Below are 53500 nucleotides of genomic sequence, written 5' to 3' on the forward strand. Positions count from 1 at the left end.
CTTTCCAGGCTGGTCACATCCACCGTTTCGGCGTTGAAACTGATGCGCGAGGCGCGCAGCCCCGCAATGGTCTCGAATTGCTGGCTGCCGTTGATGTCGATCTTGATCAGCAGATCCTTGCCGCTTTGCACTGCCATGACAGTCTCCGATATTGCGATGATCGTCTAGCAAGCCCCGGCGGGGCCTGCCTGATTTCGGGTGATGCGCCGCTCAGTCCTCGACCCGGGCGCTGAAGCGCAGGTCGATGCGCCGCGCCGCGCCCGCATCCAGCCGGCGCGCATTGGCCTTGACGAAACGCAGCCAGACCAGGCGACCGCGGCTCAGCACCAGATCGGCCCCCACCAGTGCGTCCGAGATGCCGACCGCGATTTCCTTCGCCTGAAGAAACCCCGTCGCGTCCGAGATCACGCTGACCACCAGCCGGTGATCGGTGCCCGCGCCGCTCTGGTCGCCGGCATCCAGCGCCTCTTCGGGGCCCAGCACGACAAAGGTGCCGCTGCCCCCGCCCGGCGGCAGCGCGTCATGCACCGCCACGCCCGGCAATTCCGCCACCAGCCGCTGATAGATCGCCGCCTGCAAGGCGGCCGCGCTGCCATAGCTCATGCCGGGATCTCCTCGCGTGCGAAACAGGTCAGGAACTGGCCCGCGGCATCGGCTTCGGTCACGGCGACGATGGAAAAGACCCGCGCGCCATCCCGAAACCGCTGCCCCGGGCGCGGCCGCGACGGCGCCCCCTGCGCCGCCCCCCGCACCGTGATGCGATAGCCGACCGAGGCCAAAGTGACCTCTTCGCCCGCCACATCGCGGCCGGTGCCGGGGCGCAGCTCGGCCCAGATCTGGCCCAGCCCCGTCCACACCGTGTCAAAACCCCCAGCGCCATCGGCGATCTGGGTCTTTTCCTCCAGCAGCAGCTGCCGGGTCAGATGCGGCGCGCTCATGCCTCACCCCCGCCCAGCACGCGCACATTGCGCCATTTGCCGATCAGCGCCTGCACCATCGGCGGCACCCCGGCCACCGCCCCGGACGCATGGCGGTTTTCATAGAATTGCGCCGCCAGCAGCAACACCGCCTGTGCCAGATCGGCCGGGATATCCGCCCAGTCCGGGCCAAACCCGGCGGTGAACACGATCTCCACCCGGCCGTCAGTCGGCACCGTGGGCAGCATCATGCCAACGCCGACCAGCCGCGGGCGATGCCGGTCCAGCCGCAGCCGATAGCGTGCCGTCGCCACGACCTGCATAGCCCCCCCGGCCTCGACCAGCGTCACGCTGTCAATGGCCGAAACCGGCGCCAGCGGCAGCGCCTGCGCCGCCGGGTCGCGCCAATCCTCCAGCACCAGCTTGAACTGCCGGCTCAGCAGCGCCTTGCCGATCCGCGCCTCGATCGCCGCCAGTGCCGCCCGCAGATGGCTTTCCACCAGCCCGTCCTGCACCCCGTCATCGGCAAAGCCGGTGCCAAGGCGCAGATGGTCCCTGAATTTCTGGACCGGCAGCGCCGCCTGCGGCACCGTGGTCTGCTCGATCAACATCATGGTCCTGCTCCGATGATCCTGTGGCCCCTCTGCCCGGGGTCGGACGCGCGCCCCGGTGCCACTCGGACAGAGGGGGGGAAGCAGCTAGAAGGCGCCGGTCCGGCACGCGTCCTGAGATCCGGGCCTGCCGGCCCGGACCATCCGTCACCCGATCAGGCGGTGGCGATCTTCAGCAGCTTGATCGCCGCAAAGTCGGTGATGTCGCCGCCCACCCGCTTGGAGGCGTAGAACAGCACATGCGGCTTGGCCGAGAACGGGTCACGCAGCACGCGCAGGTCGGGGCGTTCGGCGATGGTATAGCCGGCCGCGAAATCGCCAAAGGCGATCGGATAGGCATTGGCGCCCACATCCGGCATGTCCTCGCAGATCAGCACCGGATAGCCCATCAGGCGCGGCGGCTCGCCCGCTTGCAGGCTGTCGCCCCACATGAAGCGGCCATCGGCATCCTTCATCTTGCGCACCGCGCCGGCGGTCTTGGAATTCATGATGAAGGCCGCATTGGCGCGGTAATCGGCGCCCAGGGCATAGACCAGGTTCACGATGCAGTCGCTGGCATTGGTGGTGGCGAAATCCGCCGCCGCACCCGTCGGCACATAGCCAAGGCTGCCCCAGGCCCAGGAGGCATTCGCCACCTTGGTCGGCAGCAGGATGCCCTTGGGCTTGTCCACGCCATCGCCATTGATGAAGGCCGCCGATTCCGCGCGAATGAACCGCGTGGCGATCTTGCCGGCCAGCCAGCCCTCCACGTCAAAGGCACTGTCATCCAGCAGACGCTGGCTCGCTTTCGGCATGGCCGACAGCTCGTGCAGCTTGATCGAGATGCGCTCGATCGCCGGCGACGAGGTTTCGGCCTGCGCGCCCGCCTCGGTAGCCCAGCCCGAGCCGACCTCGCTGCGGTCGATCAGAACGTCGAACGAAGGCCCGTCCACCTGCACCACATTGGCAATCGCCCGCAGGCTGGCGGTCGAAACCAGCATCGAGCGGATGCTGTCCGAGGTGCGCGGATCGACGAGATAGCCCCCATCGGCCGCCACGGCGGTGGACATGGCCTTGCCCTCCAGCACCAGGCCACGCAGCGCGTCGTCATCGCCGGTGCGCACATAGGCGTCAAAGGCCTTCACATGGGGCACCTCGATCTCCGCCTGGGTCGAAAGCACCGGGCGGCCATAGGTCGCGGATTTGGCGTTCAGCATGGTCAGTCGCTCTTCCTGTTGTTGCAACGCAGATTTCATTTCGCCCTGAAAGGTCTTGAACTCATTCAGGAAACCGGCCATCGCGGATTTCACCTCCGCTTCCGGTTCCAGGGCCGTATTCGGGGCCATGGGCATGCCGCCCCCGGCCCGAGCCTTCGTCTCGGTCATCGTCTTTTCCCCAAAAGGTTTCCGTGAAAGGCCGCCTCAGCGTTCGGCCAGGCTGCGCCGCGCATCGTCAAAGATCTGCGCCAGCGATCGCCAGGTCTCGGCCAGGCTGTCGCCCTTGGCCGCGACCCGCGCTTCGGGAAGCATGGGAAAGGTCACCAGCGACACCTCCCACAGCTCCAGCTCGGTCAGCAGGCGCTGCCCCTTCCCGTCGCGTTCCGATTTCACCGTGCGATAGCCGATCGACAGCCCGTCGATCGCCCCCGCCGCCAGAAGGGCCGCCGCCTCGCGCCCCTTCTCCACATCCGCGAGGATCCGCCCCTTGACCCAGAGGCCCCGGTCATCCTCGCGCACCTCGTCCCAGACGCCGATGGGCTGGGTCGGGTCGTGCTGCCACAACATCTTGACCCGCCGCCCCGCCGCACCCAGCCGCGCCAGCGACCCGGCATAGGCGCCGGCCTGCACCACATCGCCGCCCTGATCGCGCTTGCCGAACAGGCTCGCATAGCCCTCGATCAGCTGCCCCTCGGTGACGGTCAGCCCGCCGCCCGCCTCCGGGCCCAGCGCCACGAACTTCTGCTCGGGTGCGCCAAATCCGCCATTATATCCCATGTTCACCTCATCGCCGCTTTCAGAACCGCCTCCGCCCCCTGCGCCAGCAGAAAGGCCGCGACACCGTAAACCCCCAGCCAGATCCGCTTCTCCAGCCGCTCCAGCGTGCCCTCGATCTGGCCCAGCCGGTATTCCAGCGCGTTCCAGCGTTCCTCGGCGACCCGCTCATTGGCCTCGATCCGGGCATGGGCCGCGTCGAAACTGTCGTAAAGGAACCGCGATCCGCTGCCGCCGGGCTTGGTCATTCGCCCTCCGCCAGCCGGGGCAGGCCCAGCAGCGCCCGCTTTTCGGCCTGGGTCAGGAACTCCGCCGCGCCGACCCGCGCCCATTGCTGATCCCGCTCCACCGCCAGCGCCGGCACCTGATCCAGGTCGGGCTTCAGCTCCACCGCCTCGCCGCTGAACCCTTCCAGCCAATGCGACACCGCCGCCGTCACCCGCGCCACCAGCGGCAGCACCGTCAGGCGATAGAAGGCACGATTGGCCTCCTGGTAATTGGCATAGGTCGCATCACCCGGAATGCCGATCAGCATCGGCGGCACGCCAAAGGCGATGGCAATCTCCCGCGCTGCCGACAGCTTGGTCTCATGGAACTCCATATCCGAGGGCGAAAAGCCCATCGGCTTCCAGTCCAGCCCGCCTTCCAGCAGCATCGGCCGCCCGGCATTGCGCGCGCCCTGATGGTTGGCCTCCAGCTCGCCCACCAGCCGGTCATACTGATCGCCCGACAGCGTGCCCGCCCCGTCCGGCCCCTTGTAGACTATCGCCCCCGAGGGCCGCGCCGCATTGTCCAGCAGCGCCTTCGACCAGGCGCTCGCGCTGGAATGCACATCCACCGCCACCGCCGCCGCCTGCATGGGCGACAAGCCGTAATGGTCATCCTGCGGGTGGTAGAACCGGACATGACAGACCGGCGCCACCGGCCCGGTCATGTCAAAGCGATGCTTGCGCCCGCCCACGGCATAGTCATAGGCCACCGGCCAGCCATCGGCGCCGGGCACCAGGCTCATCCGGTCGCTGCGCAACACATGCAGCTCGCCCGGGATCTGCCCGGCCCCCGGCACCGCCTCCAGATAGCCGTTCCCGCTCAGCAAAAGCTGGGTGTAAAGCGCCTCGAACAGATCGGCCCGCCCCTGTGCCGGATTGGGCCGCCGCACCAGATCCAGCACCGGATGCTGATCATACCGCCGCTCCGCATCCTGAAGCACCAGCGGCAGCGCCGCCGCCGCCTCGGCAATCAGCTTCACCACCCGAAACCCGATGGGATTGCCCTGAAAACCGTTCTTCATCAGGCTGATCCCGTCACGCGGGCTCCAGACCACGCGCCCCGAATTACCAAAGGCCACGACGCGCCCCGTGGCCGAGGCCTTCTGTTCCGGCACCGCCTTGTCCGCGCGCCGCAGGAAATCGAACACCATCCCGTTCTCCTTGCTTCCGGGCCAGCGCCCGCCGTTCCGCGCCCCGGCGCGGTTCCGCCCGCGCTGCCGCGGGCCTTTGCTCTTTGTCGAAATACTGCCGCCGGAGGCGTCTGCCCCCGCCAGCAGCGCAGGCTGTCAGAGCAGCCGCACCTGCGGCCGCAACTGCGCCTGCGCCGGCTCAATCATCAGCGCGGTCAGCGCCCAGACCAGGGCATCCACCCGGTCGGGCGATCCCTTGCCCTCATAACCGCGCGCGGTCATGCGGCACATCTGGTCCTCCAGCCGCGCCAGATGACGCAGATGGCTGACCCGGCCTTGCTCATACAGCGCGGCCACCGGCTCGGCCCGGGCGGTCTTGCCCTTGCTCGCCCGCACCGCCTTGTAGCTCACCAGCGGATCGACCTGCCGGATCACCGCCTGCACCAGATCGCCGCCCTGGTTGACCTCCGCCACCAGCCGGTCGGCGCCGTGACGCTGCATCGCCGCCACCGCCGCCCGCGCCCAGCCATCAGGCGAGGCGCCCTGCACGCTGGCATCCTCCAGCACATAGGCGCGCCAGTCCTGCACCGGCCCTTCGGTCACGGCGCCCACGACCACGATCCCGCATTCATCCGATCCGCCATGGCCCGTCACCGGCGGATCGACCGCCACCACCACGCGGCTCATCTCGGGCAGACGCTCCACCCGGCCCCGCTCGATCATCGCACTGGTCCAGAGCGCGCCTTCCGCATCTTCCAGCAACGCGCCCTCCAGTTCCTGCAAGCCCAGCCGCGTGCCGCCATAGCGCGCCTTCACCTCCTCCAGGAACGAGGCCGCCAGATGCGCCCGGTTCGCGTCGGTCGGCGCATGCGTCACCACGCTGGACGGGTTGTTCAGAATGGCCTTCAGCACCGCCACATTGCGCGGCGTCGTCGTCACCACCTGCTGCGGGTTGCTGCCCAGACGCAGCGCGAATTGCAGCTGATCCCAGGTTTCCTCGGCCTTCTTCCACTTGGCCAGCTCATCGACCCAGGCCGCGTCGAATTGCGGGCCACGCAGGCTCTCCGGCTCATGCGCCGAATACACCTGCGCCACCGCGCCATTCGGCCAGACCAGCCTCCGCCGCCCCGCCTCCCAGGTCGGGCGCCGATCCGGTGGCGAACAGGCGAGGATCCCGCTGTCGCCGAACACCATGACCTCACGCACCTGATCGACCGTCTCGCCCACCAACGCCACCCGTGCCGCCCGGCCGGGGTCAGAGGGGCGCGCGCCTTCCACCATGGATCGCACCCATTCCGCCCCGGCCCGCGTCTTGCCGGCACCGCGCCCGCCCATGATGACCCAGGTCTTCCAGGCCCCTTCGGGCGGCAACTGATGCGGCAGCGCCCAGAACTCGAACATCCAGGGCAGCGCCAGCAGCGCCGCGTCGCTCAAGCCCCCCAGAAATTCATCCACCTGCTCCGGCGTCACGGAGGCGAGCCAGGCGGCGCCCGATCTCAGACCGGGCTGCGGCGAAATCCAGTTCTCCGGCGCCTCCGGCGACCCCGGCCACCTGTTTGCGGAGTTTGTCAACACGCGTCCTTTCATCCATCACCATCTGGAAGGCGGCGCGCAGATCCTTGACCGCCTGCATGGCGGTCTTGACCTCGCCCAGCTCGCCCTGCCGCAGCCGTTCCGTCGCTGCGGTCAGTTCAAGCGCCACCTCCCGGTAGAGTTCTTCCGTCGCCCGAAGCAATGCCTCGGGCGCCCGATCCCCTTCGGAGAATTCCATTCCCATCCTGCTGCCGCCCGCCTCTCATGCCTCTGCACGAGTGAAATGGAAAAGCGAGCGCCCGGGTGCCCCCCGATCCGTCGCTCGCCCATTTCTTCTAGCATGCGCCAAGTCTTACACCAGGCCGCACGCAAAGTCAAATAGTTTTGTATTTTCAATATCTTAACGGACAGTTCGCAACTGTGCGCCCGCGCGCAACACCGCCTCAGTCGCGCAGGCGGTGCCACAGGGCCACCCCTTCCGCCACCCGTGCCGCGATGGTTTCGGCGTCAGGTTGCGCCATGGCCCCTGTCGCCCGGCGGATCTGCCAGTCTCCGATGACCAGCCGCAGCAACAGTTCAGCCTGATCGCCCAGCAGCGCCTCCAGCCGGGGCAGCACCGTCTCGCGTCCTGACTTGGCCAGCGCTTCGCCCAGCGCTCCGCTGGCATCCGCGGCGGCGGCCCGGTTCAGCGCCACCGCCCGCGGGCCGGTCAGCATGGTCAGCAGCGCAATCAGCACCTGGTCCAGCGGCCCTTCCAGCCCACGCGCCACCTCGGCGGCGTTGCGCGCGACCAGCGCGCCGAACAGCCCCACCTTGTCGCCATACCAGCGATAGAGCGTCTCGTTCGAGGCCCGCGCCGCCTTGGCGACCGCCAGCATCGACGTCGCCTCAAAGCCCCGCTCGGTCAGCAGGGCAAAGGCCGCCTCCTCGATCGCCGACTGGCGCGACGCTTTTGCCGCATCATCCATTGCGCACCTCCGGCTTGACCGTAACGCCGTATACGGCAATATCAAGACGTACACACTGTTACGGATACAGCCATGACCAAAACCGTCGGCCTGCTGGCACTGATCCTCTCCGCGCTGATCTTCGGGTTCTTTTATGCCTGGGTCTGTTCGACCATGTGGGGCCTCGACCGGCTTGACCCCGCCACGGCCATCGCCGCGATGAATGCGATGAACGGGTCGGTGCGCAATGGCGTCTTTGCCCCGGCCTTTTTCGGCACCGCCCCGGCGCTTCTGGTCGCCGCGATCGTGGCATGGCAAAACCGCCCCGCGGCCCTGTTCTTCGGCCTCGCGGCCGTCACCTATGCCCTGCTGGGCGTCGGCATCACCGCCAGCGTCAACGCGCCGATGAATGCCGAACTCGCCCGCACCGCGATCCCCGATGACCCCGCCCAGGCCCAACAGATCTGGACCGCCTATTCAAGCCGCTGGCAGACATGGAACCAGATCCGGGCGCTCGGCTCCGGCCTGGCCTTCATCCTCGCGGCACTCGGCTTTGCCCGGCTGAAATGAAAAAGGGGGGCAACGCCCCCCTTTTCTTTCCCGGATCACGGGTTCTGCTGACCCTGCTCCTGCTCTTGCAGCATCTGCGCCTCGATCTCGCGCCATTTGGCGACATTGGCGTTATGCTCCTCCAGCGTGGTGGCAAAGGCATGGCCCCCCGTGCCATCGGCCACAAAGAACAGGTAATCGCTTTGTGCCGGGTTCATCGCGGCGGCAATACTGTCGCGCCCCGGATTGGCGATCGGCGTCGGCGGCAGCCCCTGGATCACATAGGTATTGTAGGGCGTGGCCTTGCGCAGCTCGCTCTGCCGCAGGCCGCGCCCCAGCACGCCCTCACCCTTGGTGATGCCATAGATCACCGCCGGGTCGGTCTGAAGCCGCATCCCCTGCCGCAGCCGGTTGACAAAGACGCTGGCGACCAGCGGCCGTTCATCCGCCACCCCGGTTTCCTTTTCCACCAGCGAGGCCATGACCAGCGCCTTTTCCGGCGTGTCATAGGGCAGATCGCCCGCCCGCCCGGCCCAGAGATCGGCCAGGATGCGGGTCTGCTTGTCCTGCATCTCGGTCAAGAGCGCCGCGCGGCTTTCGCCCTTTTCCACCTCATAGGCATCGGGGGCCAGACTGCCCTCGGGCGGAACCTCCGCCACCTCGCCTTCCAGGAAATCGGCGCGCTTCAGGCTCTCCACCACCTGCCAACTGGTGACCCCCTCGGCCAGGGTGATCTGCCAGCGCAGATCGCCCGCCACGGCGGCATCCACATAGGCCTGCGGTGCGGCCTCGGCGGCGGGGTCGAACTTCACCACCTCGACATAGCGATTGGTCGCCGGGTCCAGCTCGCGCAGCAGGATTTCCGCCTTGGCCACGCCGATGCGGAAATTCACCTCGCGCCCGCAGGTCGAGGCCCCGCCCGCCGTCAGCACATCGACGATCTGCGCCATCGAGGCCTTTTCGGGCACGAGGTACGAGCCGAATTTCAGCCCCTTCGCCTTGCCCGAATAATCCGCCCCGATGCGGAAGATGCGCGCGTCCGTGACCGCACCCTGCGCCTCCAACCCGCGGCTCACCTCGCTGAGCGAGGCGCCGCGTTCCACCTTGACACAGACCGGCTGGGCCAGCGGCCCCGGCCCCAGATATTGCTGCCGGCCCCAGGCCAGCACGCCCGCCACCGCGACCAGCGCCACGATGAACAGCGTCAGCGCGTTCGACGCGACCGAGCGCCACATCAGTCGCGCACCTTGCCCAGAACCAGGCTCGCATTGGTGCCGCCAAAGCCAAAGCTGTTCGACAGCGCCACGTCGATCTTGCGCTTCACCGCCTTGTTCGGCGCCAGATCCAGTTTCGGCTGGACCGCCGGATTGTCGAGGTTGATCGTCGGCGGCGCCACCTGATCGCGGATCGCCAGCACGCAGAAGATCGCCTCCACCGCGCCCGCCGCCCCCAGAAGGTGCCCGATGCTCGACTTGGTCGAAGACATCGTGGCCTTGGCCGCCGCATCGCCCATCAGCCGCTCCACCGCGCCCAGCTCGATCGTGTCGGCCATGGTCGAGGTGCCATGCGCGTTGATGTAATCCACCTGATCCGGCGTGATCCCGGCGCGGGCCAGGGCCGCGCTCATCGACCGGAAGCCGCCATCGCCATCTTCCGACGGCGCTGTGATGTGATAGGCATCGCCCGACAGGCCATAGCCCAGCACCTCGGCATAGATCTTGGCGCCGCGCGCCTTGGCGTGTTCGTATTCCTCCAGCACGACGACGCCGGCGCCCTCGCCCATGACAAACCCATCGCGGTCGGCATCATAGGGGCGGCTGGCCTTTTCCGGCTCGTCCGCGCGCTTGGTGGACAGCGCCTTGCAGGCGTTGAAGCCCGCGATCCCGATTTCGGAAATCGGGCTTTCCGCGCCGCCGGCCACCATCACATCGGCGTCGCCCCACATGATCAGTCGCGCCGCATCGCCAATGGCATGGGCGCCGGTGGAACAGGCGGTGACGACCGCATGGTTCGGCCCCTTGAAACCGAAACGGATCGACACCTGACCCGAGATCAGGTTGATCAGCGCCCCGGGGATGAAGAAGGGCGACACGCGCTTCGGCCCCTTTTCCTTGATCAGCACCGCGGTTTCCGCGATCGAGGACAGCCCGCCGATGCCCGACCCGAGCATGACGCCGGTGCGCAGGCGGCCTTCCTCGTCCTGCGGCTCCCATCCCGCATCCTTCACGGCCTGCACGGCGGCGGCCATGCCGTAAAGGATGAAGTCATCGACCTTGCGGCGCTCTTTCGGCTCCATCCAGTCATCGGCGTTGAACGTGCCGTCGCTGCCATCCCCCATCGGGATTTCGCAGGCATATTTCGTCACCACATTGGTCGTGTCGAACCGCGTGATCGGGCCAGCGCCCGATTGCCCGTCCAGCAGCCGCTTCCAGGTCTCCTCCACCCCGCAAGCCAGCGGCGTGACCATCCCAAGACCCGTGACAACAACGCGACGCATCCGATCTTCCCTCTGTCCAGAACGCCCCCGCGGGGCCAGAAATCCCCGCGTTGATACACGCAGGGGTCCGCTTAGGCAACAATCGCCACCCCCGGGATGGGCCTTGACGGCAAAGGGCCGCGCCCGATGGCACGGCCCCCGATCCTTCGCCCACCGATGCTATCACTTGCGCCGGGCGGTCAGCTCCACCTTGACCACGACCGGAAAGCCCACGCTGCTTTCGTCGCCATAGCTGGCCCCCATGCCAAAGGCGCGGCGATCCAGCGTGGTTTCGCCCTGCATCTGCGCGGTGTCGCCGGTGATGTTCAGCGTGAAGGGCAGACTGACCGGCTGGGCCGATCCGCGCAGCGTCAGGCTGCCCTGCGCCACATGGGCCGCGCCATCGGGCAGGATATCGGCCTCGAACAGCGCGGTCTTGTGGGTGGCGGTGTCAAAGAACTCGGCCCCCTTCGCCTGATCGGTGACCGAGCCCAGGACGAGCGTCGTCGTGTCGATCTCTACCCGCACATGGCCTTGCGGGCCGGCGGTCACGCTGTCGTCAAAGCGGATCTCCGCCCGCCAGTCGGGCAGGCTGCCCTGCACATCGGCCCCCATCTGGCGCACCACAAAGGTCAGACTGCCGCTTTCCACCTGCCAATTGCCACCGGCCGCAGCGGCGACGGGCGCCGCGGCCGGCGCCGCCTCGGGCGCGCGCCCCGCCAGACCCAGCACCGCCAGTCCGGCCAGCGCAAAGACCGCCAGCGCCGCGATGGCCGGCGCGCGCGGATGCGCCCCCGCACCGCTCCCCACCGCACGGCCCGTCACCATCCGCGCCAGCGTGCCGTCGCGGTCGATCAGCGCATGTTTCAGCGCCCCCACCACATGCAGGATCACCGCCAGTATCAGCAGCTTGGAAAACACCCCGTGCAGCGCGCCCGCCACCTGTCCCACCACCTCGGATTTCGGCACAAAGGGCAGCGACTGGCCCAGGGGCCACAGGATCGGCGCGAAACCATCCACCGCCGCATGATGCACCCAGCCCGACAGCGGCATCAGCACCATCGCGGCATAAAGCATCCAATGCACGCCTTCGGCCACCGCCGTTTCCAGCCGCCGCTCCGGGTGCAGCGGCGCCGGGCGCGGCTGGCTCAGCGCCCAGAGAATGCGCAACACCGCCACGAAAAACGCCGCCACCCCGATCGTCTTGTGCCAGGAATAGACCTGCGCCTTGATCGCCAGCGTCTCCGAGGTGTCAAACGGCAGATCCTCGCCATACAGCCCCAGAAAGATGGCGGAAAGGATCAGAAGCGCGGTCAGCCAGTGCAGGCTGCGCGCCACCCAGCCATAGCGGCTGGCGGTATTCGTTGCGGGCATCGTTATCTCCTGTAACCTGCCCGCAGGATAGCAAGACGCCGCCCCGGGCACGACCCCGGGACGGCGCACAGATCTTGTGCGGTGATGCGCGGGCCTCAGCCGAGCCAGAGGCTCCAGCCGTTCATGCCGTCGGCAAAGGTGACCAGCGCGATGGCGCGGGCGCTGCCATTGCCATCGACATCATAAGACAGCGTCTTTGTCGCGCTGTCATAGAGGAAGTGGTCGCTGGCATCCTGCGCCGCGCCGATCACGCAATCCTCCGCCGAAACCTGCCCGGTTTGGCCTTCATAGCCAAAGGCGGCAGCGCGCAGTTCGATCCGGTCCACCGCCGCATCGAAATCGGAAATGACGCTGCCCCGCTCCTTGGCCGAGATGAAGCGGAACGTGTCCGCGCCCAGCCCGCCCACCAGCAGATCGGCGCCGCGCCCGCCTTGCAGCACGTCATCGCCGTCGCCGCCCAGAATCGTGTCGGCCAGGCTGGAGCCGAACAGCAGGTCATTGCCGCCATCGCCCTGGATCAGGTTGCCATGCGCGGTGCCATAGATCGTGTCATTGCCCTCGCCGCCATAAACGGTGTCGGACCCGCCGCCGGCCCAGATCAGATCATCGCCCGCGCCGGCGTCGATCAGATCGGCGCCCCCCCGCGCATAGATCGTATCGGCCCCGGCCCCGCCCAGAATCGTGTCGGCCCCTTCGCTGCCGCGGATCATGTCCGCGCCATCGCCGCCATCCAGCGCGGCCCAGCTGGCCCGGCGCGCGTTCAGCACATCGTCGCCCAGCCCGCCCGACAACGAGTCATGCCCGGTGCCCGCATCCAGGTAGTCATTGCCATCGCCGCCGATCAGGCTGTCATTGCCCGCCCCGCCATAAAGCCGATCATCGTCATCGCCGCCGAACAGCGTGTCATTGCCACGTCCGCCCGCCAGCGTGTCGGCGCCGACACCGCCCGCGGCATGATCATGATTGACCACTTCCTGCGCCACATCCTTGTAGATATCGGCCCCCTCGCCCAGCGAGATCGTGCCGCTGACCGTGCCCCGGTTGATGAAGCGGTCATCGCCGGTGCGCAGGTCGATCGTCCCGGCGATCGTGCCCAGATTGCGGATCACATCGCTGCCGGCTGCGCCATAGATCGCCTCGGCCCCGCTCAGCGCGCCGCGATTGGTAAAGGCCAGGACACCGGTCCCGAAGGGCGCATAGATGCCGTAATTATTGCCCTCGATCACCCCGTTATTGGTGATGCGCGTCGTGCCATTGTCGCCGATCAGCGCCCAGATCCCCGCATTGTCGGCATCGACATGGCCGGCATTCCACATCACCGTATTCTGGCCATCCAGCACCACGCCGTTCGAATGGGTATAGAGCCCGCGCCCGCCCGAGGTGATCAGCGCCGTGGCGCCGATGACGATGCGCTGCGGCGCGCTGGAGCCGAGGATCTTGAGCCCGTCATCCTCGCCATGCAGCGTGCCGTAGATGTAATAGCGGTGCGAACCTTCCCACCCATTGATCGCGCTGGCGCCTGTGGAGGTAACGGTGATTCCCGCATCCACGCGAATCCGGTCCGTCCCGGAAAGGATGTAGCCATCCCCCTCACCATAGACGTTTTCAGCAACAATAAGTGCCATTTCCCGGCCTTTCCCTGGAATTGTTCACAATCTTTAACCAATTGAAATATATCGTGTTTTATAAAAAATGTCACGCAGGAATCTCCCATCTTGGTAAAATTGAGGCGAACTCGCGGCCCCCGCGCGGGTTTTGCGGCACCCGATGGCGCCGCCCCGCGCGCGGCCCCGCATGATGGCTGGACGATTGCGCAGAATGGCGCTTCGGGCTATCCCCGGGGGCAAACCGCACTGGAGGACAGATGAGCCGCGCATTCGTATTTCCGGGCCAGGGGGCGCAGACCATCGGCATGGGCCGCGCCCTGGCCGAGACCTATCCGGCCGCCCGCGCCGTCTTTGACGAGGTCGATGAGGCGCTTGGCGAAAAGCTGTCATCGCTGATCTGGGAAGGCGACATCGCCGAACTGACGCTGACGCAGAACGCCCAGCCCGCGCTGATGGCGACCTCCATCGCCGCACTCCGCGCGCTGGAAAGCGAAGGCATCGGCATCGACAGCGCCGCCTTCGTCGCCGGGCATTCGCTGGGCGAATATTCCGCGCTTTGCGCGGCGGGGTCGCTGAAACTCTCGGATACCGCGCGGCTGCTGCGCATTCGTGGCCAGGCCATGCAAGAGGCCGTGCCGGTGGGCATCGGCGCCATGGCCGCGCTGCTGGGGCTGGATTTCGAGGCCGCGACCGAGGTCGCCGCCGAAGCCGCGCAAGGCGAGGTCTGCCAGGCCGCCAATGACAACGACCCCGCACAGGTCGTCGTCTCGGGGCACAAGGCCGCCGTGGAGCGCGCGGTGGAGATCGCCAAGGCCCGCGGCGCCAAGCGCGCCCTGCTGCTGCCGGTCAGCGCCCCCTTCCATTGCGCGCTGATGCAACCCGCCGCGCATGTCATGGCCGAGGCGCTTGCCGCCGTGACGGTGGAAAATCCCGCGGTGCCCGTGGTCGTGAACGTGCGCGCCGAAGCCGTGATGGAGGCCGACCGCATCCGCGACCTGCTGATCGCGCAGGTCACCGGCTCGGTCCGCTGGCGCGAAAGCGTGCTGTGGATGGAACAGGCCGGCGTGACGGAATATTGGGAAATCGGGGCCGGCAAGGCGCTGTCGGGCATGATCAAGCGCATCGTCAAGGGCGCCGAGACGCGGGCCGTCGGCACGCCCGAGGACGTGCTGGCCGCGAAAGGTTGAGCCGGGCCGATTTTTCGACGAAAAATCGGGGAACGGGGACCGGATCGTGTGATGGGCTGAGAGGGCGCGGGGGGCTGTCTGCCCCCCAGGGCCCGCGGCCTTCTCCCCGAGGATATTTGGAAGAAGAACAAGGGGCGGATCGGCGCCTTTCGGAAAGGAAACGGGATGTTTGATCTGAGCGGCAAGACGGCGCTGGTGACCGGCGCTTCGGGCGGGATCGGCGGCGAGATCGCGCGGGCGCTGCACCAGGCGGGGGCGGTGGTGACCCTTTCGGGCACCCGGCGCGCACCGCTGGAGGCGCTGGCCTCGGATCTGGGCGAGCGGGTCTTTGTCGAGACCTGCGATCTGTCCGATGCGGCCAGTGTCGAGGCGCTGCCCAAGGCGGCGGCGGCGGCGATGGGGTCGGTGGACATTCTGGTGAACAATGCCGGCATCACCCGCGACAACCTGTTCATGCGGATGTCGGATGACGAATGGCAATCGGTGCTGGACGTGAACCTGACCTCGACCTTCCGCCTGTGTCGCGGCGTGCTGCGCGGCATGATGAAGGCCCGCTGGGGGCGCATCGTCAATATCAGTTCCGTCGTCGGCGCGACCGGCAATCCCGGCCAGGGGAACTATGCCGCCTCCAAGGCGGGCATGGTCGGCATGTCGAAAAGCCTGGCGGCCGAGGTGGCCAGCCGGGGAATCACCGTCAATTGCATCGCGCCGGGCTTCATCACCACGGCGATGACCGAAAAGCTGAATGACGAGCAGAAGGCGCGCATCCTGACGCAGGTGCCCGCCGGCCGCATGGGCGAGGCGGCCGAGATTGCCGCGGCCACCCTGTATCTGGCCAGCCCCGAGGCGGGCTATGTCACCGGCACCACGCTGCATGTCAATGGCGGCATGGCGATGATCTGACGGCGGCGCGGCGCGCCTGCGGGAAAGGGTTTGCCAAGCCCCTGCCCGCTTGCTATAGCCGCGAACGGAACCACCGGGCTCGAAGGGCTTTGGTGCCCTGCCCGTGGGCGGGGAAAGATGCCAAGGGGTGTGGTTGCCCCGCGGCGGGGACACCACTTGGGGGCAACCCCTGAACGATGAGGAAGTGACAATGAGCGACATCGCAGATCGCGTGAAGAAGATCGTCGTCGAGCATCTCGGCGTCGAAGAGGACAAGGTGACCGAGACCGCCTCGTTCATCGACGATCTGGGCGCCGACAGCCTCGACACCGTCGAACTGGTCATGGCTTTCGAGGAAGAATTCGGGATCGAGATCCCCGATGACGCCGCCGAAACCATCCAGACCTTCGGCGACGCGGTCAAGTTCATCTCGGGCGCGGTGTGATCCACACCCCCGTGTGACACGGATCAGGGCTCCCCTTGCGGGAGCCCTTCTGTTTTGCGGACCCGCCTGCCCAGATCGCTGAAAAAGCGCAGCAGATAGCCGTCCGGGTCGGCCACGACGAACTGCCGGTTGCCGACCTCATGGTCGTCGCGGCGATACCAGCGATCCTCCAGCGGCAGGTGCAGCGCATGGCCGGCGGCGATCAGCCGGGCGGCCAGGGTCTCGGCATCGGGGATCTCGATCTGGAGATTGACGCCGCGCCCAAAAGGATGGGCCGGCGGCGGCGCGAAATCGCGCCCGAGGCCAAGCTGGTCAAGCATCAGCGCCGCGCCGTCGCGTTCCAGCCAGCAGAACCCCTCCTCGGGCCGGGCATAGCGCAGCGCAAAGCCCAGCATCCCGGTATAGAACGCGCAAGACCGGCGCCAGTCGCTGACCGACAATTCGGGCACCAGGGCGGGCATGCGCTTTCTCCAATGACAAAGGGCGGAGGCCGCAGCCCCCGCCCGTCAGACTGGCCGCAAGGGCCGGTCGGTTCAAGCCGTCATTCGGCCTTCATCGCCTCGATCGAGATCTGCACCGTCACCTCGTCGCTGACATAGGGCGCGAACATGCCGAGGTTGAAGTCGCTGCGCTTGACCACGGTCGCGCCGGTAAAGCCCAGCCACGGCTTCTTTTCCATCGGATGTTCCATCGCCTGCGTCAGGGCAGCGTCGATCACGACCGGCTTGGTCACGCCGTTCAGCGTCAGTTCGCCGGTGATTTTGGCGGTCTTTTCGCCGGTCACCTCGATCGCGGTGGATTTGAACGACACCATCTCGTCATCGGCGGCGTCAAAGAAATCGGGCGACATGAAATGGTCAAAGCGCGCCTGCCAGCCGGTCAGCATGGATTTCACCGGGAAGGCCACCTCGACCGAGGAATCGGCCGGCGCGGCCGCGTCATAGCTGATCTTGCCGTCAAAGCCCGAGAACAGGCCATAGCTGGTCGAGAAACCCAGATGGTTGTAGCTGAACAGGATCTGGCTGTGGCTGGGATCCAGCACATAGGCCTCGGGCGCGGCCAGAACCGGGGCGGCGAACAGAGAGGCGACGAGGGCAAGGGGGGCGACGCGGATCAAGGGAAACTCCTGCATGGTCAAGGATTTGGCCAGCTTTTTGCTGCGACCGCACAATGACCGGGGTCAGGCCAGGGCTCAATTCGCCATGTTCCCACAAGTTTTGTGCGCAGATGCACATCACGCCTCTGTGGGCGCCCCTTGTCGGCCCGCGAACAGGGGGCCGACCGGCTTGCTGCGCAGCGCCCCATCGGCGGCGCGCAGCAGGAACAGCGCATCCAGACCCGCGCGCCGCGCCAGTTCCGGACCGTGCAGCGGCCCCGCGACCATCAGCGCCGTCGCCCAGGCGTCGGCCTCGGCGCAAAGCGGGGCCACCACGCTGACCGAGGCGGGCGGGGACGGCAGCGGCGCGCCACGGCGCGGGTCCATCGTATGCGACAGGCGCCGGCCCTGCACCGTCACCCAGTGGCGATAATCGCCCGAGGTCGCCACGGCGGCATCCTGCAAGGCCAGGATCGCCTGTGGCGCCCGGCGCGCGGGGTCGGGCGCCTCGACCGCGAGGGTCCAGGGGGTGCCGTCGGGCCGCAGGCCAAGCGCGCGCATCTCGCCGTCGATCCCGACCAGGGCCGCCGCGATGCCGTGATCGGCCAGCACCTCGGCCAGCCGGTCCACCCCATGCCCCTTGGCGATGCCGTTCAGGTCAAGCTGGCAGGGCGCGCGCTTGCGCAGGCGGTCCCCCTCCAGATCAAGCAGCGCATGGGCGGGCTGGCGCGGGGCGTCCAGTGCCGCCCGGATCGCCTGCGGATCGGCGGCATCGGGGCCAAAGCCCCAGGCACGCACCGCATCGCCCATGGCGATGTCAAACGCGCCGTCCGAGGCCCGCCCGATGCGCAGCGCCAGCGCCAGCACCCGCGCCAGCCCGTGCGGCAGCGCGACCCAGGCGCCGACCGGCGCGCGGTTCAGGCGCATCAGCGCACTGTCGGGCCGCCAGGTGGACATCTCCTCCTCCACCTCGTCCAGCGCGGCCTGAAGCGCGGCGCGGATCGGCGCCGTATCGACCGCAGCCGGGGCAAAGAACAGCGCCGACCAGCGGCTTCCCATGGCAGGCCCGTTCAGCGCGTGACGCCGGAGCGCATCAGTAAACATCTTCGACATAGCGCCCCTCGGCCTTGAGATGCGCGGGCGTCAGGCCCGCCGGCGCCAGGATGTCCTCCAGCGCGCGGGCGACGCCCTGCGCCATGTCGCGCCCGCCACAGACCATGACCCGCGCCCCGCCCCGGATCGCCTCCAACACCTGTGCGGCCTCTTGCCGCAGCGCGTCCTGCACATGATGCGGCCGCGCCCCGCGCGAGGCGGCGGTGACCAGCCGCGCCAGCCGGCCCGCCGCCTGCCATGCCGCCAGATCATCGCGATACAGAAAATCGCTCTCCGGGTGCCGCATGCCAAAGAACAGCAGGACCGGCCGACGGCGGCGATTGGCGCGGATGAAACCGGCCAGCGGGCCGATACCGCTGCCCGCCCCGATCAGGATCAGCGGCGCCGCCCCCCGCCCGACGCGGAAGCCTGGATTGCGGCGCAGAAAGGCATTGATCGTGTCGCCCGGTTCCAGCGCCAGCAACTGCCCGGAACAAAGCCCGCCGGGCTGCTTGCGCACCACCAGTTCCACAAAGCCGTCGCGCCGCCCCGATGCCAGCGAATAGAAGCGCGGCAGATCGGCGCCCTCGGGCAGGACACCCAATAGATCGCCCGCCTGAAACCGCCCAAGGCCCCGCCCCGTCAGCCGCGCGACCAGACCCGCCTTCGGCAGCGCAAAGCGCAGGATCGCGGTCGGTGCCTGCACCTCGGCGCCATGATCCCGGCGCGACAGCAGCGTCAATTGCGTGACCGCCGGTGGCGCGGCACGATGCGCCAGTTCCAGCCGAAGCCCGAGCGCCGCGCCAAGCGCCCGCCCCCAGCGGGCAAAATCCTGCGGGGACTGGCGGTCCACCCGATCCGGCGCGATCAGACGGGACCAACCCTTGTCCTCTGCCGCCGCAACCACACGATCGGCAAAGGCGCAGAACCCGGGAAAGCTGCGATCGCCAAAGCCCAGCACCGCGAGCGGTGCCGTCGGGGCGGCGGGCCATTGCGCCAGCCGCTCCAGAAAGCCGCGGGCCGAGGCGGGTGCTGCGCCGTCGCCATACGTCGCGGCAAGGATCACAAAGCGTTCGGCGCGCGGGTGGCGCGCGGGGTCAAACCCCGCCATCGCCGCCAGATGCACCGCCTGCCCCTGCGCTTGCAGCCCGCGCGCCAGCGTGGTGGCAAAGCCCCAGGTGCTGCCGCCTTCGGACCCGACCAGGATCACCGTTTCGGCCCTTGCGGCCGGCGCCATGCCCGCAAGACGCGGACGCCCGCGCCGCCCGGCCAGCCAGACCAGAGCGCCGGTCACCCCGAGCAACGGCACGCTCAGCGCCATCAGGCCCAGGACCAGCCCGACCAGCACCGCGCCCTGCCCGGTATGCAGCCGATAGATCGTCTCGGACAGGTGCTGCATCGCCCCCGCCCCGGCCCAGGACAGCAGCGCGCCATTGCCCTGATCGACCAGACCGATGCCCTCTGCCGTCTCGATCCGCAGCACATCCTGCGCATCCCCTTCGGCGGGAAAGCCCAGCTTGCGCAGCGACGCAACCGGCACCGCGCGCAGGGCGGGCATGTCGGCCGGGCTCAGCCCGGTCAGGCCGCTGACCGCCGCCGGCTGGGCCGGGCGTGGCGCCGCATCGGGCAAGAGGTCGAAGGTCGATCCCGTCATCCACAACGCGGTCAGCGCCGAAAACAGCAGAGCCGGCACCGCAATCCGCGCCACCTCCACATGCAGCCGCCCGGCCAGGGGGCCGCGCAGCCGTCCGGCCCAATGCCGCCAGCCCCCGGCCCGCCGCGCCACCAGCATGGCCCCCGAAACCGCAAGAACCAGCATCGCCGCCGCCCCCGCCGCCATGGCCAGCCGCCCCGCATCGCCCAGAAACAACGACCGGTGCAGCCCGGTCAGCCACCGCGCCAGCGGATCGGGATCGGCCGGCCCCAGATCGGCGCCGGTCGCCGGGTCGATCACCGCCGCCCCCGGCTGGCCGTCGGCGAACCACCAGGCGGTGATCCGGCCCGAAGGGGCGCGGCGGATTTCCTCCAGCCCAGGGTGACGTTCTGCCACCCGCGCGGCGAGGTCGGCCACGCTCTGCCCCGCGACCTCGGCCGGCGCGGTCAGCCGCTCGGCCAGCGGAAAGACCGACAGTGCCGCGCCGCTCAGCGCAAGGATCAGCACAAGGACAAGCGCCAGCAGCCCCGGCCAGCGGTGAAGCGCGCGGATCATGGAACGGCCCCCTTTTCAGCGATAGGTCAGGCTGGCGATGTAGCGCCGGCCCGGCACGGCGCGGCCAAGGCCCGCGCTGGTCAGCGGCACAGCGATCTCGTTGGGGCTGTCGCGCATGTCCTCGACCGCCGCATCGACATGCAGCGTATAGCCCGCATCAAACAGCGCATCCGCCAGATCGAGCGTGATTTCCAGATCGCGCCCGGCACCGACACTGGCGCCGGTGATGCCGTTGATCTGCGCCGGGTCGCCGCCGGTCGCGGCATACCAGTCGCTCAGATGTTCGTAATATTTCGACTTGCCGCCCGCCATCCACAGGCTGCCGACATAGGCGCCCGTGGCATCGGTCACGTAATAGGCCAGATAGGCCCCGTCGCCGCCGTAGGCGTTCAGCGTGGTGGTCAGGGTGACCGGACGCGCCAGCGCAAGTCCGGGCAGGGTCAGCGCGGTGGTCAGCGCAAGGGCGGCAAGAAGCGGTTTCATCGGGATTTCCTTTGTCAGAACCAGAGCCGGAGGGGGGGCGATCAGTTGGTCACGGCACGCGGCGGCGCGCCGTTGCCGAACAGGCCATTGGCCGGCGGCGCCACGCTGCCTGCCGGCGCGGGGTTGCCCCGCCGACCCGCCGCCCCCGCGCAATCGTCGTCATCGTCGTCGTCATCGTCACAATCGTCGTCATGATCGTCGCGACCCCGGCGGTCATGATCGTCGTCATCCTCATCGTCATCGTGATCGCTGCCGACGCGGATCAGATCCGCATCGCCGGCGGCAACACCGCCCGCCAGCGGGCCGGCGCCATGCCGAGCAAGGCCAAGGTCGATCGCCGCCAAAGCCGGCAGGCCAAGCAGCGCGGCCAGCGCGGTCGCTGCCAGGATCAAGGGAAAGGGCTGTTTCATCGCGATTCTCCTGAATGGGAATGGCGCCAGCTTCCTGCCCGAGACTGAGCGGTTCCTGACGTGGCACGGGTTTCTGCTTCAGCCAGCCGTCAGAAAGACAAAAAGGCCCCGCCGGACGCTGGCGGGGCCTTTCGCCACGTCGGCGCGACACAGGTGAGGCTAGTCCTCGCCCTGCCCTTCGCGCCGGTGATGGTCATCCGCGTCATCCTCGAACTCGACCTCCAGGATGCGCAGGGTGCCGGGATGGATCTTCACCTCGATCGCGCGCCCGCCCGTATCGCGACCGTCGATCTGGTAACAACCATCGTCGATGCGGATCCGGCGCACCGCCCAGCCCTGCGCCTCGGCCAGGCGCGCCACGGCCTCGCGCGGTTGCCATTCGGACATCGGCACCAGGCAATCGTCATCGGCCTGCGCCGCCCCTGCCGGCAAGGCCGCCAGAAAAGCAAGAATTGTCAACGCCTTTCGCATGCGCCACACTCCGGTCATGGCCATCTGACGGCCGATCTGATCGCCGATCTTGCAGCAGGATGCCGCCCGAAGCTGACGGCAGCCTGAAGCAGGCCCCGCCACCGCTTCAGCCCCGCGTCAGCACGACAGGCCAGAACGGATCGCGGAGAGACCAGGAAAGGAGCCCGCGCGCATCATGCGAATCCTGCTGATCGAGGACGATGGCGTTCTGGGCGCCGCGGTGCGCGACCAGATCGCGGCGGATGGCCATTCGGTCGATTGGGTGACGCGGCTTGACGCGGCGGCGGATGCGCTGGCGGGCGCGGCCTTCGATCTGGTGCTGCTGGACCTCATGCTGCCGGATGGGCGCGGGCTGGTCTTTCTGCGCGGCCTGCGCGCGCGGGGCGATGTGACGCCGGTGATCATCCTCACCGCGCTTGACCAGATCAGCGACCGGATCGACGGGCTGAATGCCGGCGCCGACGATTATCTGGTCAAACCCTTTGATCTGGCCGAACTCTCGGCCCGGATCGGATCGGTGGTGCGGCGCTATGCCGGCAACCCGAACCCCATCGTCACCCATGGCCCGCTATCCATCGACCTTGCCGCGCGCAGCATCCATCGCGAGGGCCGGCCGGTGGCGCTGACCGCGCGGGAATGGGCGCTGTTCGAGGCGTTTCTGTCCCGCCCCGGCCAGCTTCTGTCCAAGGCCCAGTTGGAAGACAAGCTCTATGCCTTTGACGCCGAGATCGAAAGCAACACGATCGAGGTTCATGTCAGCCGCCTGCGCAAGAAGCTGGGGGCAGAGATCATCCGCACCGAACGCGGGCTGGGCTACCGGCTGGGCCGGGGATGAGGGCGCCGCGCAGCCTTCAGGGGCGGCTGGGGCTGTGGCTGGGCCTCACGCTCACCCTGATCTGGATCGCGGCGGCCAGCCTGACCGCCCTGATCGCCCGCAACGAGATCGAAGAGGTCTTCGACTCGGCCCTTGCCGAAACCGCGCAGCGCATCCTGCCGCTGGCCGTCGTCGATATCCTCGGCCGCGAGGAGGAGGGTATCCGACAGCGCCTAGCCGCCATTCGCGGCCATGAGGAGTTCTTTACCTATATCGTGCGCGACCCGATGGGGCGCATCCTGCTGCAATCGCATGCCGCCGATCCGGCAATCTTTCCCGCATGGGAAGGGCGCGGCTTTGGCCAGACCGCGACGCACCGGCTCTATAACGATGCGGCGGTGCGCGACACGATCCGCATCACCGTGGCCGAACCGCTGGACCATCGCGCCGGTATCGCGCGCGAATTGCTGATGGGGCTGGGCCTGCCCCTCCTGATCGTGCTGCCGCTGGCCCTGCTGGGCATCGCGCTCGCGCTCCGCGCCAGCCTCGCGCCGCTGCGCCGCTTTCGCGATGCGCTTGCCGCCCGGGGCGCGCGCGACCTGCGGCCGGTGATCCCCGGCGATCTGCCCGCCGAAATCGCGCCGGTGGCGGAGACGCTGAACGGCCTGCTGGCCCGGCTCTCGGCCGCGCTGGAGGCCGAGCGCAGCTTTGCCGCCAATGCCGCGCATGAGCTGCGCACCCCGCTGGCCGGCGCCATTGCGCAGGCGCAACGCATCCAGACCGAAACCGCAGACCCCGAGGCCCGCGCCCGCGCCTCCGGGATCGAGACCACGCTCAAGCGCCTGACCCGCCTGTCGGAACGGCTGATGCAGCTGGCCCGGGCCGAGGGCGGTCGGCTCCGGCGTGACACGACCGGCGATCTGCGCCCCCTCGCCCGGCTGATCGTCGATGAACTGGCGCGCGGCGAGGACGCCGGCGACCTGCGCCTGACACTGCCCGCCGCGCCGGTGCTGTCCGATCTTGACCCCGACGCCTTTGCAATCCTGCTGCGCAACCTGGTGGAAAATGCCCTGCGCCATGGCGCGCCCGACAGAAAGGTCGAGGTGACGCTCGCCCCCGATGGCATGCTCAGCGTCGGCAATGACGGGGCGGTCGTGGCGCCGGATCAGCTGGCCCGGCTGACCGGTCGGTTTGAAAGAGCCGGAACCGCCCGCGATGGAAGCGGCCTCGGCCTGGCCATCGTGGCGGCCATCGCGGAACGGACGGGCGGGCGGCTTGAATTGCGCTCGCCCCGCCCCGGCCATGCCACCGGCTTCGAGGCCCGCTTCATCCCCCCCGCGCCAGGCAACCGGCCAGAATGACCGCGACCGTCCAAGGCCTTCGGTGCAGGGGCGCGGATCACAAGCCGGTCATATATCGAATACCCTGGAGGGCAGAGATGCTGCGTTCGCAAAGGGATGCCTGAACCTGCCCGCATTCCGCCGACCCGGTCCCGCGCCACAGTCGATACGATCCAGGCGAGAAAATCCTAAGTGAAGTGGACCGGCTTCAATGATCGCTACCTCCCGGCGATTGCCTCGAAGAGTCGTCGCAAGGCAAAGCTGCGGCCGATCGATAACACGGTTTATGCTGAGCGGATGATTATGCGGAGCCGTCCGAGCGTTGGTATCGCAAGTGTCTGACTGGCATTTGTTTTCCGGCCTGCATCTGTCAGCATAATCGGATTGTCCTTCGTGAGGCGCCGCGGTGGCGCCCTTCACGGAGGAACCCATGAACGAACACGATACGCCGGTCAGACGACGGCGGCTTCTGGATGCCGGGCCACATCAACCGATGCTCGAGGGCTACGGTCAGCATCTTGCCGGAACCGGGCTTTCGCCGGTCTCGGTCCGCATCCATCTGGGCTCGGCTCTGCATTTCCTGGCTTGGCTCGTCCAGAGCGGCATCGCGCTGGATCATGCCGGGCCGGATATCGTCGATCCGCACGGTATTCAGTTTGGCGACGGAATGCCGAAGCTCAAGGGGCTGGCGCAGTACGCAGAACGCTTCGGCGACCAGTATCGTCGGATCGAGGCCGTTGCGAAGATCGGCGACAAGTTCCGTGTTCTGGACCTGAAGGAAGCCCCGACGCGCGCGTCGGTCTCTGCCGCGACAACCATCAAGGCTCTGTATGAAAGCGCGGATGCATTCGATTACTTGCCCTAACCATTACGAAGTTCGATGCCAGTTCCCTGCGGCATGGATACGGCTTTCACAACGGCTACTATTGATCTGTGGCTCAAAACCCTTCATTATCAGTGGCTTGATCGGCTTAACCGGGCCCGGCGCGGTTAACAGGTCCGGAGAATATCGGCCCGGAGAGAACGCGTGTGCGCCCTTCGTGGCGCGGGCCAGTTAACAGCCCCTGCCGCATAACCCTCGAAAACAAGGAGAAAATCCGGCCAGAGCCGGATCGGGAGAACGCTTTCGCAAGGGCAAGTGGCGGACAGAGAGGCCGCCATTGTCGCGCTGCATCGCATTGCATCCCGTTAGAGTGTTGCAGGTAAATTCACGCAGAGTCAGAAGGTTACAGGATGAAGTCATTCGCAACCCATTGCATCGCATTGCTTGGAGTGATAATCTTTTAGGCGGATAGGTTGGCGGATATGACATGCCCCGAATTGCTAAAGAACTCGGACCACTGGACATTAAGCGCGCCGTGCATGGCGGCGGGCGCGGCAATGACTTCCTACCCGTTGGCGGGGTGCCGGGGCTGCTGTTGCAGGTGACGCCCACGGGCGGCAAGACTTGGGTCTTGCGCATCACCATCGCGGGCAAGCGGGCCGAGATCGGTCTGGGCGGCTATCCCACTGTAACCCTCGCACAGGCCCGCGACAAAGCCCGTGAGGCGCGCGACCAGATCAGCCGCGGCGTTGACCCACGGGCCGAACGCCGCGCCGCCCGTGCCGCCCTGGCCTTGGCTGCAAACCGGAGTATGACTTTTGCCGAGGCGATGGACAAATTCCTAGACGCCAAGCTGGACGCCTTCCGCAATGAAAAGCACAAGGCGCAATGGCGCAGCACCTTGAAAGCATACGCCCTTCCCCAGATCGGGGCCTTGGCCGTCTCGGACATTGATACTGCGGCTGTCTTGCGGGTGCTGCAACCGATCTGGGCCACCAAGACCGAAACCGCTTCCCGCCTTCGCGGGCGGATTGAGGCCGTTCTGTCTTGGGCCACGGTGTCGGGCTACAGGTCGGGCGACAACCCGGCGCGCTGGGCTGGCAACCTGAAAGAGCTTCTGCCCGCGCCTGCCAAGCTGGCTGGCGGCGACAATCAACCGGCCCTGAATCTAGACCACGCGCCGGCATGGTTTGCCGAACTGCGCACCCGCGAAGGCTTCGGCGCGCGGGCCTTGGAATTTCTGACCATGACGGCCGCCCGATCCGGCGAGGTGCGGGGCGCGACGTGGGAGGAGATCGACTTGGACCGCGCCCTGTGGACCATCCCTGCCCAGCGCATGAAAATGAAGCGAGAACACAAGGTGCCGCTGTCACCTGCCGCTGTGGCGCTTCTGGAGGCTCTGCCAAGGCTGGACCGGAACCCGCTGGTGTTTCCGGCGGCACGGGGCGGGGAACTGTCCGACATGACCCTGAGTGCCACCATGAGGCGCATTCACGAAGCCAAGGCCGAGCGGGACGGCGACAAGGAAACCGGGGGCTATCGGGATCCCCGCAACAAACGCGCCGCCGTGCCGCATGGTCTGCGTAGCACCTTCCGCGACTGGGTGGCCGAGCGCACGCAATATCCCGGCGAAATGGCCGAGGTGGCCTTGGCCCACAAGATCAGCAACGCCGTGGAAGCCGCGTATCGGCGCGGTGACATGGTGGAGAAACGCCGCCGCCTCATGGCCGATTGGTCGGGCTTCCTGGCCGGGGCCGAGGCAAAGGGCAACGTGGTGAAGCTGGGGGCGCGGACGTAATGCCCAAAGAGCCGCAGAAGGCCGCACAAAGACGGGAAGAAAAGTTTAGGCTCGCGGTTTCATTCGCGGCCGACCATTTGGCAGATCAGGACCGCAGCGGCCGCCTCGATCATTTGGCCTATGACTGGGATACTTTGATTGAACTGTTTGGAAAGCGAAAGATCAGAACTTTACATGCGATATGGGACTCAACGCTGCCCGAGCGAAGGGAAGCAAAAGCCCAGGTGATTGCAGAGAGGTCCTACCGCGACCCGCTTCATTTCCACGTCGCCCGCGGCTTCGTTGCTGAAATGGTCGGCAAAGGGGAGGTTTTGCCGATCTGTCTGCAAGAGTGGGCCGCGCAGCTTATCGGCGGGACCGCGCCGCCGGCGCCCACGAAGCGCCCGCATACCCCGCACCAGCATCGCAATAGGGCATTGGTCTTAGGCCTTCTGGTTGAGCGTTTGCGTGTTGAACTGAGAATCAACCCGACGAGAAGCCCATCTTCTCCCCCTCATTCGGGCTGTGATGCCGTCGCAGATGCATGGAACGGCCTCGTTCGCGGATTTGATCGGGATCGAAAACGAGCCTTCCCCCGCCAGACGTATGAGACCGTTCGAAACTGCTACTTTGATGGCAAGAAAATTGCAGAGCTAGAAATTCGCCAGCTTCGCGCCTTCAATGAATGGATAGCCTCGCGCCCAGAGGTTCCGCCGCGAAAAGACTGACCCGATCTTTGGAAAGATAGAGCGCCGCGTCTTTGAAATGACGCGCTAGATTTTGGGCTTCACATTGCACCCCATCAACCGCCGTTGAATGAGGGATGCACGAATGCCGAAGCACGTTCAAAGCCAAGCTGACCGCCGCCCCGCCTATGCCAGCGATGCCGCTCTTGCCGCCCATTTTGGGGTGAACAAGGCGACCATCTGGGGATGGGTGAAGCGCAACAATTTCCCCCAGCCCGTGAAGCTGTCGCGGCAAATGACGCGCTGGCGCTGGGATGATGTTGCGGAATGGGAAGCCGCCCAGCGCGCCGCGGCCGCCTGACGGAAAACCGCCACCCCTCGCACAGGGTAGCGGCCTATTCGGTGGGGGCATTCGGGATGCCACAAGATATAGCGCCTTGCCTCTGTGCCTGCAACGAAAAGGCACGAGCAGATGACAGAACACGGATTTTTCAGCAGCGACAGCCAAGTGAAATGGGCCTGCACAGGATTGGAGGGCCGCGCATGACGCCGCTGCAACTCCAAACCGCCCGCCTTCGCGCGGCCTATGGCATGACCGAGGCGCAGGCCCACGCCTTCGCGGTGCTGATCTGGGGGGCCGCATGAGTGACGCTGAAACCCTCACGCGGCAACTGGGCGGGGAATGGCGGGGCTTTCGTGGCTCTGCCCCCTGCCCGGTCTGTCAGCCCGAGCGCCGGGCCGATCAACGCGCGCTGTCACTGCGCCATGAAGGCGGGCGGCTGCTGGCCTTCTGTCATAAGCAGGGGTGCAGCTTCCGCGCGATACTGGACGCGGCGGGGCTGCCTGCCGAGGCCCTGACACTGGACACCCACGCCCAGCGCGAAGCAGAGGCCAAGCGCGCGACCTATGACGCCGAACAAATGGCGAAGGCGGCGCGGCTCTGGTCATCGGCCCGCCCGATCCGGGGCAGCAAGGGCGAAGCCTATTTGCGCGGGCGGGGCATCACCTGCCCGCTTCCCGAGGCCCTTCGCTGGGCGCATGACGCTTACCACGGGCCAAGCGCGCGCTTCCTGCCTGCGATGGTGGCGCGCGTCAGCACGGGGGCGGTGCATCGGACGTTCTTTGACCGATCCGGGGCGCGGCTGGGCGATAGCGCAAAGATGATGCTGGGGGCCTGTGCTGGGGGCGCTGTGCCGCTGGTGCAAGGCGCTGGGCCTCTGGTGGTGGCCGAGGGTATCGAAACCGCCCTGAGCCTTGCCTGTGGCCTTCTGGACGGGCCTGCGACGATCTGGGCGGCGCTGTCTGCCCCCGGCCTTCGCGCGCTGCACCTGCCGCCCCAGCCGGGGGAAATCCTGATAGCCCAGGACAATGACCCGGCAGGCATTGCGGCGGGGCAGGTTCTGGCAGGGCGGGCCTTCGCGCTGGGCTGGAAGGTGGCGACCCTGACGCCGCCTGATGGCTTCAAAGACTGGAATGATGTATTGCGCGGGGGCGCTGTTGCATGACGATAATCAAACCCGTTCCCTATCCGGCGCGACCCGAGGGCTTCACCCCTTGGGAAGTGACCGACCCCGCCCGCATCCCCCGCACGCGCTTTGTCTATGGTGACAGCTACGCGGCGGGATACCTGACAGTCACCTTTGCCGCCCCCAAGACAGGCAAGAGCCTTCTTGCCATGGCCGAGGCGATAGACGCGGCATCGGGCCGGGGCTTCCTGACAGGGGCCGCCGCCGATCCGCAGCGCGTGCTATACTTCAACGCCGAAGATGACCAAGACGTGTTGAACGCCCGCGCCTTTGCGGTGCTGCAAGAACATGGCATCGGGCAAGACGCGATTGCAGGGAGGTTCTTTGTCGTGTCCGGGGTGCCTGCCGAGCGTCAGCTTGTGCTGTTGCGCGGCGAAAAGGCCGAAATCAACGAAGGGGCCTTTGACATCCTGACCGACCTATTCCAGCGCGAGGGCATCGCCTTGGCGGTGTTTGACCCCCTGCAAGACCTGAGCCAGAGCCCGGAAACGAACGAAGCCTTCCGGGCGCTGGGCGGGCGCATCCGTCGCCTTGCTGCCGAAACCGGGGTGGCGGTGGGGCTGGTGCATCACACGCGCAAGCCCAGCGCGGGGGTGGCTGCCACGCTGGACGATGGCCGGGGCGGCTCTGCCCTGCGCGGGGTGGCGCGGTTCAATCGGCTGTTGCTGCCGATGACCGAGGCCGAAGGCGCACAATCCGGGGTGGATGACTTCCGGCGATACTTCCGCATTGCCGAGGCCGAGAGCAATCTTGCCCCGCCGTCATCGGCCCGGAACCAATGGTTCGAGAAGGTGGGGGTGCCGATTGGCAACGGTGGGCATTACCCCACGGTGCGGCCTTGGGTCTGGCCGGAAGCCTTCGCCGGGGTGACAGTGAATGACGCCTGCAAGGTCAGGGCCGCGATTGCAGCCCGCGCCGCCGATGACCTGCCGCCCCGTGAAAGCCAGCAAGCGAAGGATTGGGCCGGGCTGGTGGTGGCCGAGGTGCTGGGGCTGGACGCATCCAAGAAAAGCGACAAGGCCCGCATTGCCGCGATGTTGCGCAAATGGATCGAAACCGGGGTGTTGATGGTGGAGGTCTTGCCCCATGGCGAGAAGGGCAAAACAGCGCCTTTCGTGTTCGCTGGGCCGAACAATCCGGGGGCCGAGGAATGAACCGCCTTCCCCCACTTACCCCCACTTACCCCCACCTGCCCCCCCACTTGGCAAAACCCCTTACACCACCCCCCACCCCCACCTTCTATAGGGGTGTGGGGGTGGGGGGGGGGAGAATGTAGCGCCCCCACTTCCCCCCCACTTCGGCATTTCCAAGCCGACCGAAACCGGGCCGCAAATCACCGCGAAAAATGCAGATCAAGGAAGGCCCAGCGCAATGAACCGTGAAGCCCGCCGCGCCATGAGGCGCAACGCCCCCGCCATGGCCGACAAGCTGGCGAAATGCTGTCTCGACTTCCAGGGCGCCGGGCTGGTGGCGGTGACAGACCCCAAGGCCATTGCCGCCCTGCGCCGCGCCTTCCGCCTCATGATCGAGGCCGGGGGCAAACCCGTGGCCGTGCCTGTGTCAGAGCAAGAGGCCGAGGGCTTCCCGCACCACGCCGCGAGCCGGATCGAGGGCGGAGTGTCTTGGCTGGCCGTGGGCTTGGACCCGTCGCGCCGGGGGGCCTATGCCCTGCAATCTGCGACGAGCAATGTCAGAGCCGCCGCCCATGACGCCGCCAAGGAAAAGGCACTGGCAAAACTCGCCCTGATCTGTGCGTCGCGGGGCTTCCCGTATGTGCAGGGGTGAACATCACATGATGCACCACGGCGCCACCCTCAACCGCGTCTCGGGTCCTTCGAGAGGGGGTTCCATATGAGGGGGCGCGAGGCTCACCGCGTTTCTAGGCACAGACCACCCTAAAGGGGGTTGGCACTGTTGAACCTGCACACAGATTGGCAGGATGCGCCAAGGCTTGTCATTTCGGGCCGCTGCATCCCCGTTATTCGGCGAGTGGGTAAACCCCGAAACCGCGCGGCTTTTCAACTCCTTGCAGAGCGCGGCGCGGACTATCTCCAACCTTCAAAAGGGGAAACCCCATGTTGAACGCTCTGAGCGGCAAGATTGCTGCCTTCCTGAAACAACCGACCGCGCAGGCGGCCGATGTTTCCGACCTTCTGGCCGCCGCCCGGCAAGATGCCACTGACGCCCGGCGGCTGTCGGATGAAGCCCGGCAGCGGGCGCTTGATCCGACCTTGACCGAGAAGGAGGCCGATGCCGCCTTTGCGGCTTCGCAGCGCGCAGCCTTTGCAGCCGATCGGCTGGACGCGGGCGTTATCGCGCTAGCCGAGAGGCTGGAGGCCGCAATGGCACAGGAAGCCGCCGCCGCCCGGCTGGCGGCCTACAATGACGCCAAGAACGCACGGAATCGCACGGTGGACAAGATCCGCAAGCGTTACCCCGCTCTTGCAAATGAACTGGCCGAGCTGGCCGAGGAAATCTGCACGGTTTCCGATCTGGTGGCCAAGGCGAATGAGAACCTGCCCGAAGGCGCCGCCCGTCTTGAACCGCCGGAAGATATGGCGCGCGGCTTCAAGGCCGCCGGGTTCGATGACAGCGGTTTCGGGCTGGTCAATACGCCGGTCCATGGCGCGGTGGCCTTGCGCATTCCGCGTTATCTCGCGTTGCCGCATCCGTCCAGGCCGAAAGAAATGCTGTGGGATTCAGGGTCAACTCTGCCTTCGGGCTACGTCTTCCAAAAATCCCGGTTCAATTCCAGCCCGGAAGGCGATGCCGGGACTTGACCCCCGCCATGGCGAGGGGCCGGGGCACCCCCCGGCCCTTGGCAAGGCCCGAGAGTTTACCCGTTCAGGGTTTAGGCTCTGACCTTTGTTTAACGTCCAGGCCGCAATGCACCTTGCCGCCCCGAATAAAAGTATGGGCGCCCATACTTTTAGCCGCGATGACGGCAAGCGGGATGCGGGCAACCATACCCCGTTGAGGTCCGAGCAATATCAAAGTGCGGGCACCCACACATTGATTACTCGGGATGATGCTGCCCGCGATGCCGGTAAACATTGCGGCGGGCGACCGCCATATTGTTAAGACCCGCACGGACGCCGCCCGTGAAGCCGTGGAAGCCCTGCCAGGTCGGCGGGGCTTTTGCTTTTGGTGCGATGGATCGGCCGGGAAGATTCTTCGCGCCCAACCCCAGCGCCCAAGCGTTTTTCTTTAGGCGGATAGGTTGGCGGGTATGGCGAAAAAATCGCCAAATTATATAATGATTTCAAGGGCAAGTGGCGGACAGAGAGGGATTCGAACCCTCGAGACGGTTCCCCGCCTACACACTTTCCAGGCGTGCGCCTTCGACCACTCGGCCACCTGTCCGTGGGGGTCGTTTACCCCGAACCCGCCGCCAGCACAAGGGGGCGGGTGGGGGTTTCAGGCGGCGGCGATGGCGCGGCGGTTGCCCTTCAATTCCTCGGCGATTTCAGGGAAGTAGCCGGGTTCCACCAGCCGCAGCGCGTGGCAGCGGCGTGCGGCATTGCCTGGCTGGAACGACAGTTCCACCAGATCGCCCACCTCGACGCCAATCCGCGTCACACCGCGCGGCGGACCGTCATAATGCGCCAGATCCCGATGGTCCGCGCACCAGATGATGGCACGGCCCGTCTCCTGGCAGCTCCAGATCACCACGCCCAGCATCATCCCCTCCTGTCCTGCCCATCTTCGGGCAATTTCTGGACATATCGGCGTCAGCACACGCCCATTTCAGAATTATGCACAGGGCAGTTGACCTCCGCATGCGCTTTTCCGCATCAGCGCGATGGACAAATCATCTGTTTTGGATCAACCATGACGCTGAATAGCGTCACATCTATGCGAGCCCGGATTTCCCGCATGACCAGCCCGGCGATATCCCCGACCGAGATTCGCGCCATCTTCGGTCGCAACCTCCGGCAGCTGTGCGAAAACGGCCAGCCGGTGACGGTCATCTGCCGCGAGATCGGCATCAACCGCACCCAGTTCAACCGCTATCTCTCGGGCGAGGCCTTTCCCCGGCCCGACATCCTGTCGCGCATCTGCACCCATTTCGGCGTGGATGCCCGCATCCTGCTGGAGCCGCTGGACGAGCTGCGCCGCCAGATGCCCGACCAGTTCCTGATGGAAATGCGCGACAAGCTGCTGATCGGCCGATCGCGCCCGGTGGACAGTGCACTTTTACCCGACGCCGTCTATCGCTTCTGGCGCAAGTCTTTCATGTTTCAAGGAAAAATCGTCACCAACGTCGCGCTGATCCGCAGCCGGGGCGAGGTGACGCTGTTCAAGGGATTCGAGGAAAACCTGCTGGCGCAGCAGGAAAACCCCAATGCCCGGCGCTTTCCGCGGCTGGCCTATTTCGGGCTGGTGCGACAGCATGTGGACGGGATCTCGATCTATTGCCAGGACCGGCAGAACCAGACCAACATCAATTTCTTCGAATTCGGGCTGGAGGGGAACATGCGATTCTTCCCCGGCTTCTCGCTGCTGGTGCGGCGGCGCATCGACGGGATGAATCGCATGACCGCCGCCGTGCTGGAACGCCTGCCCGACGACCCGGCGGTCTGGCGCAGCATCGTGCGGCAAGACACGGTGCATGACCTCGATCATGCGCCGCCCATCGTGCAGCGGGCGCTGATGCGCATTCCCGACGGGCTGTAACCCCCTGCCCCTGACGCGCTTTGGCGTCAGTCGCGCAGATGCAGGATCACCCGGCGGTTCTGCCGGCCCTTCTTTTCGATCTTGCCGATCTCGACATGGCCGATCTCGCCGGTGCGGGCGACATGGGTGCCGCCGCAGGGTTGCAGATCGACCTGCGCCCCGCCCTGCCCGATCCGCACCAGCCGCACCCGGCCCTGCCCCATGGGCGGCATGACCGAAAGCGTCTTAACCAGGCCCGGATTGGCGGCAAGCTCGGCATCGGTGATCCAGTCCTCGGTCACCGGCAGGTCGCGGTCGATCAGCGCGGCCAGCGCCTCGTTCAGCGCGGCGACATCGGCGGGCGGCTCTGGCATGTCGAAATCCAGCCGGCCGCGCTCGGCGCCGATCTGGCCGCCGGTCACCGGCATCGGGATCACCACCGACAGCAGATGCAGCGCGGTGTGAACCCGCATATGACGATGCCGCCGTTCCCAGTCGAGATGCTGCATCACCGCCGCGCCAATCGGGGGCAAGGGGCGCGGCTCGGCCGCGACCAGCGCGATGCGCCCGCCCTCCAGCTTGACCGCCGTCGCGATCTCCAGACTGCCGCCGGGCCAGACCAGCCGGCCGCTATCGCCCGGCTGACCGCCCGAGGTGGCGTAAAACAGGCTGCCATCCAGCACCACGCCGCCCTCGGGCGTGATTTCCTGCACGATGCCGGCGGCCTCGCGCGCATAGGCATCGTCGCGGAACAGAAGGCGCGTCGCGGTCATCTTTCGGCCTCGTCACTGTCGCTCGGGTCATCGGCCTCGTCACGCGGGGCGTGGCGGGCATTCTCGGGCGCAAGGGCGTCATATTCATCGGCCCGGAGCGGCGTGCCGGGCGCCCCGGGCGCAGGCCGCGCAGCGGCGACCTTTTCCAGCAGCCCGGGCGGCAATTCGACATGCAGCCGCGACAGCGCCTCGGCCACGGCCTCGGGGTTGCGCAGCCAGATGTCGCGCTGCGAGAACGGCATCTGGATGCCTTCCTCGCGGAACCGCTCCACGATGCGGTGATTGATCTCGGTCCGCACCGCCATGGAGAAGTTCACATCGCGGATGATCATGCGGATTTCGAAATTCAGCGAATCCGCCCCCAGGCCCACAAAGGCGATCATGGGCGGCGGCTCCAGGATCACCAGCGGATGCGCCTCGGCGATGTCTTTCAGCACCTCCGACACCTTGCGCGTGTCGCTGCCGTAATCGACCCCCACCGGCACGATGACCCGTCCCGCCAGGCTGAACCTTGTCCAGTTCGTCACCTGCTGGCTGACCAGATCGCCATTCGGCACGATGATGTCGGATCGGTCAAAGGTCTGGATCCGGGTGGAGCGGACCGAGATCGACTGAACCGTGCCGGCCACGCCGCCGACTTCGATCCAGTCGCCTTCGCTGACCGGGCGTTCAATCAGCAGGATGATGCCCGAGACAAAGTTCTGCACGATGTTCTGAAGGCCGAAACCGATCCCCACCGACAGCGCCGAAGCCACGATGGCCAGGCCCGACAGGTCGATCCCGGCGGCCGAGACCGCGATGATGACGGCAAGAAAGATCCCGACATAGCCGGTGCCCGAGATGATGGCATTGCGCCCGCCCTGATCCAGCCGGGTCTTGGGCAGGATCGTGCTGCGCAGCGCGCCCTGGAACAGCCGCGTGGCGCCAAAGCCCAGGATGAACAGGATCAGGAAATACAGGAAGTTGGAGGGCGAAATCCGGGTCTCACCCAGCATGAACCCTTCGGTAAAGCGATTCCACAGCTCGCCCAGATCCTCGACCCGCGCACCCCAGAGCAGCGCGAAAAGCGGCAGTGAGGCCAGCGTCAGCAGAAAGCCCGCCAGCACCGGGATCAGCCCGTTGCCCTCGCCCTCGCCCGCCTCGCCCAGCAGGGCGCGCCAGATGTCGCCGATCAGCTGCACCAAGACCAGCAGCAGCCCCGCCAGCGTCAGCGACGAGGCGGCCGGAAAGATCAGCGCCTGCGCCGCCGTGGTATAGCCGACCACCGCCAGAAGCGGCGCGACGACGGCGATCGCGATCAGGATCTTGCCGACAAAGCGCGTCACACCATCGCGAAAGCTCAGCTCCTCGCGCGTGGGGCTGGGGGCGAAGGCGGCATTCAGCAACTGGCCAAAGCGCCAGAGCAGCAAGGACAGCACCAGCACCGTCGGCAGCGCCAGCACGGGGATTGCCATTTCAGGCACCAGCGCCGCGGGCAGCAGCGCATCGCGCAGCAGCTCCACCCCTTGCACGAAGCCGATCGAGGTGATCAGGAAGCGCGCCTTGTCGCAGGTCTCAGGCGACATCTGCAACGGGCCGGCGGCGCATTCCGCCCGCGGAAACACCCGCCCCGCCAGCCAGTAGGACAGGAACAGGACCAGACCCGACAAGGGCAGCGCGGTCAGCACCTGCTGGCCCAGCCAGCCCGGCATCTGCGTGATCATCGCCGCGACCGAGATCAGCAGCACCCCGGCCGCCGGCACCAGAATCTGCCCCAGCGACGCAAGGAAGGACCAGACCCGCCGCCAGCTCGCCGAATCGGCGGTGCTGTTCAGCCAGTTGGCAAAGCGTTCGATCCAGCGGCGGCCCCGAAAGATCAGCAACAGCGCGAACAGCGCCGTGATGGCGCTGACCGGCAAGACGTCGATCATCTCGGTCCGCCGCGCCTCGCGGTTCCAGTTGGACTGCACCTCGGTCCCGAGCGAGACCAGCGCCGTGCCAAGCGCCTTGGCCGCGTCGTCCCAGTTCACCGGGTTGGCCGGCGTCGGCCAGAGCTTGAGCAGTTGCGCCGTCTGGCGGTCGCGCAATTCGCTGTCGATCTCGGCGATCAGGCCGCTGGCCCGGCGATAGGCCTCTTCCGCGGCGCGGCGCGGCGCCTCAAGCCGTTGCAGCTGGTCATTCAGGGTCGTGCGGCGGTCGGCGATTTCGGGCGCCTCGGTCGCGCCCTCGGCCGGCACGGGGCCAAGCGCGCTGATCTGGTCGCGCAGGCCCTGCACCCGGCTGGCATTGGTGTTCTGCGCCGCCTGAAGCTTGCTGCGCCAATCGACAAGCTGGCCGCGCAGCAGCTCCAGCCCCTTGTCCGAGGTCGCGGGATCGGCGGCCGCGCGTTCGGCCCGGGTCGCCAGCAGCTCCCACGCGGCGTAATCGACACCGTCCTGCCCCGGTGGCGTGACCGAAATCGACTTCTTGGTTGTGGTCTGCCCGGCGGTCTGGCTCTTGGTCAGCCCGTTCGTCTGGCCCGCCGCGGGGGCGACTGTCGGCGCGCTGCCCGGCGCGGGTGACGCCTCCTGCGCAAGGGCGGGCCCGGTCACAGCCAAGGCCAGCGCCAGCGCGACGCCGCGCCCGATCGCGCGCCACAGGGTCATGGTCAGAGGTCCGAATAGACTTCGGGAATGTCGCGCGGCCCGCTGGCCAGCCATTCCGGCACCGGCAGGCCCTTGTCACGCAGGAATTCCGGGTTGAACAGCTTGGACTGATAGCGCGTGCCGTAATCGCACAGCACGGTCACGATGGTATGGCCCGGCCCCATCTCGCGCGCCATGCGGATGGCCCCCGCAATGTTCACGCCGGACGACCCGCCAAGGCAAAGCCCCTCTTCCGACAGCAGGTCAAACACGATGGGCAGCGCCTCGGCATCGGGGATGCGATAGCTGAAATCGGGGCGGAACCCCTCCAGGTTGGCGGTGATGCGGCCCTGACCGATGCCCTCGGTTATCGACGAGCCCGGCGCCTCGAAGGTGCCCTGGGTATAAAAGCTGTGCAGCGCCGCGCCTTCCGGGTCGGCCAGGCCGACCTTCACCCCCTTGGGCTGCAACGCCATGCCGACCCCGGCCAGCGTCCCACCCGAGCCGACCGCGCAGATGAAGCCGTCCACCTTGCCGCCGGTCTGGTCCCAGATCTCCGGCCCGGTGGTTTCGATATGGGCCTGACGGTTGGCGACATTGTCGAACTGATTGGCCCAGATCGCGCCATTCGGTTCGGTCCGTGCCAGCGCCTCGGCCAGCCGGCCGGAATAGCGCACATAATTGTTGGGGTTCTTGTAGGGCGCCGCCGGCACCTGCACCAGTTCGGCCCCGGCCAGACGCAGCATGTCCTTCTTTTCCTGGCTCTGGGTTTCCGGGATCACGATCACCGTGCGGAACCCCATGCTGGCCCCCACCAGCGCCAGCCCGATGCCGGTATTGCCCGCCGTGCCCTCGACGATGGTGCCGCCGGGTTTCAGCAGCCCCTTCGCCACCGCATCCTTGATGATATAGAGCGCCGCGCGGTCCTTGACCGACTGGCCGGGATTGAGGAATTCGGCCTTGCCCAGAATCTCGCAGCCCGTCATCTCGCTGGCCTTGCGCAGGCGGATCAGGGGCGTATTGCCGATCGAGGCGGCCAGGTCGCGGTAAACGGGCATGTCAGCATCCTTCTGTCATTGCCCAAGGTTTAGGGGCAGGCGCGACGGAACTCAAGAACCCCGCCCGTTCCGTGGGCATTGACAGGCATAACAAGGACCATACCCCGAGGTTCCACTTGGTTTCTGGCGGAAAATCCGGGACAAAGGGGAGGGAGAGGAAGGAAATCCGCCAAACTGGACAAAAAACCTTACCAAAACCACCAAAATAATGTATGAGCGCGACCATCGCGCCTGAGTTCAAGGGGGGTTCTACACATGAAATCACTACTTGCGGTCTCCTCCGGGATCGACCGCATGAACGAGATCATCGGCCGGTCCGTCGCCTGGCTGATCTTTGTCGCGGTGCTGGTCAGCGCCGCCAATGCCGTCATCCGCAAGGCCCTGAACACCTCGTCCAATTCCTGGCTGGAATTGCAATGGTATCTGTTCGGAGCGGCCTTTCTGGGGGCGGCAGCCTATACGCTGAAACAGAACGAACATGTGCGCATCGACATCGTCTACGGCATCTGGTCGCGGCGGGTGCAGCACTGGATCGACCTGCTGGGGCATATCTTCTTTCTCATGCCCTTCGTCACGCTGATGATCTGGTATTTCGTGCCCTGGGTCATCCGGTCGATCCAGATCGGCGAGGTGTCCACCAATGCGGGCGGTCTGATCATCTGGCCGGCCAAGACCCTGCTGCTGATCGGCTTCTCGCTGCTCTGGCTGCAAGGCATTTCCGAAATCATCAAGAAGATCGCGGTCATGCGGGGCGTGATAGACGATCCCAACCCCTTCGTGTCGTCCCATGCGGCGGCCGAGGCCGAGGGCGAGGCGCTGAAGCAGGAGCTGGCGAAATGATCGAATTCATCGCGCTGAACCTGGCGCCCATCATGTTCTTCTCGCTCGTGATCTTTCTGCTCATGGGCTATCCGGTCGCCTTTTCGCTGGCGGCCAACGGGCTGATGTTCTTCGTGATCGGGGTCTGGCTCTCGCCCTATTCCGCCACGATCAACCTGGACTGGCCACTGCTCAACACCATGCCCAACCGGCTATGGGGGGTCTTGTCGAACGAGACATTGCTGGCCATTCCCTTCTTTACCTTCATGGGGATCGTGCTGGAACGATCGGGCATGGCCGAAGACCTGCTCGACACGATCGGTCAGTTGTTCGGACCGATCCGTGGCGGTCTCGCCTATGCGGTGATCATCGTGGGCGCGCTGCTGGCCGCCACGACCGGCGTCGTCGCCGCCAGCGTGATCGCCATGGGCCTGATCTCGCTGCCGATCATGCTGCGCTACGGCTATGACCGCCGCATCGCCAGCGGGGTCATCGCGGCCTCGGGCACATTGGCGCAGATCATCCCGCCCAGCCTGGTGCTGATCGTGCTGGCCGACCAGCTCGGCCGGTCGGTCGGCGACATGTATAAAGGCGCGATGATCCCGGGTCTGGTGCTGACCTCGATCTATCTCGGCTATGTGCTGGTCATGTCGATCATCCGGCCCAAGTCGATGCCGGCCCTGCCGCCCGAGGCGCGCACGCTGGGTTCGGGCGTGACCTCGCTTCTGGTCGCCATCGCGGCCTGCGTCGGCCTGTCCTACGCCGCCTTCCACTACCTCTACCCGATCGCCGGCACCAATGCCGATATCTACGGCCCGACCATCGGGGTGGGCGTGGTCTATCTGGCGGCGGTGCTGGACAAATACCTCAAGATCGGGGTGATGTCGCGCCTGACCCAACAGGTCATCATCGTGCTGATCCCGCCGCTGGCGCTGATCTTCCTCGTGCTGGGCACCATCTTCCTCGGCATCGCGACGCCGACCGAGGGCGGCGCCATGGGGGCCGTGGGCGCGCTGATCCTTGCGGCCTTCAAGGGCCGGCTGAACCTGGGCGTCGTCAGCCAGGCGCTGACCGCCACCACGCGGCTGTCGGCCTTCGTGATGTTCATCCTGCTGGGCGCGCGGGTCTTCTCGCTCACCTTCTACGGGGTGGATGGCCATAAATGGGTCGAACACCTGCTGACCTCGCTGCCGGGCGGCGAGATGGGCTTTCTGATCGTCGTCTCGGTGCTGGTCTTCCTTCTGGCCTTCTTCCTCGACTTCTTCGAACTGGCCTTCATCATCGTGCCGCTGCTGGTGGCCCCGGCAGAGGCGCTTGGCATCGACCTGATCTGGCTGGGCGTCATCCTGGGCGTGAACATGCAGACCTCGTTCATGCACCCGCCCTTCGGCTTTGCGCTGTTCTTCCTGCGCTCGGTCGCGCCGCGCCAGCCCTATATCGACAAGGTGACCGGGCTGAAGACCGAACCCGTGACCACCGGCCAGATCTACTGGGGGGCCGTGCCCTTCGTGTTCATCCAGCTGGTCATGGTGGCGCTGGTCATCGCCTTCCCGCAGATGGTGATGCACTACAAGGGGCCGGTGGTGGATACGACCAATGTCACCATCACCCTGCCGCAAATGCCCAGCCTCGGCGGCGGCGGTCTGGGTGGCGGCCTCGGCGGTGGTCTGGGTCAGCCCGGCGGGCTGGGCGGCGGTGGCTTGGGGCAACCCAACCTTGGCGGCACCCCTGCCCCGGCTCCCGGCCAACCGAGCCTCGGGCAACCGAACCTCGGCGGCGCCCCCGCACCGGCGCCGGCCCCCGGTCAGCCGACACTGGGGCAACCGACCTTGGGCCAACCCAATCTCGGCCAACCCTCCAACTGACCGGCCCCGCGCCGATCCCGAAAGGCCCTCCATCCCGGGGGGCCTTTGCCTTTTCCCTTCATCTGTTCCCAAATATCCCCGGGGGGACGGCCGCAGGCCGCGGGGGGCAGGCAGCCCCCCGTCCACACCAGCCGCCCCCGCACCACCGCGTCAGGCAAAGAAAAACCCCCGGTCCGTCAGGACCGGGGGCAGGATGTTCCCACAGGAACGGGGGGGTGCTTACAGCTTGCCCGCGTTCTGTTGCATCATCATGAAGGTGTCGTAGTTGTATTCGGCGATCTGCGCCCAGGTATAGTTCTCCGAGCGGAACGCCTTGATCGACCCCCAGAGCTTCGCGAAGGCCGGGTTGGTCGCTTCCATCTCGGCATAGACCGAATTGGCGGCCTCGAAGCAGGCATTCAGGATCTCGGGGCTGAACGGACGCAGCTGCGTGCCGTTGGCCACCAGGCTCTTGATCGCGGTCGGGTTCTCGTAGTCGTATTTTTGCAGCATGTCGGCATCGACACCCTGGCAAAGCGAACGCAGCAGCGACTGATAGGCCTTGGGCAGGCCCTCATAGGCCGCCTTGCCGAACATGAAGTGGACGGTCGGGCCACCTTCCCACCAGCCGGGATAGTAGTAGTAGGGCGCGACCTTGTAGAAGCCCAGCTTCTCGTCGTCATAGGGGCCGACCCATTCCGAGGCGTCGATCGTGCCCTTTTCCAGCGCCGGATAGATATCGCCGCCGGCGATCTGCTGCGGCACGACGCCCAGCTTCTCCATCACCTTGCCGGCAAAGCCGCCGACCCGCATCTTGAGGCCCTGCATATCGGCCACGGTGTTGATTTCCTTGCGGAACCAGCCCCCCATCTGCACGCCGGTATTGCCGCCGGGCAGCGCGAACAGGTTCTTGTCGGCCAGGAATTCGTTATAGAGGTCGATCCCGCCGCCATGGTAATGCCAGGCGTTGATGCCGCGCGCCGACAGCGAGAACGGCACCGCCGCCGCCACGGCAAAGGCCGGATCCTTGCCCCAGTAGTAATAGCCGACCGTGTGGCAGGCCTCGATATTGCCGGCGCTCACCTCATCGGCGGCTTGCAGGCCGGGCACCAGTTCGCCCGCCGGGAAGACCTGGATGGTGAAATTGCCATCGGTCGCCTCGGACACGCGCTGCGACAGCACTTCGGCCGCGCCATAGATCGTGTCCAACGATTTCGGGAAGGACGACGTCAGACGCCAGGTCACTTTCGGGGCCGATTGCGCCAGCGCCGGGGCGGCCAGCGCACCCGCCGCGGCCGAGCCGAGGGCAGCCTTGGTCAGAAACGAACGACGATCCATATTACCTCCTCCTGAAGCAGGGCCGCGGGAGTTGCGACCCCTGTCTGCCCGGAAGACTAGCGGCGCATTTCCCGCTTGAGAACAGGTTTTTTGCCGATGAGGGTTTTTTTGGTAATCTGGCCTTACCAATAAAGACCGTTACCGCAAACAATGCCGCCGATAACACCAGTTGCCGCCGGATTGGGCAGCAAAACCCGGTGCTGCCGCCCCCGCAACCCCGACATGACGTGGCGTCAGGCGACCGGGGTCCAGATCACGTCGTCGATGCGCGGCGCATGGGTGGCCAGCATCACCAGCCGGTCAAAGCCCAGGGCGATTCCGCTGGCCGGCGGCATCAGCGCCAGTGCGGCCAGAAAATCCTCATCCAGCGGATAGCGTTCGCCATAGATCGCCTGTTTCTCGTCCATCTCGATCTCGAAACGGCGGCGCTGCTCGGTCGCATTGGTCAATTCGCCAAAGCCGTTGGCCAGTTCGACCCCGCAGGCATAAAGCTCGAACCGCTCGGCCACGCGCGCGTCATCGGGCGCGGGCCGGGCCAGCGCCGCCTCGGCCGCCGGATAGCGGTCCAGCACGGTCGGCCGACCATGGCCCAGATGCGGCTCCACCCTTTCCACCAGGATCTTCGACAAGAGGAAGGACCAGGTATCGTCGTCGCGCGCCGCAATCCCGGCGGCGCGGGCCTGTGCGATCAGGGCGCCCGCGTCGGTCTCAGTCCCGTTGCAGGTGGCCAGCAGGTCGATCCCGGCATGACGCGCAAACGCCTCGGCCACCGACAACCGCTCGGGCGCCGCGAAGGGGTCGCAGGTGATGCCGCGATAGTGCAGCGCCGTAACCCCCGCCGTTTCAGCCGCCAGCCGCAGCATCGCCGCGCAGTCCTCCATCAGCACCGTGTAATCCTCGCCCACCCGATACCATTCCAGCATGGTGAATTCGGGGCTGTGCAGCGCGCCGCGTTCGCGGTTGCGCCAGACATGGGCAAAGGCAAAGATCCGCTCCTCGCCCGCTGCCAGCAGCTTTTTCATCGCGAATTCGGGCGAGGTATGCAGATACATCGGCACCGGCACCCCGTCATTGCCGATGGCCTGGGTCGCAAAACCGTGCAGATGCGCCTCGTTTCCCGGGCTGACCTGAAGCGCCACGGGATCGACCTCAAGGAAGTCCTGCCCGGCGAACCAGCCACGCAGCGCGGCCTGAAGGCGCGCGCGCGCCAGCAGCGCGGGGCGGCGGTCGGCGTGGCGCGCGGGTGTCCACCAGGGGGTCGGGCTCATTTCTTGGGCTTTTCTCTGGAAATCGGGTCGCGGATGGTTTAGGCGCTTCGCCATCCGGGCGCCAGAGCCTGTCTCATTCCAACCAAGGACCGTAACAATGGCTAAAGTGATCGCCTCTTCGATCCGCAAGGGCAACGTGATCGACCTCAACGGCGTGTTGCATGTCGTGATCGTCGCCGAAAACGTGCATCCGGGCAAGGGCAACTCGGTGACCCAGGTCGAGATGCGCCGCATCTCGGATGGCGTGAAGGTGCAGGAACGCTGGCGCACTGTGGACAGCGTCGAGAAGGCGCATGTGGACGAGAACGAATACGACTTCCTCTATGAGGATGGCGAAGGCTTCCACTTCATGAACCCCGAGACCTACGACCAGATCACCGTGTCCGAGGATGTCGTGGGTGACGCCAAGGTCCACCTGCGCGACGGCATCCGGGTGTGGATGCTGACCCATGAAGGCGTGGCGCTGTCGATCGAACTGCCGCAAAAGGTGACGGTCGAGGTCGAGGAGACCGAGCCGGTCGTCAAGGGTCAGACCGCCTCGTCGAGCTACAAGCCCGCGATCTGCACCGGCGGCATCCGCGTGATGGTGCCCCCGCATATCGGCGTTGGCACCCGCATCGTGATCAACACCACCGACAACAGCTATGTGGAACGCGCCAAGGAGTGATCCTGCGCCCCATCGCGTGATCGAAGGCCCGGAGACACTCTGGGCCTTTGTCATTTCCGGCCCTTGATCCGGCCCCCGGGCAATGCCATGTCAGACCCGAGCCGCAGGCAGAAGGATGACACGATGCGCAATGCAGCCCTTGTTCTGGGCATCATCGGCGGGTTGATCGCCATGATGGTGGGCTTTTTCAGCTATGGCTATACCGAGGTCGTGGCCCGTCATGCCGAGGTCGCCAATCTTTTTGGCCAGTTCGACAATGAAAGGCTGATCCGCGCCGGCAGCTTTTTCGCGCCGATCCTGGCCATTGCCGGCGGGGCCATGGCGCGGATGCGCGCGCTGTGGGGCGGGGTGCTGATGCTGGCGGCCTCGGCGCTGGTCTGGCTGGCCTTCGGCTTCAACGTCTTCACGATGTTCCCCATCGGCTTTTGCCTGCTGGGCGGCATTCTGGCGCTGGCCGCCGGCAAGCCCGACGAGGCGAAGGCGCATTTCTGAGCCGCGCCTAGCTGCCCTCGCCCGCCAGCAGGGCCGCCAACTCGATGGCGTTGCGCACCCCCATCTTGGCCAGAACCCGGCCGCGATGCACCTCGACCGTGCGCATGGCGATGCCCAGCTGATCGGCGATCTGCTTGTTCAATGCGCCGGTCAGCATGGCGCGCATCACCTCGTCTTCCCGCGCCGACAGGGTGGCGCGGCGGGCGTCCAGATCGGCCCGCGCCGCCGCCTCGGCCCGTGCCACGTCATGCGCCGCCATCGCCCGCAGCGCCAGATCGACGATCTGATTGTCGTTGAACGGCTTTTCCACGAAATCAAAGGCCCCGGCCTTGAGCGTGCGCACCGCCACCGGCACATCGGCATGGCCGGTCAGAAAGATCACCGGCACGGCATTGCCCATGGCACGCAGACGCTCGAACACCTCCGGCCCTGACAGCCCGCCCATCCGCACATCCAGGATCACGCAGGCGCAATCCTCCAGCGGCTGCGCGGCCAGAAACGCCTCGCCCGAGGGCCAGCCCCGCGCCGCGAGCCCGCGCGAGGCCAGCAGAAAGGCCAACGATTCCCGGATCGCTTCCTCGTCATCGACGATGTGAATGACGCCACTCATACGCTTTCCTCCCTGCTGCCGGCCAGCGGCAGCGTCACGCGGAACACCGTGCCGCCCCCCGGCGCATCGCCATGGGTCAATTGCCCGCGATGCAATTCGATGATCGACCGGCAGATCTTCAGCCCCATCCCCATCCCCTGCGCCTTGGTGGTGGCAAAGGCGTCGAACAGCCGTTCCGCCACATCCGGCGCGATGCCGGCCCCCTGATCGGCGATCTCGATCAGGGCCTGTCCCTCCTCGCTGCGCAGGCGGAGCGTGACCGTATCGCCATGGCGCGTCTCGGTCATCGCCTCCATCCCGTTGCGGATCAGGTTGATCAGCACCTGTTCCAGCAGGATGCGGTCGGCCTGCACCGGCGGCACCGGCGCCAGATCGGTCACCAGCCGCACCCGGTGTTCCCGCGCATCGGCGGCCAGAAAGGCCACCGTCTCGGCGATAAGATCCTCCAGCCGGGTCTCCGAAAACCGCGGCTCGCGTTTTTTCACCAGATCCTGAATGCCCCGGATGATCAGCCCTGCCCGCCCGGCCTGCTGGGCCAGCTTTTCGGTGGCCAGCCGCAATTGTGCCGGATCGGCGCTGCCGCGTTCCATCAGGTTCAGCATCCCCGCAGCATAAGAGGCAATGGCCGAAAGCGGCTGGTTCAGCTCATGCGCCAGGGTCGAGGCCATCTCGCCCAGCGTGACCAGCCGCCCGGTGCGGGCCATGGTCTCATCCTGCGCCCGCGCCAGCCGGGCGGCGCGCTTGGCCTCGGTGATGTCGATCACCGATCCCATCCAGCCGCGATGCACCCCGGCCGCGTCGATCAGCGGCGCCTCATAGACCTGCACGTCGATCTCGTGCCCGTCGCGATGGCGAAAGCGAGTCTCGAAGCTCTGGCTGATCGCGCCGCCGGCTTGCAGCGCGCGGTGGCGGGTCTCGGTCTCGGTCAGGCGGGCCGGATCCCAATAGGGCATGGGCGGGTCGCGACCGACCAGATCGGCGGCCTCCCAGCCGACCAGATCGCAAAAGGCGGGGTTCACGAACAGCACCCGCCCCGCGTGATCCTTGGCGCGCAGGCCCACGGTCAGGCTTTCCTCCATCGACCGGCGAAAGGCCGTCTCGCCGCGCAGCCGCAATTCGGCCAGATGCCGGCGCCGGGCGCTGCGCGACATGGCGACCAGCGCCAGCACCGCAAAGGCCGCCAGCGCCGCAATCGCCCCGAACAGCAGGGCCGAGCGGCTAGCCGCCGGCGGATCATAGGCCACGATCCCCAGCACCGTGCCGCGCAGCGGCGGGTCAAAGCTGATGGCGTGGCGCGGGTTGCCGGGGGGCGGCACCAACCGCTGCCGTTCGGCCAGCACCCGGTCGCTGCTGTCGCGCAGCTGCACGCCATATTGTTCGGCGATCCACCAGGGCACATGCCGATCCAGCAGGAGCGGCATCGACAGCGTCGCCGCGACATGGCCGGCGCCCCCCTCCAGCGGGAAGGCCAGGCTGACCGCCCCGTCAGGGCCGACCCCGCCATAGACGGGGCGCGCGGCGCGCGGCGCCTGCGCCAGTTGCGCGATCAGCGCCGCATCGCCCGGCGCCCCCGCCCCCGGCAGGGCGCGCGCGGGCTGGCCGGTGCTGTCATACCAGATGATCGACAGCACCTCGGGATTGGTGGCGATATGCAGCCGCGCGCGCGCGTCCAGCACCTGCGGCGGCGTGCCGCTGGCCGCATCCAGCGCCAGCCGCATCAGCATGTCCTCATCCACCGAAAGCTGGAACCGCAGCGTCTGCTCGACCCAGAGCGCGTCGGTCGCAAGCTTGACGCGCAGCTGTTCATCCTCGTTGCGGGCGACCAGCCAGACCAGCAGGCCCACCAGCCCCACCAGCGCCATGATCGCGACCAGCGGCACCACCGACAGCAGGTCGCGCCGCCGCGGCACGCCCTGGGCGGCCGCGCTCCAGGCTTCCTGCACGGAAACCGGCGTCTCTGTGCCCTTGCGTGCCAGCGCTGCCCTCCCCCCGGCTGCCCTCCCCGGCGGCCTGTTCCTGCCGTTCCGCCGGGCTGTTAGCGCCTGCATTGCGGAAACCCACAATAGCGAGAGCGCCGCCCCGGTGGCAAGAAGGGCCATGACCGCCGGGAGGGCGGACCAACAGGAGGAGATCCGATATGCTGACCCGTCGTTCGCTGGCCACTCTGGCCGGTGCTGCCGTCCTTGCGCTGACCAGTGCCTTCCCCGCCCTGGCCGAACCGATCGTGATCAAGTTCAGCCATGTCGTCGCGCCGGATACCCCAAAGGGCAAGGGCGCACAGAAATTCAAGGAACTGGCCGAGCAATATACCAACGGCGCCGTCGTGGTGGAGGTCTACCCGAACAGTCAGCTCTACAAGGACAAGGAAGAGCTGGAGGCGCTGCAACTGGGCGCCGTGCAGATGCTGGCGCCGTCGCTGGCCAAGTTCGGCCCGCTGGGCGTGCAGCAATTCGAACTTTTCGACCTGCCCTTCCTGATGAACGGCTACGATGATCTGCGCAAGATCACCGATGGCGAGATCGGCAAGGGCCTGCTGGCCAAGCTGGATGACAAGGGCATCAAGGGTCTGGCCTATTGGGATAACGGCTTCAAGGTGTTCTCGGCCAATTCGCCGGTCGTCTCGCCCGACGATTTCCTGGGCCTGAAGATGCGCATCCAGTCGTCGAAAATCCTCGAGGCGCAGATGCAGGCGCTTGGCGCCGTGCCGCAGGTCATGGCCTTCTCCGAGGTCTATCAGGCGCTGCAAACCGGCGTCGTGGACGGCACCGAGAACCCGCCCTCGAACATGTATACCCAGAAGATGCACGAGGTGCAAAAGCACGCGACCCTGTCGAACCACGGCTATCTGGGCTATGCGGTCATCGTGAACAAGGCGTTCTGGGACGGGCTTGACCCGGCCGTGCGCGACCAGCTCGACAAGGCCATGGCCGAGGCGACGGTCTATGCCAACTCCATCGCCAAGGAAGAAAACGACAACGCGCTGAAGGCGATGATGGATGCCGGCACGACCGAATGGCACGAGCTGACCGACGACGAACGCGCCGCCTTTGTCGAGGTTCTGAAACCCGTGCATGAACAGATGGCCGACCGTATCGGCGCCGATCTGATCCAGCAGGTCTATACCGCGCTCGGCACCACGAACTGATCCGGTCCCCGGCCCGGCCCCTCCCCAGGGGGTCGGGCCGGCACCTGACAGGGGCACGGTCGCGTGCCCCTTTTTTGAAAGCCGCCGCCCCCGTCGGGCCGCCGCCAGCCCCCAAAGAGGTTTGCCATGATCCTGCGCATCCTCGACCGTTTCGAAGAAATCCTGATCTCGGTCCTCATGGCAGCCGCCGTGATCCTGATCTTCGTGGCGGTCGTTCACCGTTTCTCCATCGGCTTTGCCGCCGATCTCGTGGGCTTCGCCCGCGCCCATGACATCGCCTGGCTGCAATCGGCCGCGCGTTCGGCCTTCAAGGCGATCAACGCGATCAAGCTGACCTGGGCGCAAGAGGCCTGCATCTACCTGTTCGTCTGGATGGCCAAGTTCGGCGCGGCCTATGGCGTGCGGCAGGGCATCCATGTCGGCGTCGATATCCTGGTCGAAAAGCTGGAGGGCAATGCCCGCCGCATCGTGACCATCATCGCCATGTCGGGCGGCATCATCTTTACCGCCATCGTGGCCTGGATCGGTGCCGATTTCGTCTATCACGTCAAGCATGGCGGCCAGACCTCGCCCGACCTCGAAATCCAGATGTGGCTGATCTACCTGGCAGTGCCGCTCGGCTCGTCGCTGATGTGCTTCCGCTTCATTCAGGCGCTCTACCTGTATCTGACCACCGGCTATATCGCCCATCACGACCACGGCGCCGTGGACGGGCTTGAGGACGAGGCCGACGATCTGGCCAAGGGGGGCCACGCATGACCGCGCTTCTGATCTTTGCGATCCTGGCGATCCTGCTGGTCACCGGGATGCCCGTCTCCATCGCGCTTGGCCTGACGGTGTTTTCCTTCCTGTTCTTCTTCACCTCGATCCCGATGGATTCGATCGCGCTGAAGCTGTTCACCGGCATCGAGAAGTTCGAGATCATGGCGATCCCGTTCTTCATCCTGGCGGGGAATTTCCTGACCCATGGCGGCGTGGCGCGACGGATGATCCGCTTTGCCACCTCGATGGTCGGCCACTGGTATGGCGGCATGGGTCTGGCGGCGGTGCTGGCCTGCGCGCTGTTCGCCGCGATTTCCGGCTCCTCGCCCGCCACGGTCATGGCCGTGGGGTCGATCCTGATCCCGGCCATGGTGAAACAGGGCTACCCGCCGCAATTCGGCGTGGGCACCGTGGCCACGGCCGGCGGTCTGGGCATCCTGATCCCGCCCTCGATCGTGATGGTGATGTATGCCGTCGCCACCAGCGGCATGGTCGTCACCGGCCCGAACGGCGAGCCGGTCATGTCGGCCTCCATCGGCACGCTGTTCATGGCGGGTGTCATCCCCGGGCTGATGCTGGCCGCGATGCTGGGCGGCACGACGATCTGGCGCGCCTGGAAGAACAACTATCCCCGCATGACGCGCGCCAGCTGGGCCGAACGTGGCACCGCACTGCGCGAGTCGATCTGGGGGCTGATGCTGATCGTGATCATCATGGGCGGCATCTATGGCGGCATCTTCACGCCGACCGAGGCCGCCGCCGTCAGCGCCGTCTATGCCTTTGTCGTCGCGGTCTGGGTCTACAAGGACATCAAGCTGCGCGATGTGCCGAAGGTGCTGCTGTCCTCGGCCGCGATGTCGGCGATGCTGCTCTATATCATCACCAATGCCGTGATGTTCGCCTTCATCCTGACCTCGGAACAGATCCCGCAGACCCTGTCGGACTGGATCGTGGGGCTTGGCCTGGGCAAGATCGGCTTCCTGCTGATGGTCAACGTCATGCTGCTGTTCATCGGCATGGTGATGGAGCCTTCGGCCATCGTGCTGATCATGGCGCCGATCCTCTATCCGGTGGCGGTGAAGCTGGGGGTCGATCCGGTGCATTTCGGCATCATGCTGGTGGTCAACATGGAGATCGGGCTTTGCACGCCACCCGTGGGCCTGAACCTCTATGTCGGCTCGGCCATCTCCAAGCTGGGCCTGACCGAGGTGACCAAGGCCGCGACGCCCTGGCTGCTGACCGCGCTCGCCTTCCTGATGATCGTGACCTATATCCCCGAGGTTTCGCTGCTTCTGCCCCGCTTGCTGGGCATGAACTGAACCACGGCAGCAGAACAGAGGCGGCGCGGGGAAATTCTCCGCGCCGTTTCATTTGCGGCGGGCGATGTCGCGGACAGGGCAGCGGCGCGGCAGCACCGGCGTAGCGTCACGACAACAGCCCCTTTGCGCGGTGATGATCCGATGACCCGCCCCCCTGTCGCCCTGCTGGGAATCCTCTGCCTCGCTGCGGGGATCGCCGTGTTTTCGATGCAGGACGTGATCCTGAAGCGGCTGTCCGGCGATTATCCGCTGCATCAGGCCATGGTGCTGCGCAGCCTGGCCGCGGCGCCGCTGCTGTTCGGACTGGCAGTCCTGTCCGGCGGCGCGCGCAGCCTGATCGCGCCGGGCTGGCCGCGGATGGTGCTGCGCGGGCTGGTCAGCTTTGCCGCCTATACCTGCTATTACCTCGCCCTGCCCGCCTTGCCGATCGCGACCACGGTCGCGCTCTATTTCTCGGCGCCGCTGATGATCGTGGTCCTGTCGGTGGTGATGCTGGGCGAAAGGGTCAGCCCCGCGCGCTGGCTGGCGGTAATCTGCGGCTTTGGCGGGGTGGTTGTGATCCTGCGGCCCGATGCGGCGCCGGTCGATCTGGCGGCGGCGCTGGCGATCGGGTCGGGCATGGCCTATGCGCTGTCGATGATCCTGGCGCGCATCCAGGGCGGGCAGTTCAGCGCCGCCGCCATGGCCTTTCACGGCAATCTGGTCTTTCTCGGCCTCGCAGTCGGGCTGTCGCTGGTCTTTGGCCGCGGCGGCTGGAGCGCGGAGAGCCTGCATCCCAGCCTTGCCTTCCTGACCCGGGGCTGGGTCATGCCGCCCGCGCGCGACCTGGCTCTGATGGCGGCCTGCGGGCCGATCGCGGCGCTTGGCCTCACGCTCCTCAATCAGGCCTACCGGCTGGCACCGGCGCCGATGCTGGCGCCCTTTGAATATACCGCGCTGATCTGGGGGCTGATCTGGGGTTGGCTGATCTGGTCCGACTGGCCCGATGCCGCGACCTGGGCCGGCATCGCCATCATCGTGACCGCCGGTTTGGTGGTGCTGTGGCGCCCCGGCACGCCACGCGCCGACACCGCCACCCCCTGAAAGTAGAAAGGGCCGCACCTTGCGGCGCGGCCCCCTGTCAATGCATCCCGCAAAGGGATCAGATCTCGTCCAGAGCCTCGACGGCCTTTTGCAGTTCTTCCTTCGAGATTTCCTTGTCGCTGACCTTGGCGCCGGCGACGATGAAATCGACAACCTTGTCCTCGAAGATCGGCGCGCGCAGTTGCTGCTGCATCTGGGCGTTCTTCTGCACGAATTCAAAGAAGGCGCGTTCCTGGCCCGGATACTGGCGCGCGGCGTTCAGCACGGCCTGGGTCATCTCGGCGTCGGAAACCTGCACATCGGCCTTGCGACCGACCTCGGCCAGCAACAGGCCCAGACGGACCCGGCGCTCGGCCAGCTTCTTGTGCTCGTCGGTCGCCTCGACATGACCATGGTTGTGGTCATGCACATCGGGGTTTTCCTCGTGCCACAGCTGATGCGCGATCTGGGCGGCCTCGGCCTCGACCAGCTTCGACGGCAGGTCGAACTTCACCAGCCCGTCCAGCTGATCCAGCAGCGACCGCTTCAGCACGGCACGCGCGGCGCCCTTGTATTCGGCCTCCAGACGCTCGGCGATCTGGCCTTTCAGCGCCTCCAGCGACTCGGCGCCGAATTTCTTGGCCAGCTCGTCATCCAGATCGGCGGCTTTCGGCGCCTTCACGGCATGGACCTTGCACTTGAACAGGGCTTCCTTGCCCGCCAGATGCGCGGCGCCATAGTTTTCCGGGAAGGAAACCTTGACCTCGACATCGTCCTCGACCTTGGCGCCGACCAGCTGTTCCTCGAAGCCCGGGATGAACGACCCCGAGCCCAGCACCAGCGGATAGCCCTCGCCCTTGCCGCCTTCGAAAGCCTCGCCATCCACGAAACCCTCGAAGTCGATGGTGACCTGGTCGCCATCCTTGGCCTTGGAGCCCTTCTTGCGGTCGTCGAAGGACTTGGCGGTGTCAGCCAGGTTCTTCAGCGCTTCCTCGACGGCGGCGTCTTCGGCCTTGACCACCAGACGCTCCAGCGTCACGGCCGAGGCATCCAGCTCCGGGATCGGCGGCAGGGCTTCATAGGACATCTCGACGACGACGTCCTGACCCTCTTTCCACTCCTCGCCATTCACCATCTTCACTTCGGGTTGCAGCGCCGGACGGTCGCCGGAGGCCTCGAAATGGTCCTGCATGGCGCCATCAATGGCTTCCTGCATGGCTTCGCCGATCAGGCGCGGGCCGAACTGCTTGCGCAGCATGGCCAGCGGCACCTTGCCCTTGCGGAAGCCCTTCATCTCGATCTCGGGCTGCGCCTCGACCAGCTTGGCCTGGACCTTTTCGTCCAGCTCGGCGGCAGTCACCGTGATGGTGTAGCCGCGCTTCAGACCTTCGTTCAGGGTCTCGGTGACCTGCATGCGTGTTTCGTCCTTCTCATCTCTCTGGTGCGGGTGGAGGGACTTGAACCCCCACGCCTCGCGGCGCCAGAACCTAAATCTGGTGCGTCTACCAATTTCGCCACACCCGCTTTTTCACAGCCTGCACCGCCCGGCCCATGCGGAACCGGGCCCGGACAGGCCCTGAAAATCCGCGCCCTTCTAACAAAGCCCCGCGCCGGATGCGAGAGGAAAATCGCGTGCCACAATCGCGCCGGATTATGGCAGCCCCCGCCCCAGTTCCGACCGGCCCCGCCGAAAAAGACCTCGCGCCGGGCGCAATCCTGCCATAATCTGACAGGAAAAAGAGCAGAAGCAAAACACGAACAGGTCGCCCCATGAAAACCGAGACTTTCGGCACGATCGCGCACGGCTCCGCCTGCACCGCCACCGCGCTGACCGCGGGCACCGTCGTGCTGACGCTGAAAGGCGCGCTCCCGGTTGAGGCGCTGCGCCCCGGCGACCGCATCATCACCCGCGACGGCGCCCGCCCGCTTCTGGCCCTGCGCCCGGTGGCGGCCCCCCGCATGGTCCGCGTCTCGGCCTCGGCCATCGGCGTCGAACAGCCCGAAGAAGACATGGTGATCTCGGCCGAAACCCGCATCCTGGTGCGCGACTGGCGCGCCAAGGCGCTCAAGGGCTGCGACCAGGCGGTGATCGAGGCCGCGCGCCTCGTCGATGGCGAATATATCCGCTTTGAGGCCAGCAGCCCGGCACAATTCTACACGCTCGATTTCGACGCCCATGTGGTGATCTATGCCGGCGGGCTGGAACTGGCGATCGCGCCGGCCCTCGAAACCGTCTGACCCGAATTTTCTGCGAAAATTCCCGCGCGGCCGCCCCACCGGGCGGCCCTTCGCATTCCGCCCCTTCATCTGTTCACAAATATCCTGCGGGGAGGTCTGAACCGCGCCGGGTTTGCCGGAGGCTCCAACTCCTGAGTAGGATGGAGCATCATGAGCAAGACCACGAACAAGTTTTCCCCTGAGGTGCGCGAGCGGGCGGTGCGGCTGGTCTTCGACAACGAA

Annotated in this window: 56 protein-coding genes and 2 tRNA genes (1 of these 58 cut by a window edge); 24 read left to right on the forward strand and 34 right to left on the reverse strand. The window is 66.6% G+C overall.

Annotated features, from left to right (window positions below; genetic code table 11):
• The 11 genes from FOA17_RS18305 to FOA17_RS18355 all read right to left on the reverse strand — a co-directional run.
• Positions 1–137, reverse strand: partial view of a phage major tail protein, TP901-1 family gene (locus FOA17_RS18305; protein WP_149142960.1) — the 5' portion only. 277 nt of this gene lie to the left of the window's left edge; only the first 137 of its 414 coding nucleotides appear in the window; the start codon lies at positions 135–137; its stop codon lies off the left edge, out of view.
• A 73-nt stretch (positions 138–210) separates the two neighbouring features.
• Positions 211–603, reverse strand: coding sequence for a DUF3168 domain-containing protein (locus FOA17_RS18310; RefSeq protein ID WP_149142961.1), 393 nt, complete (start codon positions 601–603; stop codon positions 211–213).
• A complete protein-coding gene (locus FOA17_RS18315; protein WP_149142962.1) occupies positions 600–938 on the reverse strand; it encodes a head-tail adaptor protein in 339 nt (112 codons plus the stop codon). The genes FOA17_RS18310 and FOA17_RS18315 overlap by 4 nt, the downstream gene beginning before the upstream one ends.
• The gene (locus FOA17_RS18320; RefSeq protein WP_149142963.1) at positions 935–1531 is read right to left on the reverse strand and encodes a head-tail connector protein; all 597 of its coding nucleotides are present in this window, start codon (positions 1529–1531) and stop codon (positions 935–937) included. The genes FOA17_RS18315 and FOA17_RS18320 overlap by 4 nt, the downstream gene beginning before the upstream one ends.
• 152 nt (positions 1532–1683) lie before the next feature.
• Positions 1684–2892 carry a phage major capsid protein gene (locus FOA17_RS18325; protein ID WP_149142964.1) on the reverse strand — a complete coding sequence of 403 codons (1209 nt, stop codon included), beginning with the start codon at positions 2890–2892 and terminating at the stop codon, positions 1684–1686.
• 36 nt (positions 2893–2928) lie between these two features.
• Positions 2929–3501, reverse strand: a complete 573-nt coding sequence (locus FOA17_RS18330; RefSeq protein WP_149143016.1) for an HK97 family phage prohead protease — start codon at positions 3499–3501, stop codon at positions 2929–2931.
• Positions 3502–3503: 2 nt separating this feature from the next.
• Entirely contained in the window at positions 3504–3746 is a 243-nt protein-coding gene (locus FOA17_RS18335; protein WP_149142965.1) for a GTA head formation protein, RCAP_rcc01685 family, read from the reverse strand.
• Entirely contained in the window at positions 3743–4918 is a 1176-nt protein-coding gene (locus FOA17_RS18340; RefSeq protein ID WP_149142966.1) for a phage portal protein, read from the reverse strand. Before FOA17_RS18340 ends, FOA17_RS18335 begins: the two co-directional genes overlap by 4 nt.
• Positions 4919–5053: 135 nt before the next feature.
• Complete coding sequence (locus FOA17_RS18345) at positions 5054–6352, reverse strand: DNA-packaging protein (RefSeq protein ID WP_149142967.1); 1299 nt, start codon at positions 6350–6352, stop codon at positions 5054–5056.
• Positions 6345–6668, reverse strand: coding sequence for a hypothetical protein (locus FOA17_RS20215; RefSeq protein WP_238991886.1), 324 nt, complete (start codon positions 6666–6668; stop codon positions 6345–6347). Before FOA17_RS20215 ends, FOA17_RS18345 begins: the two co-directional genes overlap by 8 nt.
• Positions 6669–6873: 205 nt before the next feature.
• The gene (locus tag FOA17_RS18355; protein WP_149142969.1) at positions 6874–7398 is read right to left on the reverse strand and encodes a TetR/AcrR family transcriptional regulator; all 525 of its coding nucleotides are present in this window, start codon (positions 7396–7398) and stop codon (positions 6874–6876) included.
• 72 nt (positions 7399–7470) lie between these two features.
• Here FOA17_RS18355 and FOA17_RS18360 point away from each other — a divergent pair, with 72 nt between their 5' ends.
• A complete protein-coding gene (locus tag FOA17_RS18360) occupies positions 7471–7947 on the forward strand; it encodes an anthrone oxygenase family protein (protein WP_149142970.1) in 477 nt (158 codons plus the stop codon).
• A 35-nt stretch (positions 7948–7982) separates the two neighbouring features.
• Here FOA17_RS18360 and mltG read toward each other — a convergent pair whose 3' ends face one another.
• The 4 genes from mltG to FOA17_RS20355 all read right to left on the reverse strand — a co-directional run bounded on the left by mltG (position 7983) and on the right by FOA17_RS20355 (position 13401).
• Positions 7983–9161, reverse strand: coding sequence for an endolytic transglycosylase MltG (mltG, locus tag FOA17_RS18365; protein WP_149142971.1), 1179 nt, complete (start codon positions 9159–9161; stop codon positions 7983–7985).
• Complete coding sequence (fabF, locus tag FOA17_RS18370; RefSeq protein WP_149142972.1) at positions 9161–10423, reverse strand: beta-ketoacyl-ACP synthase II; 1263 nt, start codon at positions 10421–10423, stop codon at positions 9161–9163. The genes mltG and fabF overlap by 1 nt, the downstream gene beginning before the upstream one ends.
• 162 nt (positions 10424–10585) lie before the next feature.
• Entirely contained in the window at positions 10586–11776 is a 1191-nt protein-coding gene (locus FOA17_RS18375; protein WP_149142973.1) for a cytochrome b/b6 domain-containing protein, read from the reverse strand.
• 95 nt (positions 11777–11871) lie between these two features.
• Positions 11872–13401: a calcium-binding protein gene (locus FOA17_RS20355; RefSeq protein WP_149142974.1), complete on the reverse strand. Its 1530-nt coding sequence runs from the start codon at positions 13399–13401 to the stop codon at positions 11872–11874.
• Positions 13402–13640: 239 nt separating this feature from the next.
• Here FOA17_RS20355 and fabD point away from each other — a divergent pair, with 239 nt between their 5' ends.
• The 3 genes from fabD (at position 13641) to FOA17_RS18395 (ending at position 15897) form a co-directional block, all read left to right on the forward strand.
• Positions 13641–14570 (forward strand): ACP S-malonyltransferase, encoded by a 930-nt coding sequence (gene fabD / locus FOA17_RS18385; RefSeq protein ID WP_149142975.1) that lies wholly within the window; start codon positions 13641–13643, stop codon positions 14568–14570.
• A 165-nt stretch (positions 14571–14735) separates the two neighbouring features.
• Complete coding sequence (fabG, locus tag FOA17_RS18390; protein WP_149142976.1) at positions 14736–15473, forward strand: 3-oxoacyl-ACP reductase FabG; 738 nt, start codon at positions 14736–14738, stop codon at positions 15471–15473.
• A gap of 190 nt (positions 15474–15663) precedes the next feature.
• Positions 15664–15897: an acyl carrier protein gene (locus FOA17_RS18395; RefSeq protein ID WP_149142977.1), complete on the forward strand. Its 234-nt coding sequence runs from the start codon at positions 15664–15666 to the stop codon at positions 15895–15897.
• A gap of 23 nt (positions 15898–15920) precedes the next feature.
• On the opposite strand, the gene FOA17_RS18400 is transcribed toward FOA17_RS18395, so the two are convergent.
• The 7 genes from FOA17_RS18400 to FOA17_RS18430 all read right to left on the reverse strand — a co-directional run bounded on the left by FOA17_RS18400 (position 15921) and on the right by FOA17_RS18430 (position 21658).
• Positions 15921–16358 carry a bleomycin resistance protein gene (locus FOA17_RS18400; RefSeq protein WP_149142978.1) on the reverse strand — a complete coding sequence of 146 codons (438 nt, stop codon included), beginning with the start codon at positions 16356–16358 and terminating at the stop codon, positions 15921–15923.
• Positions 16359–16438: 80 nt separating this feature from the next.
• Entirely contained in the window at positions 16439–17029 is a 591-nt protein-coding gene (locus FOA17_RS18405; RefSeq protein ID WP_149142979.1) for a YceI family protein, read from the reverse strand.
• Positions 17030–17131: 102 nt separating this feature from the next.
• Positions 17132–18106, reverse strand: coding sequence for an FAD:protein FMN transferase (locus FOA17_RS18410; protein WP_149142980.1), 975 nt, complete (start codon positions 18104–18106; stop codon positions 17132–17134).
• Positions 18087–20294 (reverse strand): PepSY domain-containing protein, encoded by a 2208-nt coding sequence (locus FOA17_RS18415; protein WP_149142981.1) that lies wholly within the window; start codon positions 20292–20294, stop codon positions 18087–18089. The genes FOA17_RS18410 and FOA17_RS18415 overlap by 20 nt, the downstream gene beginning before the upstream one ends.
• 15 nt (positions 20295–20309) lie before the next feature.
• Positions 20310–20777 carry a DUF2271 domain-containing protein gene (locus FOA17_RS18420; protein ID WP_149142982.1) on the reverse strand — a complete coding sequence of 156 codons (468 nt, stop codon included), beginning with the start codon at positions 20775–20777 and terminating at the stop codon, positions 20310–20312.
• A 41-nt stretch (positions 20778–20818) separates the two neighbouring features.
• On the reverse strand, positions 20819–21187 hold the full coding sequence (locus FOA17_RS18425) for a hypothetical protein (RefSeq protein ID WP_149142983.1): 369 nt from the start codon (positions 21185–21187) through the stop codon (positions 20819–20821).
• 159 nt (positions 21188–21346) lie between these two features.
• Complete coding sequence (locus FOA17_RS18430) at positions 21347–21658, reverse strand: PepSY domain-containing protein (protein WP_149142984.1); 312 nt, start codon at positions 21656–21658, stop codon at positions 21347–21349.
• A gap of 175 nt (positions 21659–21833) precedes the next feature.
• On the opposite strand from FOA17_RS18430, the gene FOA17_RS18435 reads away from it, so the two are divergent.
• The 10 genes from FOA17_RS18435 (at position 21834) to FOA17_RS18480 (ending at position 31404) form a co-directional block, all read left to right on the forward strand.
• The gene (locus tag FOA17_RS18435) at positions 21834–22493 is read left to right on the forward strand and encodes a response regulator transcription factor (protein WP_149142985.1); all 660 of its coding nucleotides are present in this window, start codon (positions 21834–21836) and stop codon (positions 22491–22493) included.
• On the forward strand, positions 22490–23833 hold the full coding sequence (locus FOA17_RS18440) for a sensor histidine kinase (protein WP_149142986.1): 1344 nt from the start codon (positions 22490–22492) through the stop codon (positions 23831–23833). The genes FOA17_RS18435 and FOA17_RS18440 overlap by 4 nt, the downstream gene beginning before the upstream one ends.
• Positions 23834–24242: 409 nt before the next feature.
• Complete coding sequence (locus tag FOA17_RS18445) at positions 24243–24677, forward strand: hypothetical protein (RefSeq protein WP_149142987.1); 435 nt, start codon at positions 24243–24245, stop codon at positions 24675–24677.
• Positions 24678–25122: 445 nt separating this feature from the next.
• Positions 25123–26433, forward strand: a complete 1311-nt coding sequence (locus FOA17_RS18450) for a tyrosine-type recombinase/integrase (protein ID WP_149142988.1) — start codon at positions 25123–25125, stop codon at positions 26431–26433.
• Positions 26433–27140 carry a hypothetical protein gene (locus FOA17_RS18455; RefSeq protein ID WP_149142989.1) on the forward strand — a complete coding sequence of 236 codons (708 nt, stop codon included), beginning with the start codon at positions 26433–26435 and terminating at the stop codon, positions 27138–27140. The genes FOA17_RS18450 and FOA17_RS18455 overlap by 1 nt, the downstream gene beginning before the upstream one ends.
• A gap of 103 nt (positions 27141–27243) precedes the next feature.
• Positions 27244–27459, forward strand: a complete 216-nt coding sequence (locus tag FOA17_RS18460; RefSeq protein WP_149142990.1) for a helix-turn-helix transcriptional regulator — start codon at positions 27244–27246, stop codon at positions 27457–27459.
• Positions 27460–27739: 280 nt separating this feature from the next.
• Positions 27740–28603 carry a DUF7146 domain-containing protein gene (locus FOA17_RS18465; protein WP_149142991.1) on the forward strand — a complete coding sequence of 288 codons (864 nt, stop codon included), beginning with the start codon at positions 27740–27742 and terminating at the stop codon, positions 28601–28603.
• Complete coding sequence (locus FOA17_RS18470) at positions 28600–29778, forward strand: AAA family ATPase (RefSeq protein ID WP_149142992.1); 1179 nt, start codon at positions 28600–28602, stop codon at positions 29776–29778. Before FOA17_RS18465 ends, FOA17_RS18470 begins: the two co-directional genes overlap by 4 nt.
• Positions 29779–29995: 217 nt before the next feature.
• Positions 29996–30409, forward strand: a complete 414-nt coding sequence (locus FOA17_RS18475) for a hypothetical protein (protein ID WP_149142993.1) — start codon at positions 29996–29998, stop codon at positions 30407–30409.
• Between the two features lie 290 nt (positions 30410–30699).
• Positions 30700–31404, forward strand: coding sequence for a hypothetical protein (locus FOA17_RS18480; RefSeq protein ID WP_149142994.1), 705 nt, complete (start codon positions 30700–30702; stop codon positions 31402–31404).
• A gap of 64 nt (positions 31405–31468) precedes the next feature.
• Here the strand turns inward: FOA17_RS18480 and FOA17_RS19965 are convergent, their stop codons facing one another.
• The 3 genes from FOA17_RS19965 to FOA17_RS18495 form a co-directional block, all read right to left on the reverse strand.
• Positions 31469–31678 (reverse strand): hypothetical protein, encoded by a 210-nt coding sequence (locus FOA17_RS19965; protein ID WP_149142995.1) that lies wholly within the window; start codon positions 31676–31678, stop codon positions 31469–31471.
• A gap of 219 nt (positions 31679–31897) precedes the next feature.
• Positions 31898–31987 (reverse strand) — tRNA-Ser (locus tag FOA17_RS18490).
• Between the two features lie 54 nt (positions 31988–32041).
• Positions 32042–32305, reverse strand: a complete 264-nt coding sequence (locus FOA17_RS18495) for a hypothetical protein (protein WP_149142996.1) — start codon at positions 32303–32305, stop codon at positions 32042–32044.
• A gap of 195 nt (positions 32306–32500) precedes the next feature.
• On the opposite strand from FOA17_RS18495, the gene FOA17_RS18500 reads away from it, so the two are divergent.
• Positions 32501–33301: a helix-turn-helix domain-containing protein gene (locus FOA17_RS18500; protein ID WP_149142997.1), complete on the forward strand. Its 801-nt coding sequence runs from the start codon at positions 32501–32503 to the stop codon at positions 33299–33301.
• A 26-nt stretch (positions 33302–33327) separates the two neighbouring features.
• Here FOA17_RS18500 and FOA17_RS18505 read toward each other — a convergent pair whose 3' ends face one another.
• From FOA17_RS18505 to FOA17_RS18515, 3 genes are read right to left on the reverse strand one after another with little or no spacing between them, the layout of a single operon-like run.
• Positions 33328–34053 (reverse strand): alanyl-tRNA editing protein, encoded by a 726-nt coding sequence (locus FOA17_RS18505; protein ID WP_149142998.1) that lies wholly within the window; start codon positions 34051–34053, stop codon positions 33328–33330.
• Positions 34050–36677 (reverse strand): DUF3772 domain-containing protein, encoded by a 2628-nt coding sequence (locus FOA17_RS18510; RefSeq protein ID WP_162528322.1) that lies wholly within the window; start codon positions 36675–36677, stop codon positions 34050–34052. The genes FOA17_RS18505 and FOA17_RS18510 overlap by 4 nt, the downstream gene beginning before the upstream one ends.
• A 2-nt stretch (positions 36678–36679) precedes the next feature.
• On the reverse strand, positions 36680–37714 hold the full coding sequence (locus FOA17_RS18515; RefSeq protein ID WP_149143000.1) for a cysteine synthase A: 1035 nt from the start codon (positions 37712–37714) through the stop codon (positions 36680–36682).
• A gap of 255 nt (positions 37715–37969) precedes the next feature.
• Between FOA17_RS18515 and FOA17_RS18520 the strand changes: the two genes are divergently transcribed.
• Both FOA17_RS18520 and FOA17_RS18525 read left to right on the forward strand, forming a co-directional pair.
• Complete coding sequence (locus FOA17_RS18520) at positions 37970–38554, forward strand: TRAP transporter small permease subunit (RefSeq protein WP_149143001.1); 585 nt, start codon at positions 37970–37972, stop codon at positions 38552–38554.
• Entirely contained in the window at positions 38551–40398 is a 1848-nt protein-coding gene (locus tag FOA17_RS18525) for a TRAP transporter large permease (RefSeq protein ID WP_149143002.1), read from the forward strand. Before FOA17_RS18520 ends, FOA17_RS18525 begins: the two co-directional genes overlap by 4 nt.
• A 219-nt stretch (positions 40399–40617) precedes the next feature.
• Here the strand turns inward: FOA17_RS18525 and FOA17_RS18530 are convergent, their stop codons facing one another.
• Together FOA17_RS18530 and epmA are read right to left on the reverse strand one after the other, a co-directional pair.
• Positions 40618–41715: a TRAP transporter substrate-binding protein gene (locus FOA17_RS18530; protein ID WP_149143003.1), complete on the reverse strand. Its 1098-nt coding sequence runs from the start codon at positions 41713–41715 to the stop codon at positions 40618–40620.
• A gap of 233 nt (positions 41716–41948) precedes the next feature.
• Positions 41949–42983 carry an EF-P lysine aminoacylase EpmA gene (gene epmA, locus FOA17_RS18535; RefSeq protein ID WP_149143004.1) on the reverse strand — a complete coding sequence of 345 codons (1035 nt, stop codon included), beginning with the start codon at positions 42981–42983 and terminating at the stop codon, positions 41949–41951.
• A gap of 97 nt (positions 42984–43080) precedes the next feature.
• Here epmA and efp point away from each other — a divergent pair, with 97 nt between their 5' ends.
• Together efp and FOA17_RS18545 are read left to right on the forward strand one after the other, a co-directional pair.
• The gene (gene efp / locus FOA17_RS18540; RefSeq protein WP_149143005.1) at positions 43081–43650 is read left to right on the forward strand and encodes an elongation factor P; all 570 of its coding nucleotides are present in this window, start codon (positions 43081–43083) and stop codon (positions 43648–43650) included.
• Positions 43651–43773: 123 nt separating this feature from the next.
• The gene (locus FOA17_RS18545) at positions 43774–44142 is read left to right on the forward strand and encodes a hypothetical protein (RefSeq protein WP_149143006.1); all 369 of its coding nucleotides are present in this window, start codon (positions 43774–43776) and stop codon (positions 44140–44142) included.
• Positions 44143–44149: 7 nt separating this feature from the next.
• Here FOA17_RS18545 and FOA17_RS18550 read toward each other — a convergent pair whose 3' ends face one another.
• Complete coding sequence (locus FOA17_RS18550; RefSeq protein WP_149143007.1) at positions 44150–44752, reverse strand: response regulator transcription factor; 603 nt, start codon at positions 44750–44752, stop codon at positions 44150–44152.
• Positions 44749–46695, reverse strand: coding sequence for a two-component system sensor histidine kinase NtrB (locus FOA17_RS18555; RefSeq protein WP_238991887.1), 1947 nt, complete (start codon positions 46693–46695; stop codon positions 44749–44751). Before FOA17_RS18555 ends, FOA17_RS18550 begins: the two co-directional genes overlap by 4 nt.
• A gap of 194 nt (positions 46696–46889) precedes the next feature.
• Here FOA17_RS18555 and FOA17_RS18560 point away from each other — a divergent pair, with 194 nt between their 5' ends.
• From FOA17_RS18560 to FOA17_RS18575, 4 genes are all read left to right on the forward strand, one after another.
• Complete coding sequence (locus tag FOA17_RS18560; RefSeq protein ID WP_149143008.1) at positions 46890–47897, forward strand: TRAP transporter substrate-binding protein; 1008 nt, start codon at positions 46890–46892, stop codon at positions 47895–47897.
• A gap of 126 nt (positions 47898–48023) precedes the next feature.
• Positions 48024–48656, forward strand: coding sequence for a TRAP transporter small permease (locus FOA17_RS18565; RefSeq protein ID WP_149143009.1), 633 nt, complete (start codon positions 48024–48026; stop codon positions 48654–48656).
• Positions 48653–49978 (forward strand): TRAP transporter large permease, encoded by a 1326-nt coding sequence (locus tag FOA17_RS18570; RefSeq protein WP_149143010.1) that lies wholly within the window; start codon positions 48653–48655, stop codon positions 49976–49978. Before FOA17_RS18565 ends, FOA17_RS18570 begins: the two co-directional genes overlap by 4 nt.
• 141 nt (positions 49979–50119) lie before the next feature.
• Positions 50120–51061 carry a DMT family transporter gene (locus FOA17_RS18575; protein ID WP_149143011.1) on the forward strand — a complete coding sequence of 314 codons (942 nt, stop codon included), beginning with the start codon at positions 50120–50122 and terminating at the stop codon, positions 51059–51061.
• Positions 51062–51119: 58 nt separating this feature from the next.
• On the opposite strand, the gene tig is transcribed toward FOA17_RS18575, so the two are convergent.
• Positions 51120–52454, reverse strand: coding sequence for a trigger factor (gene tig / locus FOA17_RS18580; protein ID WP_149143012.1), 1335 nt, complete (start codon positions 52452–52454; stop codon positions 51120–51122).
• A 25-nt stretch (positions 52455–52479) separates the two neighbouring features.
• Positions 52480–52564 (reverse strand) — tRNA-Leu (locus FOA17_RS18585).
• Positions 52565–52810: 246 nt separating this feature from the next.
• Between FOA17_RS18585 and FOA17_RS18590 the strand changes: the two genes are divergently transcribed.
• Positions 52811–53278, forward strand: a complete 468-nt coding sequence (locus tag FOA17_RS18590; RefSeq protein ID WP_149143013.1) for a Hint domain-containing protein — start codon at positions 52811–52813, stop codon at positions 53276–53278.
• The last annotated feature ends 222 nt before the right edge of the window (positions 53279–53500 follow it).

This window comes from Gemmobacter caeruleus (assembly GCF_008271655.1).
GTDB lineage: Bacteria > Pseudomonadota > Alphaproteobacteria > Rhodobacterales > Rhodobacteraceae > Gemmobacter > Gemmobacter caeruleus.

Bases quoted from the DNA above. Each gene is read 5' to 3' on its own strand.
- FOA17_RS18520 (WP_149143001.1), top strand. From the start codon at position 37,970: ATGAAATCACTACTTGCGGTCTCCTCCGGGATCGACCGCATGAACGAG.
- FOA17_RS18330 (WP_149143016.1), bottom strand. From the start codon at position 3,501: ATGGGATATAATGGCGGATTTGGCGCACCCGAGCAGAAGTTCGTGGCG.
- FOA17_RS18320 (WP_149142963.1), bottom strand. From the start codon at position 1,531: ATGATGTTGATCGAGCAGACCACGGTGCCGCAGGCGGCGCTGCCGGTC.
- epmA (WP_149143004.1), bottom strand. From the start codon at position 42,983: ATGAGCCCGACCCCCTGGTGGACACCCGCGCGCCACGCCGACCGCCGC.
- FOA17_RS18445 (WP_149142987.1), top strand. From the start codon at position 24,243: ATGAACGAACACGATACGCCGGTCAGACGACGGCGGCTTCTGGATGCC.
- FOA17_RS18470 (WP_149142992.1), top strand. From the start codon at position 28,600: ATGACGATAATCAAACCCGTTCCCTATCCGGCGCGACCCGAGGGCTTC.
- FOA17_RS18565 (WP_149143009.1), top strand. From the start codon at position 48,024: ATGATCCTGCGCATCCTCGACCGTTTCGAAGAAATCCTGATCTCGGTC.
- FOA17_RS19965 (WP_149142995.1), bottom strand. From the start codon at position 31,678: ATGTTTACCGGCATCGCGGGCAGCATCATCCCGAGTAATCAATGTGTG.
- FOA17_RS18310 (WP_149142961.1), bottom strand. From the start codon at position 603: ATGAGCTATGGCAGCGCGGCCGCCTTGCAGGCGGCGATCTATCAGCGG.
- FOA17_RS18590 (WP_149143013.1), top strand. From the start codon at position 52,811: ATGAAAACCGAGACTTTCGGCACGATCGCGCACGGCTCCGCCTGCACC.
- FOA17_RS18570 (WP_149143010.1), top strand. From the start codon at position 48,653: ATGACCGCGCTTCTGATCTTTGCGATCCTGGCGATCCTGCTGGTCACC.
- tig (WP_149143012.1), bottom strand. From the start codon at position 52,454: ATGCAGGTCACCGAGACCCTGAACGAAGGTCTGAAGCGCGGCTACACC.
- FOA17_RS18355 (WP_149142969.1), bottom strand. From the start codon at position 7,398: ATGGATGATGCGGCAAAAGCGTCGCGCCAGTCGGCGATCGAGGAGGCG.
- FOA17_RS18375 (WP_149142973.1), bottom strand. From the start codon at position 11,776: ATGCCCGCAACGAATACCGCCAGCCGCTATGGCTGGGTGGCGCGCAGC.
- FOA17_RS18435 (WP_149142985.1), top strand. From the start codon at position 21,834: ATGCGAATCCTGCTGATCGAGGACGATGGCGTTCTGGGCGCCGCGGTG.
- FOA17_RS18335 (WP_149142965.1), bottom strand. From the start codon at position 3,746: ATGACCAAGCCCGGCGGCAGCGGATCGCGGTTCCTTTACGACAGTTTC.
- FOA17_RS18415 (WP_149142981.1), bottom strand. From the start codon at position 20,294: ATGATCCGCGCGCTTCACCGCTGGCCGGGGCTGCTGGCGCTTGTCCTT.
- FOA17_RS18500 (WP_149142997.1), top strand. From the start codon at position 32,501: ATGACCAGCCCGGCGATATCCCCGACCGAGATTCGCGCCATCTTCGGT.
- FOA17_RS18430 (WP_149142984.1), bottom strand. From the start codon at position 21,658: ATGCGAAAGGCGTTGACAATTCTTGCTTTTCTGGCGGCCTTGCCGGCA.
- FOA17_RS18455 (WP_149142989.1), top strand. From the start codon at position 26,433: ATGCCCAAAGAGCCGCAGAAGGCCGCACAAAGACGGGAAGAAAAGTTT.
- FOA17_RS18425 (WP_149142983.1), bottom strand. From the start codon at position 21,187: ATGAAACAGCCCTTTCCCTTGATCCTGGCAGCGACCGCGCTGGCCGCG.
- fabD (WP_149142975.1), top strand. From the start codon at position 13,641: ATGAGCCGCGCATTCGTATTTCCGGGCCAGGGGGCGCAGACCATCGGC.
- FOA17_RS18525 (WP_149143002.1), top strand. From the start codon at position 38,551: ATGATCGAATTCATCGCGCTGAACCTGGCGCCCATCATGTTCTTCTCG.
- FOA17_RS20355 (WP_149142974.1), bottom strand. From the start codon at position 13,401: ATGGCACTTATTGTTGCTGAAAACGTCTATGGTGAGGGGGATGGCTAC.
- FOA17_RS18510 (WP_162528322.1), bottom strand. From the start codon at position 36,677: ATGACCCTGTGGCGCGCGATCGGGCGCGGCGTCGCGCTGGCGCTGGCC.
- FOA17_RS18440 (WP_149142986.1), top strand. From the start codon at position 22,490: ATGAGGGCGCCGCGCAGCCTTCAGGGGCGGCTGGGGCTGTGGCTGGGC.
- fabF (WP_149142972.1), bottom strand. From the start codon at position 10,423: ATGCGTCGCGTTGTTGTCACGGGTCTTGGGATGGTCACGCCGCTGGCT.
- FOA17_RS18400 (WP_149142978.1), bottom strand. From the start codon at position 16,358: ATGCCCGCCCTGGTGCCCGAATTGTCGGTCAGCGACTGGCGCCGGTCT.
- FOA17_RS18460 (WP_149142990.1), top strand. From the start codon at position 27,244: ATGCCGAAGCACGTTCAAAGCCAAGCTGACCGCCGCCCCGCCTATGCC.
- FOA17_RS18550 (WP_149143007.1), bottom strand. From the start codon at position 44,752: ATGAGTGGCGTCATTCACATCGTCGATGACGAGGAAGCGATCCGGGAA.
- efp (WP_149143005.1), top strand. From the start codon at position 43,081: ATGGCTAAAGTGATCGCCTCTTCGATCCGCAAGGGCAACGTGATCGAC.
- FOA17_RS18405 (WP_149142979.1), bottom strand. From the start codon at position 17,029: ATGCAGGAGTTTCCCTTGATCCGCGTCGCCCCCCTTGCCCTCGTCGCC.
- FOA17_RS18395 (WP_149142977.1), top strand. From the start codon at position 15,664: ATGAGCGACATCGCAGATCGCGTGAAGAAGATCGTCGTCGAGCATCTC.
- FOA17_RS18480 (WP_149142994.1), top strand. From the start codon at position 30,700: ATGTTGAACGCTCTGAGCGGCAAGATTGCTGCCTTCCTGAAACAACCG.
- FOA17_RS18545 (WP_149143006.1), top strand. From the start codon at position 43,774: ATGCGCAATGCAGCCCTTGTTCTGGGCATCATCGGCGGGTTGATCGCC.
- FOA17_RS18505 (WP_149142998.1), bottom strand. From the start codon at position 34,053: ATGACCGCGACGCGCCTTCTGTTCCGCGACGATGCCTATGCGCGCGAG.
- FOA17_RS20215 (WP_238991886.1), bottom strand. From the start codon at position 6,668: ATGGAATTCTCCGAAGGGGATCGGGCGCCCGAGGCATTGCTTCGGGCG.
- FOA17_RS18360 (WP_149142970.1), top strand. From the start codon at position 7,471: ATGACCAAAACCGTCGGCCTGCTGGCACTGATCCTCTCCGCGCTGATC.
- FOA17_RS18575 (WP_149143011.1), top strand. From the start codon at position 50,120: ATGACCCGCCCCCCTGTCGCCCTGCTGGGAATCCTCTGCCTCGCTGCG.
- FOA17_RS18530 (WP_149143003.1), bottom strand. From the start codon at position 41,715: ATGGATCGTCGTTCGTTTCTGACCAAGGCTGCCCTCGGCTCGGCCGCG.
- FOA17_RS18315 (WP_149142962.1), bottom strand. From the start codon at position 938: ATGAGCGCGCCGCATCTGACCCGGCAGCTGCTGCTGGAGGAAAAGACC.
- FOA17_RS18515 (WP_149143000.1), bottom strand. From the start codon at position 37,714: ATGCCCGTTTACCGCGACCTGGCCGCCTCGATCGGCAATACGCCCCTG.
- mltG (WP_149142971.1), bottom strand. From the start codon at position 9,161: ATGTGGCGCTCGGTCGCGTCGAACGCGCTGACGCTGTTCATCGTGGCG.
- FOA17_RS18495 (WP_149142996.1), bottom strand. From the start codon at position 32,305: ATGCTGGGCGTGGTGATCTGGAGCTGCCAGGAGACGGGCCGTGCCATC.
- FOA17_RS18325 (WP_149142964.1), bottom strand. From the start codon at position 2,892: ATGACCGAGACGAAGGCTCGGGCCGGGGGCGGCATGCCCATGGCCCCG.
- FOA17_RS18475 (WP_149142993.1), top strand. From the start codon at position 29,996: ATGAACCGTGAAGCCCGCCGCGCCATGAGGCGCAACGCCCCCGCCATG.
- fabG (WP_149142976.1), top strand. From the start codon at position 14,736: ATGTTTGATCTGAGCGGCAAGACGGCGCTGGTGACCGGCGCTTCGGGC.
- FOA17_RS18465 (WP_149142991.1), top strand. From the start codon at position 27,740: ATGAGTGACGCTGAAACCCTCACGCGGCAACTGGGCGGGGAATGGCGG.
- FOA17_RS18410 (WP_149142980.1), bottom strand. From the start codon at position 18,106: ATGTCGAAGATGTTTACTGATGCGCTCCGGCGTCACGCGCTGAACGGG.
- FOA17_RS18340 (WP_149142966.1), bottom strand. From the start codon at position 4,918: ATGGTGTTCGATTTCCTGCGGCGCGCGGACAAGGCGGTGCCGGAACAG.
- FOA17_RS18560 (WP_149143008.1), top strand. From the start codon at position 46,890: ATGCTGACCCGTCGTTCGCTGGCCACTCTGGCCGGTGCTGCCGTCCTT.
- FOA17_RS18420 (WP_149142982.1), bottom strand. From the start codon at position 20,777: ATGAAACCGCTTCTTGCCGCCCTTGCGCTGACCACCGCGCTGACCCTG.
- FOA17_RS18450 (WP_149142988.1), top strand. From the start codon at position 25,123: ATGCCCCGAATTGCTAAAGAACTCGGACCACTGGACATTAAGCGCGCC.